Origin of the sequence: Marinilactibacillus piezotolerans (genome assembly GCF_900114235.1) — a bacterium.
Lineage (GTDB): Bacteria > Bacillota > Bacilli > Lactobacillales > Carnobacteriaceae_A > Marinilactibacillus > Marinilactibacillus piezotolerans.
The window spans coordinates 1-54612 of record NZ_FOSJ01000014.1 but is presented as its reverse complement, the minus strand read 5'-3'; the positions used below and the strand labels follow the sequence as shown (position 1 = coordinate 54612).

The window sequence follows — 54612 nt, the reverse complement described above, 5'->3', positions numbered from 1 at the left end:
TATGATCTTTTGATCATTGATGAAATAGGTTATTTACCAATTCAAAAAGTTGAAGCTAACCTTTTCTTTCAACTATTAACGATGCGTTACGAAAAAAAATCAACAATGATTACGACAAATATTATCTTATCTCGATGGGGGGAGCTATTTCAGAATTCTGAAATAGCCGCCGCCATTCTTGATCGCTTGGTTCACCATGTTAAAGTCTTCAAGATTACTGGAAAATCATATCGTATGAAAGGGAAAATATAAATGGACTTCTAAATTAGACTGTCAAAAACCTACATTTTTATTCTGTCATAAACCTACATTTTTATACTGTCCTTGACATTTATATTTAATTATTAGGTGTTTCTTGTTAAACTTTCTGCAAGAACCTGCATAGGATCAATCAGTGGGATTGTTACATCTTCTTGTTTTAAGGCTAGTTCTATCTCTGTACACCCTGAAATAATCACATCTACACCCGCATTGATCAATTCTAACGCAGCTTCCTGAAGTAGTCGTTTAGGAACATTTCCAATATTTCCTTGTTTAATTCCTTCTGGACCGTATATAGCTTCCATAACTTTTGCTTTTTGAGTATCGGGACTTGGATAAAAAATCTCAAATGCATCCAGCTTGTTTTGAAAAAGTTCAGTTTTACGAGTTCCGGTTGTACATAATACGCCAACTTTTTTTATGTTATTTGGATCTTGTCTTAGATACTTATTCAACTCGGCAAATACGTCTGCAATTGGAATAGTTACTTCCTTTTGAACTTCTTTCAAGAAATAATTGGAGGTTATACACGGAACAGCAATGACATCAGCACCGGCTTTTTCCACATTTTTAGCAGTTTCTATCAAAGCTGGCAGTGGACTTTCGCCCTCTCCTAGTATCGCTTTTGTTCTATCAGGTATCTTAGGATTGTTATCAATAAATATCCTAAAATGGTCTTGATCCTTTTTAACTCCTTTAGTCGAATGAATCAATTTGTAGAAGAAACTAGCTGTTGCTTCCGGTCCCATTCCGCCTAAAACACCGATCACTTTTTCCTGTTTATTCACTGAGCATCTTCCTTATTCAAAAAAGACTCGTCTATTCCAGCAACTCGCTCTTTCAAGGGTGCGAGTATAGCTTCTGCATCTAATTCAGGTTTCATTTCGACAAGCTGGTTCAAGATATATTTAGCTCCAAAGTCCATTCCTTGTGCTCCCCCCATTACAATCAAATCTCCTGCCTTCACTTGTTCAAGGCTTGACTGTAAAGCATCCGGCATTTCATGGTGCAACTCAACTTCTACACCAGCTTTTTCCATCGTTTTTTCAAATGCTTCAAGCTCTTTTGGTGTCACTATATCTTTACTTGTTACATGAGATTCGCTTAAAGAAACAATTACTTTTTTCAAGCCCAATTCTGGAACCCATTTAGCCAAGGTCTCTGCATTTTCCAGGTTTGTTGTCACTCCTCTGCTTCCACGAATCGCATAAACTAAATGTAAATCGTTGTAATCCATTTTTGTGAGTGTTTCTAACGTTACGTCAATATTTCCAGCATTAGCAAAATGATCATCTACTATTTTAAAATCATTTTCATAAATAAACTGGAATCTGCGTTCTACACCTTTGAAGTTTCTGATTCCTTTCTGAATCGTTGGGATAGAAACACCACTGATCAAACCAATGGCAATTGCACTCATTGCATTATAAACAGAATGATATCCAGCTACTGAGAGTGTTACTTTAAAAGAAGATTCCTTTATCCAATCACCATTCACTGTTTGAAAAGGTCGTTTGATTTCAACTGTGAAGGTTCCTCTTCCTGTGGACAAATCAATATCTGAACAATATAAATGCCCATTATCATTTTCTATACCGTACGTGACAGTAGTTGCTTTTGTTTCCTGGGCTAACGATGCGGAATGAGCATCGTCTAAATTTAATACTGCAAATTCATCGGCAGAAGCTTCTCTGATCAGACTTGCTTTCGCATTATAATATTCTTCAAAGGAACCATGAAGATCAATGTGTTCCCGACTGATATTGTTTAGCGCTACAATGTTAAAGTCAACATTTCCTACCCTTTTCAAATCTAACGCAGAAGAAGAAACTTCCATTGTTACATGAGAAATATTTTCGTCACGCATTTTCGCAAAGTATTCATGCAAGTCAAGTGACTCAGGGGTTGTTAAAACGCTCGGAATCAATGTCTCACCGAATTTGACCATAACTGTACCCATAAGTCCAGTTTTCCAGTTGTTTTCTTCTAAAATTGCATTAGTCATAAATGATGTAGATGTTTTACCATTGGTAGCTGTTATTCCAATAACATTTAAGTCTTTAGAAGGATGATTATAATACTGATCACCAAGAGCTGCTAGCGCCTGACGGGAATCATCAACTAAGTATTGGGCAACATGAAGATTCGGGACAAATTCTTCTACCACAAGCGCTGCTGCCCCACTTTGAACTGCCTTTTCTGCGTATTGATGTCCATCTGTTTTATATCCTCTGATACAAACAAACAGTGCATCTTTTTTTACTTTTTCTGAATGATAAGCCACTTCAGAGACCAATTGATCATGATGGTTTTTCGATTCTTTTACTTCAATTGCATCAAGTAAAGTTGATAATTGAATCATTAGTCGTTTCTCCTTTTCAGTTTAACCTTCTAATTTAAGCGTTTCTTTTCTTAACTTTACTCACTATACGTTTCACGAATTTGCCTATGAATCGGATGCCCGGTTTCGGATCATCACTTGACCAGATAGCTCCGGTTTTGTTGGCTTTATAAGATCTGATTATCTGACCCCAAGTTAAGTCTCCCGCTTTTACATAAGCTCTTGAAGCATGCAAGTCCTCATACATATAGTGGAAGACTTGTCCTGTATCTTCTTTGATGATTCTAGAACCGATTGGTTGACCCGTCAATTCTTTATAAGCTATCAAGGGCATATTCAGTCCCACGTCTGCAATCATCTGATTGAAATTCGTGGTTCTTACATTAATTTCAATTAGGTAATATTCACCAGTATCTGCATCTTTCTTGAACTCGATTTCTGCGAACCCTTTATATCCTAACTTCTCTAAGAAAGGTGCGCCAATTGTAAAGAGTTCCGGAACGTAACGCTGTTTTGTATATACAGATGCTCCAAAATGAATTGGATACTGACGATGTTTCTGGGCTGTCATCCAGTGAGTCACCTTAGACTCCTGATTCAAATAGGCATCAAATGTATACATGTGATCATCGAATCCTTGAACTAGTTGTTGAACAACAACTTCGATATGTGCATCTTCAGATCTCTTCAAAGCTTCTTCCAATTCAACCCGATCATGTACTTTGAATAATTTTTTACGAAATTCAGCAACAAATATAGTGGAATCAGCCGGTTTCACTAAGCAGGGATATCCCAAATCAGATTCAACTACCTCGATCAAATCTGGTCGAGTTGTTTGAATCGTTTTAGGTACACGTACCTGATGTTGTTCCGCTAAAATATATAAAGAATCTTTATCGATCAGACGCGTCCATAAGCCTTTTTCTTTTTGTGTAATTAGGAAATATTCACCTAACTCATCTAAATACTCATCTATAAACTCTACATATGGATCCGCCGTCGGATACAGAACAGGCTTATAATCTTGTTTTCTCGCATATTCAATTAAAAAATCTTTTAATGCAGAGCTTTCTTTTTTATAATGTGGTCCAATCAGTTGTTCAGATAAATACTTTGAATGAAGTGCATAAGCTCCTTCTTTCTGATATTCCACTGCAACCACGGGTACTCCTGCACGACCTAAGCATCGAATGATACTTAATCCAATATAATAATTTGCTCCTAAAACGACTGCTTTATGTTGTTGTGTCATTTAAATTCTCTCTTCCTTCATAAGCGTTCACTTTGAATAGTTTCCATGCATAGATCTCAAAAATACGGATTGGTACTCAATTAATACGGATCTACACACGTTCACTCATTATACATCAAACTGCAAGATTTTTGTAGAAGTACCAACTGTTTCATTAAGGTAAATTCTTAAATTTTAACTACAAGTTCTAATTATTTGCAGCAAAGCTGATAGATTGCTTCTGCATATATATCCATTGCTTTATATAGTTCTTCTAATATTATTCCTTCATTCTCCTGATGTGCCAAACTCGGACTTCCCGGAAAGTGCGCACCAAAAGCAACCATATTCGGCATTGATCGAGCGTAAGTAGCTCCCCCAGAAGTCATCGGTTCTTGATGATCGCCTGTCTTATCTTTATAAATGTCCATTAAAGTTTTCACTAGCAAACTGTCTTTAGGAACATAAAGTGACGGCAGCTCATCATACTTCTGATATTCCAACCCATAATCTGCTGCTACTTCTTTTAACTGTTTAACTAATTCTGTTGAGGAAAATGAAACCGGAATTCGCATATCTATCATTATTTCAGCGTGGTTTTCATCGATTCTTAAAGAAGCTACATTAAAAGTCAGTTGCCCAGAAATCTCATCACTAATTTTACCAAAAATACTAAATCCATTTGCTTCCTCTCCTACCTTTTCTGCTAAAAAAGAAATAGCTGGATGAGGCTGAAAAACAGCTAACTGAGTTGCTAGTAAATTGATTGCATTAACGCCCTTAAAAGCCGTACTTGCATGCACAGACTTTCCATATACAGTGATTTGTTCATCTGTCAGTTTATATTGGATTCCTTTTTGAGAGAATGCTTCAGCTAGGGATTTCTTTTCAACACCTTGATAGTCTGCTGCTGCCGGCACAACATTAGGAGCTCCTGGGCAATTCAGTTTCACTTTATCAGAGCCGGGACCAGTCAATTTGAATTGTAGCAGTCCTTTTTCTGCGTAGGTAAGTGGAAATGCCCCATCTGGTACAAATCCCATATCAGGTATTTCTTCATATTGTTTGTACCTATCCATTCCACGCCATAAACTTTCTTCATCTGTTCCAAATACAAATCTCAATTTACGATTGAAAGTTTCTCCTGCATCTACTAGTGCTTTAAACGCATATAATACTGCAATTGTAGGTCCTTTGTCATCTTGCGTTCCTCTTCCATACATTACGCCATCTAGTTCCGTTGCCACGAATGGAGATGTGTGCCATTTTGCGGTATCACCTTCAGGTACTACATCTAAATGACATAAAATACCGACCGTCTCTTTACCCTCTCCGTAATCTGCATATCCATAATATCCTTTGGGATCGTAGTAAGTATCCATTCCTAATTCTTTGCATAACTGGAGTGTTTCTTTTAATACCCGATCAATTCCTTCTCCAAATGGAAATCCCCCTTCTTCTGACTCGGCTTGCGTAATATATGAAGGAATATTGACTAGCCTTTCTAAAGAAGACAAGCTTTGCTCTTTAATCACTTGAGTAATATAATTTTTCATTTCATTCTCCCTCTATGTATACTTTGCTTCAACTTTCTTGAATTTCATATTCTTTTTCTTCTTAAATACGTTACTAGTTTGTGTGAAAAAGTCAAGCTTTAACATAAAAAAACCGTCTTTCCTTTTTGGGGAAAGACGGGTTCAATTACTTTTTTTGTGATAAGCTTTTTCTGTTTTTTAATTTATACTTTTACTTCATTTTTAACTTCAGGTTTCCAGAATCCTAAAATTATTGCTGAAATAATTGTTCCAATAACTAATGCAAGTAAGAATAAGAGTATATTATCTCCTAATCCAACTACGAAGATACCACCGTGTGGTGCTGGGATAGCTGTATTCCATAATTGACTCAATCCCCCACCAACTGCTGCTCCAATGACTGATGACCCTATTACGCGCATTGGATCTGCTGCTGCAAAGGGAATAGCACCTTCTGTAATGAATGATAACCCTAATACAAAGTTAGATAATCCTGATTGTCTTTCTACATCAGTAAATTTATTTTTAAATAACACTGTTGCAAGCGCTATTGCTAATGGCGGAATCATACCACCCATCATAACTGCTGCCATCAAACTACCATCGCCAGTATCCGTGAAAATTCCGATTGAGAATGTGTAGGCTGCCTTATTGAATGGGCCACCCATATCTATTGCCATCATACCACCTAGAACAGCTCCAAGTAGCACTGCGTTTCCCGTACCTAAATTTTCCAAGAAACTAATCATTGCTGTATTAATAGTAGAGAATACTGGACTGATAATAAAGAACATTAACAATCCGGTTGCCAACAGACCTAATACCGGGTACATCAGGATTGATTTTAATCCTTCAAATGACTTCGGTACTCCACGAAGTGATTTTTTGATTAAGTTCATAACATAACCAGCTACAAAACCACCAATTAAACCACCTAAGAATCCAGCGTTACTATCAACTGCCATAATACCAGCTGTCATACCAGGTAACAGCCCCGGACGGTCTGCAATACTATAAGCAATATAGCCGGCTAAAATCGGAATAAGAAATTGGAATGCTGAGCTTCCAATCGTATTAAATGAATCAAACAAGAAATTATTGTCCATCGGTATACGGTCAAACATGAATGAAATCGCCATGATAATCCCGCCACCAACAACAAATGGTAACATATGAGAAATACCGTTCATTAAATCTTTATATAGCGTATTCCAAGCGCTTCCGCCCTCTTCTTCTGAAGCATTATTATCAACTGCATCTCCGTCCACTCTTAATACGGGCGCTTGTTGATTCATTGCCTTGGTAATCAGTTCTTCTGCTTTATTGATTCCTTCGGCAACTGGACGTTGCAAAACATGTTTACCATTAAAACGAGCAAGTTCTACTTTTTTATCCGCTGCGATAATCACTCCATCGGCACGACGGATTTCATCAGCAGTCAATTGATTCTTCGCTCCATCTGATCCGTTTGTTTCAACACGAATTGTCACACCCATTTCATCTGCTTTACGTTTCAAAGCATCTTCTGCCATGTAAGTATGTGCGATTCCAGTAGGACATGCTGTAACTGCTACAACGAATTTTTTATTTGCTGAATCACTGTCTGTGCTTGGTGTTACTTCTTTAGTATCTTCTTCAGATTCTGCAAAGATTGTTTGAACATCTTCTGGAGTAGTCGCTTGGTCCAATTGTTCAAGTACTTCTGGATTGACTAATTTACGAGATAATGAAGCTAACACTTGCAAGTGTAAATCATTCCCGCCTTCTGGAGCAGCAATCATAAATAAGTAATGCGTTGGCTGTCCGTCTAATGATTCATAATCTACTCCTTTAGAAGACTTAGCGAACAACACTGCTGGTTCTTTTACTGCTTTATTCTTAGAATGCGGCATTGCCACGCCATCACCTAATCCAGTTGAGGTTTGCGCTTCACGTTGCATGATGCCTTCTTTGTATGTTTCTTTATCAGAGATGACATCTTTTTCTGCTAGACGCTCAATCATTTCATCGATTGCAGCTTCTTTTTCAGTTGCTTGAAGATCTAATATCATTAGGTCTTTTCTTAATAAGTCGTTGATTTGCATTTAATTTTCCTCCAGTACTTTGATTTTTATTTGTGAAAGCAGTCCTTCTATTTTATCTTTTGTTGCCAAATCTTCTTCAAATGCTGTTGCGCTTCCAGACGCAATACCATATTTGAATGCTTCTAGAGAATTTCCTGTTTGTTTCAACATACCTGTAAATCCAGCTACCATTGAGTCTCCTGATCCCACGGAGTTTTTCAGATTGCCTTTAGGAGCTTTTCCATGGTAAACACCTTTTTCGGTAAATAGCATAGCACCTTTTTCTGCCATCGAAATAATTACATGTTGTGCTCCGGCTTCAACTAATTTTTTACCATAAATTTTCATGTCCTCTTCTGTCTTAAGTTTGACATCAAACAATTCTTCCAATTCGTGGTTGTTTGGTTTGATCAGTAATGGTTTTGAGAATAAAGCATCTTTCAGCTCTTTTCCCGTAGTATCGATCACAAATTCCGTTTCAGTCTGTTTCAATTTCTCAATGATTTCTTGATAGAATTTTTCTGAAAGCCCTTTTGACTTACTTCCTGATAGGATAACGACATCTTCTCTGGACAAGTTTGAAAGAATATTCAATAATTCGTTCGCTTTTTCTTGAGATATATGAGGGCCAAGACCATTAATCTCTGTTTCGTTGCTGCTTTTTACTTTCACATTGATACGTGTATCTTCTTCTACTTGAACGAACTCAGTTATGATATTTTCTTTTTTTAAAGCATCTTCAATGAACTTACCGGTAAAGCCACCGATAAAGCCCAATGCTTTATTTTCTATATTTAACTGCGATAATATTCTAGAAACATTGATTCCTTTTCCGCCTGGGAATTTGCGATCTTTCTGGATACGGTTCACTGCTCCAGTTTTTACTTCATTATCCATATAGACTACATAATCGATCGATGGATTCAGTGTAACGGTGTAAATCATTTAGTTCTCTCCTCTACCACTCGCGTTAAGTTTGCAAGTTCCCTATTTTCTTCTGATAATCGAGTTGTAATAATCGTACAATCTTCAATATCACTTACTTTAACGAAACTGACTTTTCCGAATTTAGATGGATCAATCAACACATATGCTTCACCCGTCTGAGCGATTGCAACTTTTTTCATAATTGCTTCTTCTAAATCCGGGGTCGTATACCCGACCTCTTTATCTATTGAATTCATTCCCAGGAAAGCGCGACTGAATCGATAACCTTCCATCTGTTCCTGTGCCAAGGTACCGATGATCGCTTTTGTATTCTGCTTGATTTTTCCACCAAGTAAAATTGTCTCGATTTTCAAGTCTGTTAGAAGTGATGCATGAGGGACACCATTTGTTACAACCGTGATCTCTTTATCTTTCAAGTAAGGGATCATTTCAAACGTAGTCGTTCCTGCATCTAAGTATATCACTTCATGATCTTGGACAATGTCAGCTGCCATCTTAGCAATCGATTGCTTATCTTGAACGTTTTTGACCGTTTTTTCTTCCATAGTGTCTTCAGTAGAAATCGCCACTTTTCTCTTTGCCCCACCATGAATTCGAATCAACTCACCATCCGCTTCAAGCTGGCTCAAATCTCTACGAATCGTCGATTCCGAATGATGCAATGTATCTACAAGCTCTTGAACAGTAATCGTATTCCTTTGGTTGATCTGTCTAATGATATAAGCGTATCGTTCTTCTGTAAGCACTTACTTCACCTCTCGCTAATAATATAACATCCAATACGATCAAAATCAATCAAAAAATGTCTTTTTCTTTCATTTATGTCACTTTTTGTTCACGGTTTATTTTTAAATGAAATCTACCTATGTATCTATTTAATATAATATTGCAGCAATACTATTGCTTTTATCTCTCAGCTAGCTATAATTACTTGGTATCACATTTTATTTATATTTAAATTTGCAATTATTAAAAATTTTATTTTATTTTATTTTTTCAGACAGGAGGAATTATTTTAATGAAGAAAGACATGACTACTGGAAGTCCCATGAAACTGATATTAAGCTTTACTGTACCTTTGCTGATCGGCAATCTATTCCAACAGTTTTACAATATGGCTGATTCTTATATCGTCAGTCAGACTGTTGGAGTGGAAGCTTTTTCGGCTATAGGATCAACAACCAGTTTGCAGTTCTTGATTATTGGTCTTGCGATTGGTTTAACAGCTGGCCTTTCCGTAATTACAGCCCAACGTTTTGGTAGAAAGGATGATGCGGCACTTAGAAAAAACTTAGCAGCTAGTGTCGTTATCAGTATTGTAATTGCCCTTATCCTTACTCTATTGACCACTACTTTTACAGAAGAAATTTTGACTTTGATGCAGACGCCTGCAGAAACCTACCAATATGCATACGATTATTTGAATGTAATCTTCTGGGGGATTGGGGCTACACTCCTATTCAACTTACTTGCAAATCTTTTGAGAGCACTAGGAGACAGCAAAACTCCTCTCTATTTCTTAATATTGACTTCCATCTTAAATATCGTACTTGACTATATTCTGATTCTCTATTTTAATATGGGAATCAGAGGTGCTTCTGTCGCTACGGTAATTTCTCAAATTGTTTCCAGTATTTTATGTCTGATATTTATCTGGCGAAAAGTTCCCTTGCTTAGAATTCATAAAGAAGACTGGACCTTTAACTGGATTGAATATAAAGAACACTTAAGAATCGGTTTACCTTATGGCTTTCAGTATTCTATCATAGCAATCGGAGCTGTCGCTATTACTGTTACCCTGAACAAATTAGGCGCAAATGCTGTGGCTGCTTTTACAGCTGCTCAAAAAATCGATACTGTTGCTATGTTACCTCTACAGTCTTTTGGTGTTACTATGTCGACGTATGCAGCACAAAATTATGGGGCACGTAAACTGAACCGAATCTGGTACGGTGTAAATCAGGCTATTAAACTGAGTTTGTCCTATAGTATAGTAATTGGTATTGTTTTATTAATATGGGGTAGACAATTAGCATTACTTTTTGTAGGCACAGGTGCATCAGCTGAAGTTGTCAGCATGATTCAACAATTCTTTTTAGTAAATTCAACGTTGTATGCTGTATTATCTTTACTCTTTATTTACCGGCATACTCTTCAAGGCTTAGGAAACAGCTTAGCTCCTACAGTAGCAGGGGTCGGAGAATTAGTTGCACGAGCTGGTGCAGCAACTTTATTATCTATCCCTTTCGGATTTTTAGGTGCTGCTTTGTCAAATCCTTTGGCATGGATTGCGGCATTAGCTCCACTTGCCACTGCTTATTATTCAACTAGACGAAGCTTGTCAGGCCGTGTATCTAACTCTTTAGAAGATATCGAAGCTATTACTCCTGAGTTAAAACCTCAAAAGGTCAAATAATTAATCCCATTAGAAATCTAAAGCCATCTTCCTCTTAACAGGAAGATGGCTTTTTTATCTATTGTATTTTCCTATGTAAAGATTGTGAAATATAAAAATTATTAATCAACATTTTCTGTTCATTTTTTTGTCGCATTTTCATAAAAACCTATAAATATCAACGTTTGGCTCTATGAAAACAATGAAAACGCATAACTTTTATAACCTTCAAATCCGTTCACATTCCTTTCACAAAGAATATTTCAAAAGGGGTTGTATTCTTTTAAAAAGCGCCTATACTTGTCAAAAGTGTTAACAATAAATATTATTCGATACACCTTATAACAAAGAAATAAATCACTCATTGGCTAACTTAACTATTTATTTATTACTGAACTTATTCATAAGCCAACCTAAATAATGAATTATTCGAAAATGACTCAAGCATAACTGGAGGTTATCATATTGTACAAAGACATGACTAAAGGCAACCCACTTAAATTAATCGTAATGTTCTCTATCCCACTTATCTTAGGAAACTTATTCCAACAAATGTATCAAATGGCAGACACTTTCATTGTTAGTAAAACAATCGGTGTCGAAGCTTTTGCAGCTGTCGGAGCAACTGGTAGTATCAACGGATTAATCTTAGGACTAGCAATTGGATTAACTGCAGGTCTATCTGTATTGACAGCACAACGTTTCGGAACAAAAGACGAAACAAAAATCAGACAGAACCTAGCAGCAAGTGTTATTATTTCTGGAACTATGAGCGTAATCCTGACTATTGTAGCAGTGATCTTCACTCGTCAGATTTTAGAATTCATGAACACACCTGCTGAATTGATTGAACATGCTTACAGCTACCTAATTGTATTGTTCTCTGGTATCGGAGCAGCTGTAATGTTCAACTTGATCTCAAACATCTTACGTTCTATTGGAAATAGCCGTGCCCCACTAGTATTCTTAATCATTACGTCTATTTTGAATATCGTTTTAGACTTAGCATTTATTCTTGTATTTGACATGGGTGTAGCCGGAGCTGCTTTAGCAACTGTTATTTCTCAATTTGTATCTAGTATCATTGGATTAGTTTATATCAAGAAAAATGTTCCTATCTTACGTATTCATAAAGAAGACTGGGCTGCCGGGTTCAAACAAATTAAAGAACATTCAGCAATTGCATTCCCAATGGGATTCCAAAGCTCAATCATCGCTATTGGATCTATCGCTATCCAAATGACTTTGAACAGCTTAGGACCTGAAGCTGTTGCAGCAACTACTGCAGCTCAAAAAATCGATGGTATCGCTACTTTACCACTTGTTTCTTTTGGTATCACAATGGCTACTTTCTCAGCTCAAAACTACGGCGCTGGCAATATTGAGCGTGTATGGCAAGGTGTACGCACTACATTAAAAGTTGTATTAACTTACAGTGCTGTTATCGGTCTAGTATTAGTGTTCTTTGGTCGTCCACTTGCTGCACTTTTCGTAGGATCAGGAAACACAGAAATTCTAGACTTATCTCATTTGTACTTTGCAACAAATGCGCCATTCTATTTCTTGCTTGCTATGTTGTTTATCTACCGCTATACACTTCAAGGACTTGGAAAAAGCACTGCACCTACAATGGCAGGAATCATGGAGTTATTCTCTAGAGTCGGCGCTGCATTACTGCTTTCAAACTCTTTAGGATTCGCGGGGGTTACACTTTCTAACCCGCTTGCCTGGTTAGCTGCACTTGTTCCATTAACTTTCTCTTACTACAGTTTGAAACGTCGTCTAGATGGAACAGAACGTCCAAAACTATTACCAAAATTAGCAGGACTGATCCGTTAAATCCTATTTAAAAAGCATGCTCCCTACTTTTAACAGAAAGGGAGCATGCTTTTTCTAATTCAAAATACATCTAATATTCTTACTTTTAAAGTAAAGTGACATCCCTCTCTTCATAGTATAGTTCACTTACATTATTGTTCATAAATACTTCCAACATTAAATCAAAGCCTTCAACAGTCCTTTCTTCTTTAAGAGAAGTTACAGGTACCCATTTTACTTCTCCTTCTTCAGAAGATTGGATTTCTCCTTTATATGTATGCGTACGATATAAGAAAACGACATAGCGCTCATCAAGTTTTGTCTGAAATTGTTTTACCCCACATAACGACAGATTGGATACTGTCAATCCCGTCTCTTCTTTTACTTCTCTAATGGCTGATTCTACAAAAGATTCATGCGCTTCTACTTTACCACCCGGAAAAGCAATACCTTTCCAACTTTTTAAACGATTTTGAACCAGTACATTTCCTTCACCATCTTCAATCATCACCATATTCGTAAAGATAGTATTTTCCATAATCAACATCCTGACTACTCAACCTTTTTCTTATAGTATAACAAACTTTAGAAAAAGCTGTTGACTTTAAAAGTGTATGCACTATATAATACAGCTGATAAGTTTATTATGTATTGATTACACGTATAGATTTTTTTGCATTTAGTGTATTAATAATTTAATACACTAATGTTTCTTTTATTGATTCAGAATAGAAATTTTTATTTTATACAAAATACGTGTACCCAATATTTCATCTGAAATATTTTCATCCTACTCAATTGAAAATCACTTCATTTATAGAGAAAGGAGTACTGCATATGGATTTGATTTTAAATAAACGTGATCCGATTTACTTACAAGTAATTCATTTTCTTAAAAAAGAAATTGTAGCCGGACACTTGCGTCCTGGAGAAGAAATTCCCTCTAGAAGACAGCTGGCTAATGATTTAAAGATAAATCCCAACACCGTGCAGCGAGCATACAGTGAAATGGAGGCAGAAAATTTGATTCATACTGAACCAAATCGACCAAGTAAAATAACCGAAGATCCAAATGTTTTAAGGCAGCTAAAAAGCGAATGGGTAAATCATGCCGTAAAAGATTTCGTTAGTGCTATTCGAAATGTAGATATCTCTATAGAGGAAGTAACAGAGTTGATCACAACCGAAATGAATCATACTAAAACAGGAGGTTAAACAATGTTAGAAGTTATAGATATTCATAAAAATTTTGGAAGAAAAAAAGTATTAAATGGGGTTTCTTTCACTGCTGATAAAGGAGATATTACCTGTCTGATCGGAATTAACGGAGTCGGCAAAACAACCATATTGAATTCTATCATGAATTTAACACCCATTAAAAAAGGAGAAATCTTGATTGATGGACAGCCGCAATCTCCCAGTATGTATAATAAGATTGCTTTTATCCCAGATGCTTCTATTATATTGCCAGGTATGACCGTTCAGGAAGCAATTGATTTTATGAAAGATTATTATTCTGTCTGGAACGATAAGCGAGCAAAAGATTTGATCCGTTTCTTTCGCTTGAAGGCAACTGATAAAATACAGGATTTATCAAAAGGAAATCAAGCGAAAATTAATTTGCTTGTTGGTTTATCTTTGGATGTGGATTACATATTGATGGATGAGCCTTTTTCGGGAATCGATATTTTTACGAGAGAACAGATTGCAGAAGTTTTCAGCAGTCGTTTGGTGGAAGATCGAGGTGTGTTGATTACCACACATGAAATTGCTGACATCGAGCACTTGATCGATAAAGTGGTCCTTCTTGATGATGGTGCCATTATAAAAGAATTCTATGCTGAAGAAATGAGAGAAAACGAAGGCATGTCTGTAGTAGATGTCATGAGGGAGGCTTTCAACGCATGAAAAAGCAATTACAATATTTTATTAGGTTAGTGAACTTTGAGTTTGAGCGGATGTACAAATTTCTATTAGGTATTATGATTATTCTAATTTTATCAAACTTTGCTGGATACATTATAGGCCCGCTTAATTATGTTAGTAAAGCAAATGAAACGATGAAATTAGAATCATTAAGTACTACACAATATATAGAAACTTATGGTTCATTTTCGTTAGAAACCCTTACAAGATCACTTTGGATTCTTGGTCCAATAGCTTTAGGCATTATAGGTTTTTTATTCTATTCTATCTTTATCTGGTACCGGGAATGGTTAGGAAAAAATACATTTATCTATCGATTATTAATGTTGCCAACATCTAGAATGCATATATACTTTGCCAAACTACTCATTATTTTCGTAGGCATCTTTAGCTTACTATCTTTACAGATCATTTCACTGTGGATTGGTAGTTTCATAATATCCAGTTTAACACCACCAGAATTTTTTAGTGCTATGACTGTAAGTGAAGTTGTTAGAACGGGAATTATTTTCCCTATGATTCTTCCTAATACTTTAGAAGTATTCTTAGGAATTTACAGTCTAGGCTTAGTAGCTATTTCAGTTTTATTTACAATCATCTTACTTGAAAGAAGTTACCGTATTAAAGGCTTCCCCCTTGGGATCTTTTATGCTCTAGCAAGCATTGGATTTATAATTTCTCCAAATTTAGTCTCATTAATAGCTAAAAATAATTATATTCTATTTAATTCTGAATTAATTATTATAGTTGTAATTTTTGCTCTTATTGTTGGTTTAGTCTCCCTGCTAATTAGTAGGTATCTACTGAAAAACAAAATCACTGTTTAGAAAGGACTGAAAAGAATGTCAAAATATTTAAAGTTGATTGCTTTCTTAAGTTTTACTGTAGTGACAATGAGCGTGTACAGCATTATGCAAGCAATGGCTCAATCTGTTGAACCTTTAGAGTTGATCACACTTGAAGGAGATGAAACATACGCAGACGACCTTTATCTAGCTGGATATGTAAATTCTGATGTCAATACATTAAATCCAGGCTTTACTTATGGACATGGAAAATTCAACTATGTTGCAGACCTATCTTTTTTTAATCAGCTCGATCACTCATTAAATCCATTAGTCAATGAATTAACAAATGAATATCGTTCTTTTTTAAGAGGAAAAAGTCCATATGCCACTTTTAAAGAATCTGAAACACAAATTGTTTATACAGGAACAGCGGCAGATGTCTATTGGTCTGGAGAGTTAGACAATCAATTAATTATTTCTGTACTGGATAAACTTACAAGCGAAGAAACTTCCTATACACTTTCATTGCCGGAAGATTCGGAAAATTCTAGTTATCTAGATGTAAGGGATACTTATATTCAATATCCAAATATGTATTTTACAATCGGTTCTTATAATGTAGCTACTGAATCCAATGAATTTAATATATACGCTGTAAATTTAGAAGCGGCAGAACCGCAATTAGAGCTTATACGGTCTATCGATCCGCAATTAAATGAAGTGAACGGTGGAGATTACGAGCAACAAAATCTTGATTCAAGATATCTAGAATTAACTTCAGTTGATTACGAAACAACTGGTCAGCCAGTTTCTGGAGAACTGTATATTTATGATTATATAGAAGATAAAATGCTCAATATTCCAGATCTGGAGACATTGAACTCTCCTCGGATTCTTTCTTCTGCAGCAGGTCTCTTTATCCTGAATCCTACGGAACAAAAATATGAAGCTTATCAAGCGGACACAGCAACTGATCCAGTTAGCTTATCTAAAGTCAGTGAGATTAGTTCTTCTGGTTCAAACAGTCAATTAATCCCATCTTTTATCTCTAACGGTCTTCTTTATTCTTATGAAGAATCCTATACAGACATAACCTCCCAAATCGGAAATTATACGATCAACATACAGATAAATGATCTCAACACTGGAGAAGTTGTCTACCGTGGCGAGTTCGTTTCACCTGATGAACAAAACAATGATGTTCATGTTGATTATCTGGATCAATTTGGGTTAATAGAATAACCCGCTTTCTCAGCTATTCTCTGATACAATATATCAGAGAATAGCTTTTTCCTTTATTCTTTACTGTTACTCTATACTAAGGGGCACGGATATGAACACTTCTTTTAAACTGAAACAATTCAACTCAAACAAGGAATCTCTTTCACCAAATTTACAGAATCAACTGTCGCCGATTCTCTCTAAACTGCACTCTAACTGTTATCGCCAGATTATTGCTGCTTCCAAAGATAAAAGCACAATCGGCTTAGCCTTAAGTTGGGAAAATCCATTTCATCCACATGCAGATTATCTGAAAGTTTACTTAGATGAGTCTGCACAAGAAACGAATGCTCTACAAAAACAGCTTCTTACTCAACTAGAACAAAACGCTACATCTTCTTCAGATCGATTCATCTATTCTTTAATGAACGATCAATATAATATCATTTCATTACTTGAATCCAGTGGTTATGAATTGATCAGAAAGACCTATGAACCTACATTGGCTATCGATGATTGTCTAATTCATATAACTGAACCTTCTCATTCCACTGTTCTCACTTACAAAGAGGCTCTGAGTAATTCTAGTTTAAAGGTTGAACTTTTTCATCTGCTGAAGAGAAACTACGTAAATACTCATCAGGTTAATCCAGCAGCTGACTTGACACTTTCAGAATGGGAATCACTTTTTTTACATGAACAACCTGATCTGGACTTAAGTCTCATTGGATTGACCAATGGATCCATTTCTTCTTATATTACAGTTTTTCCAATGGATAATACTTCTGTTGAGATTGGCTGGATGGGATTAGAAGAACAAAAGCCTGCTTCATATTCAGAATTAAAGCAACTCTTCAAATCTCAATTAAAGTTAATGGAAACAAAAGGCATTCAAAATATTGAACCTGAGATCGATACGACAGACCATTACGCTTTCAATCTGTTTTCCTTTTTAGCATTCGATGAACTAGACTCCTTTGATACTTACCGGAAACTTATTTAAATGAGATGCATAATAAAACCATTCTTTTGTCCTCCGTTTCAGGGCTAAAGAATGGTTTTTATATTTGCTTGTTTTATTAGAGGTCACCACTTGAGAAAAATCGATAATTTTGTGGAGAGATAAACCCTCGTCTTGGGCAACCTGCATTGTACTCTGTTAATTGATTTTCAATATACTTTTCTCCCACCTCTTTCGACATGTTCCCAGAAATCTGTCACTTTAGCGGCGGTATAGTTCATATAGCTCTATAGGATCTGGCTTAGGAAAGCTTTTGTTCTTTCGTGTTTTGGATTTTCGAAGAATTCTTCCGGTCCAGCCATTTCGACTACCTCTCCTTTATCGAATAAGACTAATCGATCTGCTACTTGGCGGGCAAATCCCATCTCATGAGTTACTACAATCATAGTCATACCAGATTCAGCCAGGTTTTGCATAACATCCAGCACTTCATTGACCATTTCTGGATCAAGTGCTGAAGTAGGTTCATCAAACAGCATAATTTTAGGTTGCATTGCCAGCGCGCGGGCAATTGCCACACGTTGTTGCTGTCCACCGGATAACTGACCCGGATATTTATCGGCTTGTTCTGGTATTCCAACACGTTCTAAGAGATCCAAAGCTATTTTCTCTGCTTTATTTTTCTTCCATTTTCTAACCCAGATGGGTGCTAATGAAATATTCTTTAAAATTGACATATGTGGAAAAAGATTAAATTGCTGAAATACCATACCCGTTTCTTTACGTATTTCTTCAACATTCTTTAAATCATCTGTTAATTCAATATGATCAATTTCTATTTTTCCACTTTGAAATTCCTCCAATGCATTCAAAGTTCGAATAAATGTAGATTTCCCTGACCCTGACGGACCAAGTATGACAATAACTTCTCCTTGTTTTACAGTTAAATCTACATCTTTTATTACATGAAGATCACCAAACCATTTATTTAATTTCTCAACTTTTATAACATCTTCTCTTTCTTCTAATGGTTGGGTTGGTTTTTCGATCTGCAGTGTCTCTTCCATTTACATACCTCTCCTTTGCTTTTAAATTTTTACCTAATAATCGCTATTACTTTTTTCTTTAATTAACACTTCTAGAAAGTTTTCGCTCTAAATATCGGCTCACATAAGCCATTAAATAACAAAAAATAAAATAAAAAACAGCAACAAAGATATACAATTCCATGTATCTTCCAAGATATTCCGGGTTATTTGATATTCGTCTAGCTGTTCCTAGAAAATCTGCCAATCCAATAATTGCCACCAAAGATGTATCTTTCAGAATCGTAATAAACAGCCCTACTAACGCTGGTATAACCGCTTTTAATGCTTGTGGTAAAATAATTAAAAATGTTGTCTTGAATTTATTTAACCCTAATGCTTGTGCCGCTTCATATTGCCCTACAGGAAGTGACTGTAATCCGCCCCGTACATCTTCAGCTAAATACGCGGCTGCGAAGAAGGTGTAAGCAATCATTGCACGTGTTACATTATCTATTCCCGTTTCTCCACCTAAAAAAAGTGGAATTAACATCTGCCCAATAAAAAGCACCATAATCAGCGGCATCCCTCTAATCAATTCAATATAGGCGATACAGAAATATTTCACTGCAGGAAGCGTACTTCTCCGGCCTAGAGCAAGTAGAATCCCTAAAGGGAAACACCCAACTATTGAGATAGAAGCAAGAATAACAGTCAGTAGCCATCCACCCCAATAACGACTTAAAACTGGTGTGATAATCCCACCAAACCCAGTAATCAATCCAAGCGTTAACGGTAGAAACAATATCCATAAAATAATAACAGGAATTTTTAGCCTTTCAAGTTTATTGCCGAAAAAGTAACCTACAGCAATCAACATAATACATCCAGCTAAATTAATAGACGTGTTTACTGTAGTCCATGGAATAACAGCAAAGATAAAGTAGACACTTCCAAAAGTAAAAGCAACTGCTTTTCCAGCACCTTTCCATAATCCCCAAGTTAGTCCAATCATCAGAGAGGCATAATATAAGCCAAACCATAATCGCCAAATTTCTTCGAGTGGATACTGTCCAATCATCAGAAGTCTCAAATGCACATAAACAACATCCCAACTATTTGTAATTACAAAAGCTGTGACTTGATAGAGTACAAAAATGGAAAAAATAATTGTCAATATAGTTAAAAGTACATTTTTCCATCCATCAAACAGATTTTTTTTGATAATCCAACTTATTTTTGCTTTTTTATTATCTTGTAAACTAGTCGAATCTCTTCCTTTTAACTGATTATTGACTTTTTCTTCTTGCTGAACATTATCGCTATACATTATCTTCACCTACCTTTCCACTAATTGAAATTTTTTATTAAAGTAGTTCATGAATAATGATGTAGTTAAACTAAAGAATAAATAAACACTAATCATAATAATAATCACTTCAAGTGTCCGACCTGATTGATTCATTACTGTATTTCCTACTCCTACTATCTCTTGAAAACCCACTGCCATTGCAAGAGAAGAATTTTTAATTATGTTCAAATATTGGCTTGTCATCTGTGGAATAATAATTCGAATAGCTTGCGGAAAGATAACCAAACGCATAGCTGTGGCCGACTTAAATCCTAATGCTTTAGTCGCTTCTGTCTGACCTTTAGGTACAGCTTGAATTCCTCCACGAACAATTTCTGCAATATAAGTTGATGCGAAAATGGTTAATGCTAATAATACAGATAAGAATGGTGTCGTTAATGAAGCCCCTCCCGTCACTGCCGTTCCCGTATGATCTGGTATAATCACGCTGACAGGTCCTACACCAATAATAAAGAATGTAATAATTGATAAGAATGCGAACGTACTAAATGCTGAAAGAAATGGATGAATATTTTTCCCTTCTTCTATTTCTTTTTTCATTAAAAAATTAAATATACTGATACTGATAACCAAATAAATGACAATTAATATCAGCCATATCCATGTATTCTCATTCCCGCTAAACCAAGGAATAACGGCTCCTCGATTAGATAAGTAAAAAGGGCCAACCTTAATTGCTTCCTGAATTACTGGAAGTGGCAAGAACACTGCAAAATTTAAAATGAATATCTGCAATAATAAGGGCGTATTGCGAAAGATATCAATGTAGATTGAAGCTACTTTACTCAGTAGCCAATTGTTCGACATTTTTGCAATCCCTACCACTACGCCTATAATCGTAGCCAGGATTATCCCAAAAAAGGAGACGCGCAATGTACTAACTATTCCTACTAATATTGCCCGTCCATACGGATCATTAGTTCCATAATCTATCATCGCTTCGTTGATATTGAAACCTGCTCTTAAGTTTAAAAAATCAAAGCCAAATTGAATTCCCATTCGATTTAATCCAATTCTCGTATTATGAATCAGTATCCATAGCAGAGTCCCCATTACCAACACAAATATAATTTGAAGTACGATAGGGACTATTTTTTTATTCCTCCATAAAGGAACAATCCTCTTTTTTTGTGAAGCCATCGTCATTTCACCTCTTTATGAATATAAGTTTTTGAATCTACTTTAGTAATATATCTTTAAAATTTAAAAGAGACCTGTTATTGTAACAAGTTAGCAGGCCTCTTTCAATGTATGAACTACGAATCGTACGTTCCTTTTGTTCAATCAATTTATTGTATTAATTAGAGATGTGAAGTATGCTTAAAATTTCCTTTTAAACATCATCTAAATGGCATAGAATACTGTAATCCGCCATCTTGATATAATGCGTTCATTCCGCGAGGAAGATTGAATTCAGTATCTGGTCCTAAATGACGATCATAGATTTCCCCGTAGTTGCCTACTTGAGAAATTGCTTGATAAGCAAAGTCATCTTCTAATCCCAGCATACTTCCTAATCCACCTTCTACGCCTAATAAACGTTGAATATCGGGATTATCACTATCCAAAAAATCATCAATATTATCTTGCGTAATTCCAAACTCTTCTGCTTGTATCAATGCATAGACGATCCATGTTACTGCATCTTTCCATTGGTTATCTCCATGTAATACGGCTGGTGCCAACGGTTCTTTCGATAGCGTTTCTTCTAGTATGATATGATCATCCGGATTTTCAAGCACTGCAAAACTAGATACTAAACCGGAGCGGTCAGTGGTCCATGCATCAATAGATCCTGCTTCATACGCAGCAAGCAATGCATCACGATCATCAAACGTTTGCGTATTATATTCTACTCCTAATGCACCTAACTGATCAGCTAAGTTTAATTCAGTAGTTGTGCCTGTTTCTACACCAATTGTCATACCTTCTAATTCTTCTAATGTCGATATTCCTGCACTTTTAGGAACCATCATGCCTTGTCCATCGTAAAAAGTTACTGGCGCAAAATCCATCCCGACATCAGAATCACGGCTCGTCGTATAGGTAGTATTTCTAAGTAGTACATCTACTTCGCCAGTCTGAACCGCTGTGAATCTTTCTTGTGCAGAAAGTGGACGAAAGTTTACTGCATCTGCATCCCCTAAGACAGCTGCCGCAATTGCTCTAGCAAAGTCCACGTCAAACCCAGTATATTCTCCATCGCTGTCTACATAACCAAATCCTGGTAACTGATCATTGACACCTGCGTTCAATTCTCCACGATCTATTACTGTATTCAAAGTATTACCCGAACTTGTACTACTTTCAGTAGAACCTTCTTCAACATCCCCACTTGCACATGCCGAGAGCGTCACCGCTACTGCGGCACCTAATAAATACTTAAAATATTTTGACATTTTACTACTCCCCCTATAGTTCTAAAATCTATACAATTTTTTCTTTTCACTCCACTAGAAAAGAAAATCGCTACTTGCTACAAAACGAATAAGTATTATATATATTGAATTTTTTGTAAAAAATAATTTGTATTAGCAACATATTCACAAGTAACTAAATTAAGTATACATTGCTTCTTTAAATAAAAAAAGGACTTTTATGAATTTTTTTTAATTTTTAACCAATCATTATCAAACAATACCCTCTATTACATCTCATTTTATAGCTGTTTTATTCAGTTTAAAAAAACAAAGTATTAAGTTCACAATTAGACAGATGTATATTAAATGAAATATTATTCATAATAAATAATCTGAAATAAAATTGAATTTCTTTTTTATATTTTATTTTTGAATAAAATTAACTTATTTTTCTCTAAACATATTTTCTGTTTAGCCTTAAATAGTCTTAAAATCTCTGTTTATTAAAAATAATATAAAGCTGTCAAAGTATCTTAGCTAGGGGATTCACTTCTAAACTATCCTAATTTATAGAGTCTAAAAATATTTGTGTAATAATAATCTATGCTAATCATTATCAATTATCTAGATTTCCCGAATATAAATTGTTATACTGTTTGAAATTGTACATTTCATTTTCAAGTAATCAGTAATTTATATAATCAATTTTAGATTGGATGAACCCATGTCAACTTCTATCAGACACTCATTAACTCAAAGTAATCGCATCGTAGTAAAGGTTGGTACCAGCACGATCATGTATCCAAACGGTTCAATCAACTTACAGCGACTTGAAAAACTTGCTTTCGTATTAAGCGACTTAAAAAATCAGGGGAAACAAGTCATTCTGGTATCTTCTGGAGCAATCGGTGTAGGCTTATCCCGTATGAATCTAACAGAACGACCCGTAACGATTCCTGAACAACAAGCTATTGCAGCCATTGGACAAACAGAATTAATGAATTTATATAGTCAGTTTTTCTATCATTATGGTCATCAAATCGGTCAAGTTTTACTGACGAAGGATGTAATTGATTTTCCTGTTAGTCGAAAAAATACTGCGAATACATTTGAACAATTGCTAATCAAAAATGTTATTCCTATTGTGAATGAAAATGATACAGTCTCTGTTGAAGAGTTAGATCACCTGACTCGTTTTGGTGATAACGACACCTTATCTGCTATTGTATTAGAAATCACGGATGCAGACTTACTCATCCTTTTATCTGATATTGATGGGTTCTATGATAAGAACCCAATGAATCATGAAGATGCACTGCTTTTTGATACAATCCATGAAATTACGGATGCAACCTATGCATTAGCGAATGATTCAGGATCACGTTTCGGAACTGGCGGTATGACTACTAAATTGAATGCTGCGCAACAAGTTCTAGAAGAACAAAAACAAATGGTTTTAGCGAATGGAGAAGATCCTACGATCCTCTTTCGTATATTAGCCGGTGAACAGATTGGTACTTTATTCATCCCTACTCAGAAAGGAGGACCACTGCTATGACATTGATTAACTTAGGAAAAAAAGCAAAAGATTCGACTAAATTCCTTGCTTACGCTTCGACTAAAGATAAGAATGAAGCTTTAAATAAAATGGCTCAGTCTTTACTGGATCATAAAGAACAGATTTTAAAAGCTAACCAGAAAGATACAGCTGCTGCTGCAGATAACGGAATTGCGGAGACTATGTTGGATCGTTTAACACTGACTGATGAGCGGATCACTGCTATGGCTGATGGTTTAAGAGATATTGCATTGCTTTCTGATCCTATCGGCTTGGTCAAACATATGTGGACGAATGAGGCAGGGTTAAGAATCGGTCAGCAGACTGTGCCGCTTGGTGTTATTGGAATCATTTATGAATCACGGCCTAACGTAACCTCTGACGCTGCGGGACTATGCTTCAAGTCAGGAAACGTTGTAATCCTGCGTGGAGGAAAAGAAGCTTTTCATTCAAATAAAGCGATAGTTGAAGTGCTGCAAAAGGGATTAGAATCTACCACTTTCCAGAAAGAAGTCATTCAACTTGTTGAAGATACTTCCAGAGAGACAGCTCGAAAAATGATGCAGTTGAATCGTTACCTGGATGTGTTGATTCCTCGAGGTGGTGCGAATCTGATTAAAAAAGTCGTAGAAAACGCAACTGTTCCAGTTATCGAAACAGGAACTGGAAACTGTCACGTGTATATCGACCAGTCTGCAGAACTTGAAATGTCAAAAGATATTATAGTCAATGCCAAAACGTCTAGACCTTCTGTCTGTAATGCCGCAGAGACCTTACTGATTCACGAACGTGTTGCAGAAGACTTTCTTCCTGTTATTGAGCAAGCTTTAGCAGAATGGAACGTCGAATTGCGTGCTGACGAAGCTGCTCAAGCTATCTTTACTCAGTCTGTTCCAGCTACCGAAAAAGATTGGGAAACAGAATTCTTAGATTATATTTTAGCAGTCAAAGTTGTTTCTTCTATTGATGAGGCTATTGCTCATATTAATCACTACAGCACCGGGCACTCTGAAGCTATCGTCACGAGTGACTATAGTGCCAGCCAACGATTCCACAAAGAAGTTGATTCCGCTGCAGTCTACATTAATGCATCGACTCGATTCACAGATGGATTTGAATTCGGATTCGGGGCTGAGATTGGGATCAGTACCCAAAAACTTCATGCTAGAGGACCTATGGGATTACCTGAACTCACTTCAACCAAATATATAGTATTTGGTGAAGGTCAGATTAGATAATCATAAAATAAAGGTTCGTAAAACAGATTTTCATAGCTGCTTTACGAACCTTTTTCTCTATCAATAATTATTTCATCATTTTCGTTTGAGTCTCTTTAGTAATGTCCATCATAGACTGGAAAAACTTTGTCAGTTCTTCTTCAAACTGCTTGTCTTCCAGACGATCGACATTTTTAGCAATCACTTTCTGTTCTCGACTGGCATCTAGCACAGGTAATTCATGCTGTCTTTTATACTCTCCCACTTTCAATACTGTTTTTAATCGAGCTTCGAATAGCCTTGTCAGTTCCTGATCGATCGCATCAATTTCATCTCTGTATTGTTCTAACTCACTCATGATGTTGTCCTCCCATCATCAAGTCCATCAATCCAAGGGCAGTAACGGCTTCTAATACAGGCAAGACACGTGGTACGATACACGGATCATGTCGCCCTTCCACTTCCAGTTCTGCTGCTTTACCCTCTTCGACGTTAATGGTCTGTTGTTTTTTCTTAATAGAAGCCGGTGGTTTTACAGCTGCACGGAACACAACGGGCATACCATACGTAATCCCTCCGATAATGCCACCGTTATTATTTGAACGAGTCTTGATCTGTCCATGTTCGTCATAGTAGTATTCATCATTTGCTTCTGATCCTCGCATCTTCGCAATATCAAATCCTGTTCCGAATTCGATCCCTTTGATGGCCGGGACTGCAAAAACTAAGTGCGCAAGTTGAGACTCTACGGAATCGAAAAACGGATTTCCATAACCTGCATCTAGTCCTAATACAAATGTTTCAACCACTCCACCCACAGAGTCGCCATCTTCTTTTGCTTCTACGATCAAATCTTTCATTTCTGTTTCTTTTTCAACATTAAATAATGGCAATTGCTGTTCCTTGAAAGATCGAATCTGTTCCAATGTCACTTCTTTTTGATCAGCGAACGATTCATCTTCAATCATCCCGATCGACTGGATATGCGCGCCAACCGTTACGCCTTTTTGTGCCAGCCATTGTTTGCAGATGGCTCCTGCAAAAACTAGCGGCGCCGTAATTCTACCAGAAAAATGGCCACTTCCTCTATGGTCATTATGTCCTTTGTAACGTACCCGTCCAGGATAATCTGCCTGTCCCGGTCGCATAACATTTTTAAGTAAACTATAGTCTTTTGAGCGTGTATTCGTGTTCCAGATGATAGCAGTAAGTGGTGCTCCAGTTGTTTTTCCATCTAATAGGCCACTTAGAATTTCTGGTTGGTCCTTTTCTTTTCTTGGTGTAGTCAGTTCATTTCTGCCGGGTGCTCTTCTTGCCATTTCAAACAGTACTTGCTCCATATCTACTTCTAACCCTGGTGGCAGACCATTGATTGTAATCCCGATCGCTACACCATGAGATTCTCCAAATATTGAGACTTGTACATTTTTACCCCATATTCCACTCATGTATTTCTCCTCCTACATTTTGAAAAACTTCCCAGAAATCGGGATAAGATTTTTTAACACATTCTGTATCTTTAATGATGATCGGTTCCTGACATATAGTTGAAGCAATCGCCAGCATCATCGCCATGCGGTGATCTTTATGGCTCCAGACCTCTTGACCACCTTTTAATATTGAAACACCTTCGATATGCAAGTCAGCTCCTACAACTTTAATCCGAGCCCCCAAAGCAGCCAGCTCTTTTTGAGTAGCAATTAAGCGATCACTTTCTTTGATCCGAAGTCTGTCCAGATTGATCAGTCTTGTTTTGCCTTTACTCAAGGCAGCAACTAGGGCAACGACTGGAATAATATCTGGCACTTGAGCACCATCAATCACTCGTTCATCCGCTTGCTGACTTAAGTCTTCCAATATCTCTACGATTTCCCGGTCGCCTTGTAGTGAGTAGTCGTTTAGTCCTTCGACTGAAATCTCATTAGCCAACGTTCGAGCACTTAACCAGAAAGCAGCTTGCGAATAATCTCCTTCTATTTTGTAGTCCTGTGCTTGATACGACTGGTTTCCTTTTATTTTGAAAAACTTGTATTCTTTGTCGTGATTAATTTCTATCCCAAATTCTTTAAGTACAGTCAGAGTCAGATCGATATATCCTTTTGATTCTAGATGCGTAGTCATTTTGATAACAGATTCTCCGTCAAGCATTGGCAGTGTCAGCAACATACCCGTAATAAATTGAGAACTGATATCTCCAGCCATTTCATAAACACCTGGCTTCAAGCGGCCTTCAATTGTTAAGTCGAGCAGTTCTGTAGGTGCTGGCTCATATCTCAAGGACTGATTTTCAAACATTTCCTGATAGGGTTCAAGCGGTCGTTGGCCAAGCTTTCCTTTGCCTACAAAACGTGTTTCTCCTTCAAATAGAGTCGCTAATGGAACGAGAAATCGGAGTGTAGAACCCGATTCGTTACAATTGATTTCCTGACTGCGCCTAGTTATGCCCGTACCAATTCCGTCAATAGTCAGTGTGTCTCCATCGTGCAGGATCACTGCTCCAAATGCTCGCATTCCTTCAATTGTTGCTTTGATATCATCCGATAACTGGATATTACTGATTACACTTCGCCCATCTGCCAGACTAGCACAGATAACTGCTCGGTGGGCCATGCTTTTCGAAGGAGGAACGGTAACTGTTCCTTTTAACTTTTTTGGAATAACTTTTAAAGTCGTCAATTCGTTGTTCCTCCTGTCTTTAATGCATCAAAAAACTGTCGATTTGTCTTAAGCTTTTGAGCTTGTCCAATTTCATTTAGTAGAATGACATTTAAACTGCCTTCAAAGTTCTTTTTATCTTTTTTAATGTAAGTTAAGATTTTTGCATAGTCTCTTGGTTCTGCCAGTTTTGTCGGTAAGTGATTTTTTTCTAAAATAGAAATGATTTTTTCAGTTGTGCCACTTTTTGTCAGAGATTTCTCTTCAGCAATTTTTGATAGTTCAACCATTCCAATCGCAACGCCCTGACCATGAGAATAGGTTTCATAGTTATAGTAAGCTTCGATAGCATGACCGAGTGTATGACCGAAATTCAGCAGCATCCGTTCACTTGTATCCTTCTCATCTGCCTGAACGACTTCTTTTTTAATCGTACAGCACTTTTCGATAATATACTCAATCTGTTCCATCACTTCTTCTCTTGAAGATAAGTCCATTAAAAGGTTAAAAAATGGTTCATCTTTTATACAGCCGTATTTGATTACTTCCGCCATTCCATCTGCAAAAGACAAATCGGTCAACGTTTCAAGTACTAAGGGATCAATCAGGACAAGTTTAGGATGGTAAAAAGCCCCAACTAAATTTTTTCCTTCGGGTAAATCAACACCGACTTTACCGCCGACGCTGCTGTCTACTTGCGCAAGCAGCGTCGTTGGAATCTGCACGAAAGAGATCCCTCTCAAATAAGTTGCAGCTGCAAATCCCGTAATATCCCCTACTACTCCACCACCCAGTGCGATGATCAGATCACTTCTCGTTAAGCCAAATTCTATCAGTTGACTATAAATATTAGGCATTGAACTGAATGCCTTCGTTTGTTCTCCAGGCGGCAAGACGATGCACTGAACGTCATATCCCGCCGTTTTCAATTGATTTAAAACTGTTTCACCATAGTAACCGTGAACTGTCTCATCTGTTACAACCATGATTTTTGAACCGTTAAAAATCTGAGCAATCTCCTTACCCACTTTATTTAATAGTTTTTTTTCGATTTTTAAAGCATAACTTGTCTCATTTGCAGGAATCGCTACAGTGATTTCAGGCATGTTTTACCTCCTTAATATTATTTTGTCAAGATTGTTGATGCTTCTTGGATAGAACGTCCTTCAATTTCAGCTAGTTTGCGAGCTTTCACCATTAGTTCTGCAAATTCGTCTGGTGTCAGACACTGTTCTCCATCACTCCATGCGTTTGCTGGATCGTCATGAACTTCAATCATTAGACCGTCGGCTCCGGCTGCGATTCCCGCTTTTGCACCAGCTTCAACCAAGTATGACATCCCTCCAGCGTGACTTGGATCGATAATAATAGGTAAGTGAGATAATTTTTTGATAACCGGTACAGCTTGAATATCTAATGTATTTCTTGTTTCTGTTTCAAAGGTACGAATGCCTCTCTCACATAAAATAACATTTTCATTTCCTTCAGACATAATGTACTCTGCTGACATCAACCATTCTTTGTATGTGGCAGATAATCCTCGTTTCAGCAATACTGGTGTCTGCGTTTTACCAACTTCTTTTAATAAATCGAAGTTCTGCATGTTTCGGGCACCAATTTGAATCATATCTACGGATTCTACGAATTCATCGATCCATTTTGTTGACATCAACTCTGTAACAATGGGCAGTCCTGTTTCAGCTTTAGCTGCCTGAAGCATTCTGAGTCCTTCAAGTTCTAATCCTTGGAAACTGTATGGAGATGTTCTTGGTTTAAATGCTCCACCGCGTAGGAAATTTGCACCCGCTGCTTTGATTCGTTTAGCAACATGAATGATCTGCTCTTCACTTTCTACAGAACAAGGACCCGCAATAATTCCTAACTGACCGCCACCAATTGTTTCGTTATCAATTTTTACAACAGAGTTTTCTGGGTGAAATTTTCTATTTGCTCTTTTGTAGGGTTCTTCTACACGAACGATCTGTTCTACTTCTGTCAATGCTTGCAATTGATGCGTATCGATGCCACTCGTATCTCCAATCAATCCTAGAAAATCTCTCTTAATATCTGAGAAGTGGCTAACAGATACCCCTTTAGCTTCTAGTTTTGCTGTTACCTCTTTAATTGAATTAGCTGAAATTCCTTGTTTTAATACGATAATCATTTTATATTCTCCTCTTTTTGTTAGTTTTTTATTTTGTATAGACACCAGACCATTATGGGCTCATATCTTTCTTCGACTTGGTGTTCTGGATGCTTCTCTTTTTCGTATACATCTTCACTGATAATCGTATACTTAAGGTTTTTCTTTTTAAAAGCTGTCCAGGCTTTGTACTTACTATCTGTAAAGCTGATAATCGTTTCATCTGCTTCCTTCTCTAGATACTTTTTCATAAAAATCGTTGTTGCTGGATGAATCATTGTGGTGTTCTCTGCATATTTTGTATTTTTCACCAGCACCATCGGTTTCGTTTTCTTTTTGAAGACTTCAATCAACTCGACTTTGTCCCAGTAATCATAATTGAATTCTTTCCAGCCATACTCTCTTCTTGCGCTTTTAAATGCCACTGGGAATAATACATGTTGCCCTTTTATCTGCTCTAAATTATGTAGCAGACTGTCAAAAGACGGATACTCAACGATATCATCCTCCTCTGATTTGAGAAGCGACTCTGCTGCTGCGTAGCTGTCTGTGCTGTTTGGTCCTAAGGTATGGATGATCATTTTGCTGCTCCTTCTTTTTTATTTTCTTTACTTTTTGGATTGAACGGGCCCTGACGGATCGGTGACTACGCTCGCTTTCCCTCGCCTAGTATTGTGGCCGTAATTCTCTTCGTTCAAACGGACCTTTGCAAATCGGGGACTACGCTCTCTTCGTTCGCCTAGTACTGTGGCCGTAACTCGCTTCGCTTCGAACGGCCACAGCAAAAAGCCGCATTCTGTCTTCTGTAGAAGATCGAATGCGGCTTTGGTTTATATTCACTCATAAAATGTTGTTATTTTACTTGTGCGCCCCATTCGATTTCTCTGGAAATCTATGGGACGCTGTTGTCAGCAGCTTAAAGCTCTCTAGCCTCCATAGATTTGATCCTAAAGAAGCTAAAGTAATAACGATTCAATTGTGAGGTCGGTGCTTTATGAATGTGATGTTGGTTGATCATGTTCCTAACTCCTCAATTGATTGGTATCAGCTGTTGTTCAACTGTGCCCCAATACTAGCAAGTAAAAAATTCAATGTCAACAGAAATCACAAAAGTTTTTCAAATTATATTTTAATCTTTTATTTTTATCGTTCAAAAAACCGCTCAAAAATGGGATGTACTCACTTTTTTCAGACCGAATAAATTTAATGAATTCTCATAAACTTTCAGATTCTATTTGTAATTCATTTTTCTTTTGTCTATACTTCAAACCAAACTTACTTGACTGAAAGGAGTCGCTCATGCATTTTTACGGTTTATTTGGAGAGCATTTGTCTCATAGTTTATCTCCTCTTCTGCATCGATCTATTTATCAAAAGACTGGATTACAAGCTTCATACAAGACATTTGCTTTCCCGCCGGCTGAGTTGTCTGAAGCGGTAGCAAGCATTCGTACATTAACCATCAGCGGGGTGAATGTAACCATACCTTACAAGGAAACGGTTCTGCCATTTTTGGATGAACTAGATCCCTTGGCAAGACAGCTTCAGGCAGTAAATACGATAAAAAATCAGGCTGGTCATTTAATTGGATATAATACGGACTATGCGGGATTCGGATTGATTTTTGAACGTCGAAAATGGTCTCCAGCTGGAAAAACAGCAGTTGTATTGGGGACCGGCGGAGCTGCAAAAATGGTGATTGCTTATTTGCTACATCAAGGCATCCAGCATATTACCATCGTCTCCAGATCTCCTGAGCGTTTCGAATCTACAGACAAAACCACATATACCAATTACACGTCGGCTTCGACGCTGCAGGGAGATTTTCTGATTAATACCACCCCTGTCGGAATGTATCCAGACACAGCGGATACGCCGGTTTCTGAAGGGATGATTCAACATTTCGGTATTTTGATCGATTTAGTCTACAATCCTTCTATAACAACCTTTCTATCATTAGGAAGAAAGCATGCGAAAGAAACGGCAAATGGATTGGATATGCTGATCGGGCAAGCTGTCAGAGCGGTAGAGATTTGGGAAAACCTTGAAATTGATTCTTCCGTTATTGAAGAATTGATTCAGGAATTTGGTGAGAAAAGATGAAATCCAACATTGTATTGATCGGCATGACGGGCAGCGGCAAAACCACCATCGGCAAACAGCTGAGCGAACGGCTATCTATGCCTTTTATAGATATCGACCATTATATAGAACAAACAGAAAAACAGACGATCCCTGAGCTTTTCGCAGTCAGTGAAGCTCATTTCAGAGAAATTGAAGCAGCTGCATGCCAAAATCTCGCCGCTCAGCAGCAGCGAACCGTTTTATCTTGCGGCGGCGGTGTTGTGTTAAATCAACTCAATATTCAGGCATTTAGAAAGACGGGGTGGATTATTTTGCTCGACCGGCCAATTGAACAGATTGTTCAAGATATTCAGACGGAACATCGTCCACTTTTGAAGTCAGGAACAGAAAGACTATACCAATTGTACCAGGAGCGAAAAGATCTTTATACGGAAGCAGCTGATATCATTATATCTAACACCTCTTCTTTGGAACATGTGCTAAACAAAATCGAGAAACAGCTTCCTGCTTCTATAATATCTAAATAAAGGAGAAGACAGATGAATTTAGTGATTATCAATGGTCCTAATTTAAATTTTCTAGGAATACGGGAACCAGACATTTATGGAAAAGAAACACTGGAATATCTTGAGCAGAAGATCAAAACTTACGCTGAAGATCGCGGGCATACGTGCGCTTTTTTTCAAAGTAATACGGAAGGCGCGCTGATTGATCGTATCCAGCAAGCTCACAGCGAGCAAGCTGACGGGATCATTTTGAATCCAGCTGCTTACACTCACTATAGTTATGCACTTCATGATGCCGTTAAAGCGGTCAGTGTTCCTACAGTAGAAGTTCACTTAAGTGCTATTCATGCCCGAGAAGCTTTTCGCAGAGAATCTGTTGTAGCGCCTGCCTGTATTGGTCAAATCTCTGGTTTCGGCATTACGGGATATACATTAGCCATTCATGCATTGGAAGAATACAAACTTAAAGGAGCTTAACATGAAGATTGGAATCATCGGACTTGGCGCAATCGGCGGATCCTTCGCAGCTGGACTTCGAGCAGCGGGATATGAAGAGATTTACGGAGTCGATATTGATGAAGAAACAGTAAAAACGGCTGAAAAAAGCGGGATGATCAAAGAAGGATCATTGAGCGCGGAAGGATTTCTTCCTGATTTAGATGTACTCCTACTCTCTTTGTATCCTAGTCAGATTGCACCTTTTATCGAAAAGTACCATGCACTTTTTAAAGCTGGTGTGGTCATCACGGATGTGACGGGCGTTAAAACGGCCATTATTGAACAAGTTGCGGAGGTGCTGCCTGATATAGCCGACTTCGTATTCGCTCATCCTATGCGCGGAAGTGAGAAAAAAGGGATTATCGGCGCGGATCACACGAGATTTATTGGTGCGAATGCCTTGATCACCCCCACTTCTAAAAATAAAGAGAAAAATATCCAACTCATCGAAAACCTCTATAGAGAGATCGGATTTACAAAAATCACCCGTGTTTCACCCGAATTGCATGACGAGCAGATTGCTTATGTCAGTCAATTGATGCACGCTTTGTCTGTCGCCGTTGTGAACAGCAATCAGGCTTCTGAGGACACGCTGACTTTTGCGGGAAACAGTTTTCAGGAACTGACGCGGATCGCAGATATCAACGGTGAATTATGGAGCGAATTATTCCTAAATAATCGTTCAGCGCTGCTGAAGTCTATTGAACAACTTGAAACAGAACTGGACAAATTAAAACAAACTTTAAAGACAGCAGACGAAGAGAAGCTAAAAGACTTATTCAGCAAAGCTACTGCCCAGCGCAGACATTGGTACTGAAAGTTATATAGAAAAACCTTGAGCAAATCTAACAATAGACTCGTTCAAGGGTTTTTTTCATAATGTGTCCAAGCAGAGATAATGGTTACTTGTTTATTGATTTCATCCACCGTATAGACTAAACGATGCTTAATATTGATTCTTCTGGAATAATGTCCTGCTAGATTACCTATTAATTTTTCATACGGTGGAGGTGTCAGAAAAAGGTCCGTTTTTAACAAAACAATCAGTTCTTTAACCTTTCTTTCTAAATGGGCAGCTTTTAGTTTCTTCAAATCTTTTTGTACTTGCTTTTTGATGCTTACAGAGTATCCCAATTGATATCCTCAGCATCTATTAATTCATCATTTTCTCTTTCTTTGATCACTTCTGCTATCCCAGCATTCTGCAGGTATAGTGTTTCTTGTATGCTGCCCCAGTCCTTTTCACTGATCATGACTGCACCTTGCTTTCCTTTCTTTCCCGTTATATAGACCGGCTCATGTGTCTCATTTACTCGATCGATCAGATTATAAAAATCTTTACGGGCTTGCGTTGGGTTTGTTATATCCATACTGTCACTCCTTTCTCTTTTATTATAACGTACGTCAAAAACAAAACAGAAAAATGAAACCAACGGCTTCCTTTTTCTGTTTCTCTAAATAGTATTAATTCAAGTTCCAAAAAGCCTCTTGCTATAACAGAATTCTGATGATTCCCAACACAGTTGCACTGATGATTCCGACTTTATACCATTTCAATCTCTTTTCCCATTTTTCAGTGAAATCCTCTGACAAACTTCGATCTTCCGCTACCGCTGCTTGCAGTTCTTTCTTGAAACGGAACAAGAACACACCGGATATTCCAAGTATGACGAGTACTATTACCCCAATCGTACTGCTTAGCCAGTCCACAAAGACACCTCCTCACAACTTACACATCTCCATTAAAAGTAATTGATCCCCATTGCCGCTTTCACTTCATCCAATGTCTGCGCTGCGACACGTTCTGCTTTTTCACTGCCGGCTTTCAGCATGGTACGGACAGCTTCACGATCTTTTGCGAATTCTTCTCTGCGTTCGCGGATCGGCTGCAATTTCGCCTGCAGAACTTCATTCAAGTAGCGTTTGATTTTCACATCGCCTAATCCGCCTTTTTGGTAATGGTCTTTCAGCTTTTGTACTTTTTCTTTATCATCATCGAAAACATCCAAGTAAGTAAAGACAACATTGCCTTCGATTTGACCCGGATCTTCTACGCGAATATGGTTTGGGTCTGTATACATACTCATCACTTTTTTCTGGATTTCATCTGCAGAATCAGATAAGTAAATCCCATTGTTCAAAGACTTGCTCATCTTGCCTTTTCCATCGATTCCGACTAGTCGTCCATGCCCTTTTGGCGGCAGAATGATATCCGGTTCGACCAAAGCTTCGGTATGATACGTTCGATTAAAATCTCTTGCAATTTCTCTAGTCTGCTCCAACATAGGTCTCTGATCTTCCCCGACCGGTACGTGCGTTGCTTTGAAAGCTGTAATATCTGCTGCCTGGCTGACTGGATACATAAAAAATCCAGCAGGGATACTCTCATTAAACCCTTTTTCCTGAATTTCAGACTTCACAGTAGGATTTCGATTCAGTCTGGCCATCGTAACCAAGTTCAAATAGTACATCGTCAATTCTGGCAGCTGTGGAATTTGTGACTGGATCAGAATTGTAGAACGCTCAGGATCCAGACCAACCGCGAGATAGTCCAGCGCCACTTCCAGCAGGTTCTGTTGAACTTTTTCCGGTGTTTTCGCATTGTCCGTCAATGCTTGCTGGTCAGCAATCATCACATATATATGCGTATCCGGATCTTCCTGCATTTTTACACGATTTTGTAAAGAGCCTACGTAATGCCCAAGATGGAGTTTTCCCGTAGGACGGTCTCCAGTTAAAATGACTTTATTCATTAGATTTGTGCTCCTTAATCATTGAATTATTCTCCTACTTATTGTATCGTATCTATACCCTTTAAAACAACGCAGATATTGATTTTAGACGAAGTTTTAATGCTCATGCCGATTGAAGATAAAAAACCAGTCTTAAGTCTGATGAATGTATTCTGATAACCGCGTACACTAATAATGTGAAGAAAAAATGACATCCACATGTATAATGATTGAATATTTTAAAATTTTTTGTAAATTTTAGATATTATTTTTAAAATATGGTCATCCTATCACTTTATTTAGAGTATAATGAATACAATTAATTTTGGAGGACGATATGAAGATATTAATTACAACAGAATGGTATACCCCAACTGTTAACGGTGTAATCACTTCTATTATCAACCTAAAAGATATTCTGACCAAACAAGGGCATGAAGTCCGTGTATTGACACTATCAGATAAAGACAATGTTAAAATTTGTGAAGAGGAAGGTTTATATACAATGTCTTCCTATGGCATCGGCAAGATTTATCCAGGTGCTCGATTCGCCTTCACAATGGACGATGATGTTTTGTCTCATATATTGCAGTGGAGTCCAGACATTATTCACACTCAATGTGAGTTTAGTACATTTCGTATTGCACGTCGGATTTCTGAAATTCTAAACGTCCCTCTAGTGCATACATATCATACTGTGTACGAAGACTATACACACTACTTTTCCCCCAATAAAAAGTGGGGTAAAAAAGCAGTAGGATTATTCAGTAAAAAAGTATTGAACAGCTCAGAAGCTGTCATTGCGCCAACAAAAAAAGTCGAATTACTTTTAAAAGGATATAAAGTTACTCAACCTATACACGTTATCCCTACTGGTTTAGACCTGGTCAAATTCAGTAAACCTTTGCAGCCCGAGGAAATAAAATCCTTCAGAAATTCTTTATCAATCCCCGATGATTGTTCTGTCCTAGTTAGTGTAGGACGAGTTGCAAAGGAAAAAAATCTAGAAGAAATCATTTTTTATATGAGTCGTTTACAGGACCCTTCTATTCGCTTATTAGTTGTTGGAGATGGTCCATACCGAGCTACACTAGAGGAATATGTCGATAAATTAAATATGAGTCCTTACGTTATTTTTGTAGGAATGGTAGATCCTGTAAATATTCCTGCCTACTATCAATTAGGAGATGTGTTCGTCAGTGCTTCAACAAGTGAGACCCAAGGACTCTCTTATATAGAGGCTTTAGCAAGTGGCGTACTCGCTTTATGCCGTAAGGATGATTGTCTGCTTGACGTCATTCGTAATGGAGAAAATGGCTATCAATATACTAGCTATGAAGAATTCAAATCTTATCTTTACACATTACTAAGCCAAGCTGAATTTAATGAGATTCAGAAAAAAGAAGCACAAAATAAAATCGAAGAAACATACTCTATTGAAACTTTCGGAAAACAGGTTGAAGCAGTATATTTTGAAGCAATCCGAAATTATACTCATCAGCACGTTTTCTCAATGTAGGAATGAGGATTCAGTTGAAACACTTTGACATGAAAGTTTTACTTTATACTGGTTCAGAAAAAGTCTTCACTCAAAGCGGAATTGGGGAGGCACTTCGTCACCAAAAGAAGATGCTGAAAAACTTGAATATCCCTTTTACTGAAAATCCGGATGAAGCGTACGATGTCGTTCATTTGAATACAGTACTGCCTGATTCATTGTGGATGGCTAGAAAAGCTCGATCTAAAGGTAAAAAAGTCATTTATTATGGCCACTCTACTATGGAAGATTTTATGAATTCATTTCGTGGATCTAATCTGGTAGCTCCATTATTCAAAAAGTGGCTCCAGACTTGTTATCGACAAGGTGATATGATTATAACCCCTACAGAATATTCAAAAGAACTTCTACTTGGTTATGACTTAAATAAACCTATTTTTTCACTTTCAAATGGTGTTGATACAACTTTCTTCTCTAAAAGTAAAAAATCTGGAGATCGATTTAGAAAAAAATTTGCTCTAACTAATACTCAAAAAGCAATTATTTCGGTTGGCCATCTTATTGACAGAAAAGGCATTATTGACTTTATCGCTTTAGCTGCAAAGTATCCGGAATACTCTTTTTACTGGTTTGGCAACACTCCTAAATCACTGATAACGAGTGCTGTTCAAAAAGCCATTAACCAAGCAACTTCGAACGTTCATTTCCCTGGATTTATTTCACCAGAAGAACTTCATGATGCTTATTCAGGCTGTGATTTGTTTTTATTCATGACCTATGAAGAAACAGAAGGAATTGTTTTACTAGAAGCCTTAGCAAACGAAACACCTGTCCTTGTCAGAGATATCCCAATTTATAAAAAATGGCTGCCAGATAAAGAAGTTGTTTATAAAGCACGAACTCAATCTGAATTTGAAGATGTCATACCTTTAATTCTAGAAGAAAAGCTTCCCTCCCTGACAGCAAACGGTCGTCAGGAGGCTTTAAGGCTGGATATAAAAAAGGTCAGTCTAGATTTAGCTATTCTATATAATAAATTATTAGATGTATAAAATTTAATACTATTCTAACAAACAGAAAGGACTGTCACTTGATTAGTCCTTTCTGTTTTTGTATAGTATTTGTAATTTTTTCTAAAGTTATGGTTCAACCATTGTTTTAGAGATATTTTATATTTACAATAATATCAACTAACCTGTATTTTAGGAGGATTTAAAAGGTGACTTTTTCAAACCAAACCACTCAAGCAATTCGGAAGCTGCATACTTTAATCGAAGTAGTCGATCAAATCGTTATTGGAAAAAAGGAAGTAACTCGTCTCACTCTCAACGCTATGCTAGCAAGCGGGCATGTATTATTTGAAGATATTCCAGGAGTAGGAAAAACACTTTTGATCAAGACAATATCTAAATGTTTAGAAGCTGATTTTTCTCGTATCCAATTTACTCCAGACCTGATTCCTTCTGATATTATCGGTTTTTCTGTACCTAATCTACATGACGAACAATTTGAATTTCGAAAAGGTCCAATTTTCAATCAAATCGTTCTAGCAGACGAAATCAATCGAACTTCTCCTAGAACTCAAGCTGCTATGCTGGAAGCTATGTCTGAAAAACAAGTGACTTTGGATGGAAAAACACATCAGTTGCCTGATCCTTTTTTTGTTTTAGCCACTCAGAATCCTATTGATTACGAAGGAACATATCCTTTACCGGAAGCTCAATTAGACAGATTTCTTTTCCAGCTTTCTTTAGGATATCCTAGTCCAGAACAAGAGGTTCGTATGCTTGAATCTCCAGAACAGTTAACTGCTATTGAGAAGTTGGATCCGATTTTATCTCTTTCAGATTTCAATTCATTAAAAGCAACAGTCAATACTATTCATGTAAACAAACAGTTACTTGAATATATCGTTTCTCTAGCAGATGCTAGTCGCCATCATCCAGCAGTTAAATTGGGAATCAGTCCTCGTGGTGTTCAAAATTGCCTAGCTGCTGCTCGTAGTCAAGCATTGCTCAATGAGCGAGATTATGTTATTCCTCAAGATATTCTATCAATTGTTAAACCTTTATTCCGCCATCGACTGCTATTTGAAAATAAATTAGACCGAGAAGATATTGATCTGTTTATTGAACAATTGATTAGTCAGATAGCAATCCCTACAAAAAGCAGGCGTACAGAATGAAAAGATATCTCCCTAGTTGGCGTTTTCTCTCCTTTTTCTTTTTATATTTATTAATCACACTTTATACTTTTACTTTCCCTGAAACTGTTACCTGGTTCATTTTCTATGCTTTTACCCTTGTATTATTGATTGCATTTTTATCTACACCATTAAATATCCAATTCAAGGATATCGACTGGAAAATCCATGATAATGGAACGGTAGATCTTATATTTACACTGACTCCTCGTTGGTCTCTGGCTTTCATGATGTCTTCTTTAAAACTTACGTTATTGGAATCAAGTTCGCTTAGAACGATCTACCCTACTGCTTTCTTTAAACATATGATTCAAGTCCGATTTGATAATTTTTCTCTTACAAGAGGTCAGTATAATCATCTCACACTTGAAATAAAAGGATATGGCTTGTTTGGTATTTTCAAATATTACTCCAAGCAGAATATACCAGTCTTAATTTCTATTTTTCCTACTCATTTAACTAAGAAAGCGTTGGTCTCATTAATAGATACTCAATCAATCAAGACTGCTCAAAGTAGCTCCTTTTCTCATCATGAATTTCAAGTCAAAGAAATCAGACAATATCAAAGTCGCGATTCACTGAGTGCAATCGATTGGAAATCGAGTTTAAAACGTGAGCAATGGATGGTTAAAGAATATGACACAGAAGAGATTAGGCCTATTACTTTATGTTTTTTCGGTTCTTCATCTCTGCAATTCGAAGAATTACTCAACTTAACCTATAGTTTATATCAACATTTGTCTATTTCTCATAAGATTAGATTACTTCTCATTGGTGATTTTGATGGGGTAACGCTGTCAAAAGATGATAAGAGAGATTTTTTAACGATTCAGCCTAGCGCAGATACGCAAAAGATAAAAAAACTGATTGATAGGCTCGATTATACCGCTGAACAACTTATCATTGTTAAGCCCAGCGATCTTACTATTCCAGTATATCTAAGTCAGCCAGCCTCTTGTACTATTATGACCGAAAAGCAGCTTACTCCAGAGAAAGGAGAAGGGCTCAGTGAATAATTATATTAGTCCCCTATCTAATTTTATTCGTTCATTTTTACTCAGTATCGTGCACACGTTTTTGCTGCTTCCTGTCTTATTTCTTTTTTTAAAAATCAATGAATTAAATGGATTTTATTTTTTTGTACTATTTTTTGTTATGACTCAAATCATCGCTGCTCTATTTAAAAAATGGTGGCTTTACTTTCTGATTCAATTCGGAACAATAACTATTTTCTTGTACTATACGTTTCCGCCATCTAATAAACAGATGAATTTCATAGAATGGCTCTCTCTAATCTGGCAATATGGGAAAACAGAATGGACTACTCTTCTTTCAACCAGTATGTCGACTATTCCTGTTTTTCTTGCAACAGTTTGCTTATTGTTTCTAATCACATTACTCACTTACACATCTATCCGGCAAAGATTAGCAATGCCTTCTTTTCTGATAGCTCTTGGATATTTAATTGTTATTCATACTTTCACAAATCAGGCTATTTTGAGTACTGCTGTTTCTGTAACTGGGTTTGGTCTTTTATTGATTGGTCTAGTGCATATTGACCACCGTTTTAATACGTTTCAGTTTTTAAAATCTGCAGGACTCACGGCTTTACTAACCTCTATATTAATTGGAATAACTTATTGGAGCATCACTCCTTTAAGACCCGTTCAAGAATGGTTGGAAAAAAGTTCAGAAGCTTATCAGCAATATCTAAATCAGCAAGGTTTCTTTGATTGGATCAGGGCTAGATCGCCTCAATCCAGATATCAGCAAATCGGTATGGATACAGATGATGAAGTATTAGGCGGTCCTTTACAAAATGATTTCACTCCGTTATTTAAAGCCTATACTGAAACCCCTCAATATTGGAAAGTGTTACACCGTATGGAATATACTGGTAGCGGTTGGAACAGCGATCTTCCTTCTGATAGAAGTCTCGCCACCTCTCCTTATGAGCCAGAAAATGTCGACTTATTATATGGAACCACACCCAAAAAGCCTGCTGAAATTCAGGAAACCACAACATTAGTATGGGAAAATCCGGTTGACTATATTGTTTATCCTTATGGGTGGAAAAAATTAGAAATACAAAATGCTCCAGACGACTTTACGATGCTTGCCAGTAATATAAACGGTCATCATAGAGTTACAGATTCAAGACAGGACATATCTAGTTATACAATCACATATGATGCAGTTTCTTTAGGAAGTATAGATGATGAGAATTTTCACCAAGACGACGGATGGCGTACACTACTATTAGAATCTCTAAACAGCAATACAGAAGTTCCAATGTTTGATGCTGATTTATCACTCAGAGAAAAGATGGTTCAAATTTTTCCAGATGATTTACAGCTTCCAGCTTCCCTACCTCAAAGAGTCACTGATTTAGCAGTCGAACTGACTGAAGGCATAGATAGTGAATATGAAATGGTCCGTTCAATTGAAACATACTTGAAAAATGATGGAGGATATCGTTATAGTCTACAAGATGCTTCTCAAACACCAGAAGAGGAAGATTATGTAGATCAGTTTCTATTTGAAACACTGGTAGGGTATTGCGATAATTTTTCTACAGCAATGACTGTAATGCTAAGATCAGTAGGTATTCCCGCTCGATGGACGAAAGGCTTCTCACCTGGCAGTGAACAGACTGATACTGATGGTAAAACTTACTATCAGATTACCAATGCAAACGCACACTCTTGGGTTGAGGTCTACTTCCCAAGTTCTGGATGGGTTCCTTTTGATCCCAGCCCTTCTTTTTCTAATCCAATGACTCGTACAGAGGCTGATTTGGCGGCAGAAAATTCAGGATCTTCTTTCAATGAGAATGATATGCCAGAAGAGGGTTCTCCAGAAGCGGAAGATCCTGAAGTTCAAACTCCAGAGGAAACGCCTGACGAAGAAACACCAGAAGAGACTGAAAGAGGCTCAGAAGAAGAAATTATTGAAGAATCGTCTGAAAATAATTCTGTAACTTCATCTGAAGAGAGTCTTAATTCCTGGTACCTATTATTCTTGATTCCTATCTTTTTTATTCTACTGTTTACTTTTTACTTTTTTTCAGTCCATTTAAAAGTAGCTATCTGGATTTTAGAAAAGCTGATCCAGAAAAATAAACTATCTTTACTGCAAGCAAGTAGATGGACATTGAGACTCTTTCAAATTAAAAAGAAAAAGTTATCAAATCAAACATTCGAAAATTATTTTGAAGGTTTAGATTTATCTGTAAATGAATATTCAGATGTCCTGAATTTATTTGCTCATTTATTGAATCAAGTATTTTATGGACATGAAACAGCTAAAGATTCTTTATCGGCTGAACAAAAGATAATTTTATTAGATTCGTTACAAGTGTTAAAATTCCTGCCTAAATATAAAAATTAAAAAATAGCTATCCTCATCTAGAACTTTGAGGATAGCTGTTTTGAGTTTTATAAGTGGTTAAATTTTGTGTTATTGAAACCTTTGGTAAGCAACCAGCTATCTACTGCTAGCAATAGTACTAAAGCAATATAGGAACCTAAAGGAATAAACTCTTGTATCAAGAACATTGATAGAGTTGCGATAATTACAATCCCGAAAAAGATAACAGTCGCTAGACATCCTTGGTTTGCTTCAGATGCATTATATTGGCGAGAAAAAGGATAGTCAGTAATTGTTCTTTTCACTTCAATAAAGAAAAGAGCAATAATTAATAAAAATCCATTTATAATAACGGGTATTAGTTCAAATCCCGTTATCACAATCACAATTGCTGATAATAATACATAAATAGGAATAACTAGTTTCATAGTCATAGCTTTGATCATTCCCCTAAGAAATACTCCCTCATCATTTTCCGAACTCGTTTCAAATATCCAGCGTCCTTTATAATTTTTAGAATATTGTAAGGACACAGTGAGCATCGGCAGCATCAACATAGTGAAATAAGGCATATAGATAAAAGTAATGGATTCTTCTATTGCTCCTTCAGAAAATCTAAAAGAAGAAAACAAAAGAACAGCTGGAAAAATAAGAATACTAGCAAGAGATGGATATAACCTGGTTTTAAATTCTCGTTCATGTTTTGTTAGTTGCCAAGCAAAATGATAGTACCCTACTTCTCTTTTATCCCATGATAACCATTTACCCGTAACTGTTTCATATAACGACCGTTTATCCTCTTCAACTTCTCCGCTATCCAGTTTTTGCAGATTTTTTTCTAACTTATCATTATTAATCCGGTAAAGCATTACAAGCCCTATTGTTCCCAACAGTAAAAATGCTATATAGATTCCATAAGTAATAGACCATCCATCCTGCAACATTCCAAATGGTGCTACAAACCACAATGGAAAAACGATTACGTGCCACCAATCTAAATTGAGTTCAATCGCCAGTACCTCAGGATCAACAATTTGAATTACCTGGTTCATAATCTGATAACCGATAATTGTAAAAATTGACAAACCGATTTGACTATAAGCAATAATGTTTTTAAGTTTTTCTCCGTTGAAACGTTTTAGTACTGTTGCATAAATAATAATTGTCAGTAATAGGCACCATAACGAGGCAACTATGATTAACAAGGAAGCCAGCACACCTGCTAGTATTCCATGGAAAAAGAAGGTTGCTATAACTATTGGTCCAGCTATCGCCGTAGCAAATGAAATAAGGTAAATGAAAACATGTGTCGCTTTCGCCGCACTCAACGTTCTAGATGAAACAGGTCTCGTTCCAATCAATACTTGATCCTTTGTATTTAATAAGATCGTTGAGAAGTTAGCAATTAATGTTGATATCAGCATCACAAAAATATAACTGAAAAATATTGTATATTGAAATACAATGTTATCAATTGCAAACACAAATAATAAAATCAAACTGAATATGGCATACATCCACAAAGATTGAAAAAATGCATTTTTATCTTCATTGTCTTTCTTCTTATTTCCCCATCCAGAATTTTGAATCACACTATCTTGTCTACTATCCATAACCATTTTCGTTTCAACAATTACTCTCAAAATAGGATAATCCACACCAAAAGCACGGTACATTGGTGCCAAGAACTCTAATATTTTGATAAAGAACGGTGTATTGCTTTTCGATTCTCTACCAAAGATATTACGCATCATAGTGCGACTCTCCTTTCATCGCTGTAACGAAATCAGCTGCCAGTTCAGCATATTCATTGAAACCTGTTAGTTGATTAAATAATTGCTCTAAGGTTCCGTCAGCATCTTTTTGGAGTTCTTCAAATGGACCATCCGCTACCACCATACCTTCGTTTAAGATAATGATTCGATCGCTTAACTTTTCTACGGTATCCATAATATGAGAAGAATAAAAAATCGTTTTTCCATCTTTTTTTAATTCTGACAAAATTTCTTTAACAATTTGAACGCTATTTGCGTCCAATCCATTCAGCGGTTCATCCCAGAATAAGATATCTGGATTGTGTAACAAGCTAGAAATAATCAAGACCTTTTGACGCATACCTTTCGAAAAAGAAGATAATCGATTTTTAAATGCTGCATCAATGCCTAATATTCTCATCATTGATAAACTTTTCTGACGAACGATCTGTTCATCTATTCCATATAATCTACCAACAAATAATAAATACTCTTCTGCAGAAAGCGTCTCATACAGTTCTGCATTCTCTGGTACATACCCAATTCTTGCTTTATACTCATCTCCACTATCTAAAAGAGATCGTCCGAACAGCAAGATTTCACCTGCATCTTGCTGCAGCATTCCCAAAATGATTTTTACTGTTGTACTTTTCCCTGCTCCATTCGGGCCAATATACCCAATGATTTCGCCTGGATGAACTGAAAAGTTCACCCCTTTCAATACATGGTTTCCACCAAAAGATTTTCTAACTTCCCGCATTTCCAATATTGTTTCCATCTATGTACCCCCAAGACTATGATTAAAACTATTTTATCACACACGTTTCTTTAAAACAGTATTCTTCAAACAATCTATAACATATCTCTACATTCTAAGTTCAAACTATGATACATTTAGTAATATTACTAAATAAATATACACATCTGATAAATATCGGAGGGATCCATTTATTCATGGAAGAAACATTTAAGCAGGCCTCTATTTGGTCGATCGTCTGGAGAGTTATTTTAACTTCACTTGTAGTTGAACTTATCAGTGGGATATTTTTGTTCATTTTTCCATTTCAATATTCTGAAATTATTAGTCTCACTGGCTCGTTAACGCTTTACTACCTCATTTATAAAATTACACTAAGTCAAATTGATAAACAGAATATCTCTTCTTTAGCAATTACAGGACGAGGACATCCGGACAAGAAAAAGCTTATTCCTATAGGGATATTGACTCTTCTTATTGCTGGGACTGGTTACTTTTTTATTTTCTTTATCCTTCGTATTATTATTTCTTTTATTTCCCCTGACGAATTCATTACTCCTTTTATGAATATGAACTTTGAAGGTTTAGATCCTACAGGACCTTCTCTCTTATATTATTTCCCAGTAGCTGTTATAGCAGCTCCGATAGTAGAAGAAATTTTCTTTCGAGGGTTCGTATTGAATAAATGGTCTGAAAAATATGGAAATGTAAAAGGGGTTTTGTTCAGTTCACTTTTATTTATGGGGATTCATATTGGCTCATTATTACTCCCGCAATTATTAATGGGGATTTTATGTGCTGTTATCTATATCAAAACTAAAAAAATAATCTATCCAATTCTTGTACATTCTTTTTATAACTTTTTTATTATTCTGCCTACACTGATTCCAAATAAAGCAATACTTGAACGGGGCTATACAGAATTGTTTTTACCTAAACAAGATATAATTAATGACATTAATATATATGCTACTTTATTTGTAATGTTTTTCCTCGTTGCTGTTATAAGTCTTCTTTTTTATAGTAAAAAATTAAACCAAGAGCAAACCCCTTATCTTTATAATTTTGAAAAGTATATTTCAAAAGTTCCACATGAAACAATTCCAGATGAAAGAAAATTTCCAGAATTTTAAATTAGCTTTAGCATCCTTACATAGCTTTTTAAAGTCCAGGAAAACATTTTTATTATTTAAATCCGACATTTTTATGTATATTATTCCAAAATTGTGTATACTATATTCCAAGGGGGAATGAAAATGAAAGAATCAATGATTGAATTTATGAAAGTCAGGGAGAAACTGGATAAAGAAAAAGAGTTTCATATGGAGTCTCTATTTAAACTTATTCGTCAACCAAGTATCAGTGCACAAAACAGGGGAGTTTTAGAATGTGCTGATTTGTTAGTTACTATGATGAAAGATGCTGGAATTGATACTAAGATTCTTGATACTGAGGGATATCCTGTTGTATATGGAGAAGTTTTACATCCAGACAACAAACTAACTGTATTATTTTATGGACATTATGACGTACAACCTCCAGAACCATTGGAGTTATGGAAATCAGATCCATTTGAACCAACGATTCACGACGGGAAAATCTACGGTCGTGGAACGGGAGATAATAAAGGTCAATTAATTGCCCATGTATTAGCGGTTAAGTCTTTACTAGATCTTTATGGTAAATTACCAATCAATGTAAAATTTTTATTCGAAGGCGAAGAAGAAAAAGGCAGCATCAATCTTGCTCCTTTTATAGAAAATCATAAAGAACTTCTTGCAGCTGATATTGCTTACACTGCCGATGGACCCATGGAAGGTAAAGATCAGCCTTCTGTAACTTTAGGAAATCGCGGGCTCCTTTATATTGAATTAAAAGCTCAGGGCGCTATCAAAGACAATCATTCGGGAAATAAAGGAAATATAGCACCAAATCCCGCAATGGATCTGATTAATCTAATTCGTACAATGGTAGATGATAAGGGCCGAGTTTTGATTAAAGATTTTTATAATGATATTTTAACGCCTACCGAGGAAGAGTTAAACCATATCCGCACTTTACCCTTTGATCCAGAAGCTACTGCTCAAGTAATAGGAATGCACAAAATGGATATACCTGCTGAAGAATATTATAAAAAACTCTGTCTCTCTCCTACATTCAATATTGCTGGATTCGGAAGTGGCTATACTGGTGAAGGAACTAAAACCATTATCCCTAGTGAAGCTAAAGTTAAAATCGATATGCGGCTAGCAGCCGATCAGGACCCTGATTTGATTTTCCAAAACATTTTAGAGCACGTAGAACATTTTAACTCAGCGAGTACAATCACTTTAGATTATTTGGGTGGTGTAAAACCATCTAGAACACCTATGCACTTAGATATCGTCCAAAAAGTTATTCGAGCAGTTGAAATTTCTCACAATAAACTGCCCGTCGTCTTACCTGCTCTTGGTGGAACAGGTCCAATGTATGTTTTTACAGATATTTTAAAAATCCCTTCATTGACAGTTCCTTATGCCAATGTTGATGAAGATAATCACGCACCTAATGAAAATATTGGTATTAAAGAATATTTAAACGGCATTCAGACAACCTGTGTTGCGATACTACATTTAGGAGAACAGATTTAAATTTAATAGCAAAAAAGGAAGACCAATACCCTCCGAGGTAAAGGTTTTCCTTTTTTCATCAATTTATTCATCTTCTTCTAACATATACTCTTTAAAGAATTCTTCCAAGTATTGTTCCATGAATTGATGTCGTTCTTGAGCCATTTTTATAGCAGTTTCTGTATTCATCAAGTTTTTTAACTTTAACAACTTTTCATAAAAATGATGGATTGTGCTCGTTTTTCCATTTCTATATTCTTCTTTCGTCATTTCTTCACGTACTTCATATCGCGGATCGAATATTGGTTGTCCCTTACTGCCGGCATACGTAAAAGCTCTAGCAATTCCAATTGCACCAATAGCATCCAGGCGGTCTGCATCTTGCACGACTTTGGCTTCTAGTGATTCCAAGTTTTGTCCATTTCCACCTTTATAAGATATATTCTGAATAATCATCAATACTTTCTCGGTAACCGCAGATGGCACGCCTTCGCCTTCTAACCAATAATTTATCTCAGAAATTCCATCTTCTTCACTAGAAACAACTTTATCATCTGCCAAGTCATGCATCAAAGCAGCTAATTGCACAACGAACATGTCTACTTTTTCTGACTGACCGATTTTTATTGCATTTTTCCATACACGTTCAATATGAAACCAGTCATGTCCAGAACCTTCATCTTTTAATTTTTCCCGAACCATTTCAGCGGCACTTAGAATGATTTCCTCATTCATATATATTCCTTCTTTCTATGCTACTATTTCTAATAGTCTACCACATTTTATGCTACACTGTTAAAAATGGATGTAATTTGCTTAGTAGCAGCCTTAACTAGGTCTTCTAAGCTCATAGAAAGGATTTATCAATGAAAATTTTAATTGATGCAGATGCCAGTCCCATAAAAGATATCGTCATAGAGGAAGTTCAAGGAAAAGATATTTCAGTTGTACTCGTCTCTAGTATTGCTCATTTTTCTCTGCAAGAATATCCAGAATATGTAGAAACTGTTTATGTAGAACAAGGCGCGGATTCAGCCGATTTCAAAATTGTACAGCTCGCAAAAACTGGAGATATTGTCATTACACAAGACTATGGTTTAGCTTCTTTATTGTTACCAAAAGGATGCCTTGTTTTGCATCATAAAGGATTCCAGTATTCTTCTGACAATATTGATCAGCTGCTTCAGACGAGACACTTAAGTGCTATAGCAAGGAAAAATGGTCAACGCACCAAAGGTCCTAAAGCTTTTACCCAAGAAGATCGAGAAAAATTCCGAGCAGTATTCAGAGAAATCTTATAGTATTAAATAGTAAATTTAATATTATAAAGCTGCTTTTACTGTATATTTTTTGACTAAAAAATCAGTAATTTTTAACTATTTTTAAATCATTCATTACTAATATTTGGTTCTTCTAAGTAATATCAGTTTTATTGACTTGCCAAACATTTATTTATAAAAAAGCTTATTACTGTCCCATTTTTTGATGATAGTTCTATTCTTATTTTTACAGAATTTATGATACGATATGATAGAATACTTTTAAGTTTAGGAGCCGAATATATGAAACAAAAACTTGCATTATCCGTTTTAGGTGGAATTGGAGCAGCTTTAGGCGGTTTAGCCTTAGCCGGTCATTACTTTTATAAAACAGCTGTTTCAAATAATGAAAAAGATTTTTTAGAAGTGGTCAATTATGAACAAATCTCTCCAGACGATCCTTGGGCAGAAGAAAAAAGATGGTATAGCCAAGTTGAACGTGAAATAACTGAAATAACCTCAACAGATGGTTTGAAAATTAATGGAATTTATATTCCGGCACCAAAAGCAACTAATAAAGTAGCACTAATTGCCCATGGGTATAATGGCAGCTTAAGAGATATGGCCCCATTTGCAAAGCTGTTTCACGATCTGAAATTCAATATATTGGTAGCTGATGCTAGAGGTCATGGTACCAGTGACGGTAACTATATCGGGTTCGGTTGGCACGAGCGCATGGATTATCTCCAATGGATTAACCAGGTCATTGACAAATATGGTGAAAATTGCGAAATAGTTTTATTCGGTATCAGCATGGGAGGCGCGACTGTTTTAAACGTTAGTGGAGAAGTGCTTCCGGAACAAGTTAAAGCTATTGTTGAAGATTGCGGATTCAGCTCCGTAGAAGAAGAAATCACGTATCAGCTAAAAACAATGTATAAATTACCTAAGTTTCCGCTCGTTCAAATCACTAGCTTGATTACAAAACTTAAAGCTGGCTATTGGTTTGAAGAAGCAAGTTCCCTGGAACAAGTCAAAAAAAATCAGACCCCTACATTGTTCATTCATGGAGAAGATGATGACTTCGTTCCGACAAGTATGGTGTATGATTTATACGAAGCAAATGCTTCTCCAAAAGAATTATACATCGTTCCTGGAGCTAAACATGCATACGCGTATGTAATGAATAAGGATAAATATCGTCATGTCGTTTCAACTTTTTTAAAAAAATATATCTCTGTAGACACACAAGTTTAAAATAAAAAGCTGTGCTTCAAAATGAAGCATAGCTTTTCTTAAATAATCCGTCCTATTTCGGCCATTTTTGATGATCAACTCGAACCGCACCTAACAGTTTTTTTCTAACTTCTATATGCTCTTTAAAAATTATTTCTAGTTCATGGTCCGAAACTAATGGTAACTCTTGTTTAATTAACGGTGAAAAATCAGGTACATCCGGTACTTCATCAGCAGCATCCACAAATGCCTCTGTTAAAGATTCTAAATACGTTCCAATACTGGATTTTGCACTTTTGATAAGTAATGTATTAGCTAAATTTTCTTCCTTCATTCCATAAAGCAATATGGTGAGTGTGTCTTCTAGAGAGGCTATCGCCACGGAAGCAGATTCATCAGCTTTTCTACTATGATAAAAATGAAGCAGTGGGTAAGCATGATGTTGTTGTGTCAATGAACTAATCTTTGATGAAATATCAACTAATACTAAGTCTATATTGTGAAAATCCTGACCATTCCATGTTTTTGCTATAATATCAGTACTTTTAATACCTAAGCTTGTTATACTCGTTGCCAAGGAACGCTTTTGGACCACTGCATCTACTACGGAGATAATATAAGATGCACACAAAGTCAAAAATAATATGCCAGCCGCTGAATTTAATGTGGTTACGATCTGCCAGAATCCTATTGCAGGGGCATAATCCCCAATACCTAAAGTAAAAAGTGTAAATCCGGTGAAATAAAATCGCTCATACCAGAAAACTGGAGCATCTGGATTGGAAGTATTAGTAATTGAATTTACATCTCCATTAAAAAAGAGCGCAAACCCTATCCAAATCATCAGCGACCAGGATAATAATGTACTCACCAATGTAATTGGTCCAGTAAAATCATAGAACTTACTATTTTTTTTACCAAGTTTATCAAAAATTTTCCAAAGCGTCTCTGCTACTCTTTTGGATAAGGGACCTGCTCCACCATCTACCCATAAAGTAGTCCATACCAAGTCAATTATAGTAAGTAAAATTATTGCAAAACCAATAATGTAAAATATCCATCTCATGTTAGTTATTCATCCTTTTTAAACTTGTCATAATTCTATCTTATTCTGATAGAGTCATTTTTCCAAACAAGATGAATTAAATTACTACATTTCCCTGACAATAAACGTTTACTTTATTTCTACCCGTTCTTTTTGCCTGGTATAAAGCTTTATCAGCTTTATTTAATAAACTGGAAACTGTCTCCCCCACACCTCTTTCTGCTTCAGCTATTCCTAAACTAAGCGTAATACCAATCTCACCTTCTGAAGTGATCATAGGTGTTTTTTTAATATGATCACGTATCATATTAGCTAGTGCTTCAGCTTTCGCAGTCGTATAGTCAGTAAGAGAAAAAACAAATTCTTCTCCACCATATCTTGCAAAGACTTCTCCATTGGTTAAATATAATTTACAAATGGTCACTATGTGTTCAAGCAGCTGATCTCCTATGTGGTGTCCATAAATATCATTAACTTTTTTGAAATGATCCACATCCATTAACACAATTGCAAAGGGCGCTCCTTTTTTTTGAGAGTCAGCAAGATCCAGCTCACATTGCTGCAAAAAGGCACGTCGATTATAGATTTGTGTGAGTTCATCATAATAAGCCTGATATTCTAGTAAAGCTTGCAGTCTTTTGATTTCTGTTATATCTGTAAAAATAACTAGGTATCCATTTATATTTCTTAGCGGATCCAGCATAGACATTCGAACTTGGTAGACCTTTTCTTCATTTAACTTAATGGATGCTTCAGTAATTCCTATTTTTAGAGTAAATGGGATATTGAACAGATCATTCCATATTTTATTAATATTTGTTCCAAGTATCGAGTGGTTGACCCCCGGAAATTGAATTTTGCAGGCTTGATTGATTTCAACTAGTCTCAATGATTCATCTAAGACCATCACCGCATCATTAATGCTATTAAAAATAACATCTTTAGCAACCGGCATAATCTTGAATAATTGCGAAGAATTGATTGCCCATAAACAAAGCAGACTTGATATCCATATAACCATAGGAACCGGATCAATTCCTCTAGGGGTCAGGCCAAGAAGATAAATAAAGCCAGTAAACATAGGAACTAAATGTCCGAACATTAATGCAATAATCTGAGGCTTATATTGCTCTGACATTTCTTTATAATGAGAAGCCAGTAATATAAACGCTGCTAACATACAGCCAAAAGTTAAAATACCTTGTACTAAATACCAGATACCAATTTCTTGAAGAAAATACGGAGCTCCCAACACTGGATCAATTTCAAGCCTCCTATAATAAAGATGGTGCATATCGTTGGTTGCCACTAAAATACTACTAATAGTTGGAATAGTAAGCATATAAATGATGTACCCTCGTTTTAACTTTATGGCTAAGTACTTTGTAACAAAAAGCAACCCTAAAGGTGAGGCAAAAGGCAACCCCAGATACATAACTGCTGTCCAGAACTTCAATTCTATAATATTAGTGGACATTAAGCTGAAGACAGAACCAAAACAGTAAATTATGATTGCAAAAATATAAGCTAGAAAATAAGTAGAAATGCTTTTATAAAAATGCCTTTTATGAAAAACATAAGCAAACAGGTATAAATTGAATACTCCAGAAATTGCGATTATTGATATGTAAACAAGTAATTGTGCATGCATATACTCTACCTCTAAACAATTGTTATTTAGTTTAACTATAGCATAACTATTCAAAATAATTGTAATTATTTTATAATAATTAATTCAAAATTTCTGATTATAGTAGTAAAAAAGTGAGCAGTAAATTCCTTTTTAAAGGACTTACATGCTCACTTTTCAATTACAGATTTATCAAAATATTTATTTGGAAATAGTGTCTTATTCTGCTGCTGGCAAATCTTCTATTGAATCTATTTCCATATAAGCTGGCACAACCAGGGCATTCATTGTACCTTCAGCATTAGGTCCTAAGTCCACAATACTGTCACCATACTCATCCATAAAAGCGCCATGAGTGTTAGGCAACCACGGGGCTACACTCGCATCGGCTTCCCCACTTCCAACTGCCTGAAACAGAATAGAAGGATCAACATTTGTTACAGTTACATCAAATCCGTGTTGTTCTAGCGCTAGACGTATTACATTAGAAGATGCACGTTCTGAATCCCAAGGTACGGAAATGATATCGATTGGTTGCCCATCTACAGGATCTACCCCTTCAAGCCACCCATCAACTTGATCTTGGTTTTCTTCTACCCAGTTTGCTGCAGCTTCTTCCATTTCAATATCTTGACCTTCATCAATGACTACTTGCATTTCTTCAACAGACCATTCAAAAGCGTCTAAAATCGCATATGCTTCTGGCATATCTTGTTCTAAACCTTCACGTGCTATCGTATGAATGTCATCTCCTTCACCAAAAGCAAGTTCAGGGTCTTCCAGCATTTTCAGATCATATCTTTCAAACATCCAATGAGGTGTCCATCCAGTTACTACGATTGGTTCTTCATTTTGAATGGCCTGATCTAATTCAGTCATCATTCCACCTGTCGAGCTCTCTTGTAATTCCCAGCCTTCCAGATTATCATAAGATTCCAGCATTTCTCTTGCTTGTCCAGTAATCCCAGCTCCTGGCTCAATACCTGTTATCGTATACTCTAGTTGTTCTCCAACGTTTGCCTCTTCAGTCGTTCCGTTATCGCTGCATCCCGCAAGAACTGCAGAAACTGAACCTGCAGCTATTAAACCGATTAGTTTATTCTTCATTATTTTGTCTCCTATCTTTTTATGAAGTTTTAAAATATTCTACATTCAGAAAAATTTCTCTCTATTCTTTTTTACTTGATTTAATTATTTTTTACAAGTAAATTACCTTAGTATATCGAAAATATTACTATTTTAATTCTTATATTTGACTAAACAGCTTTTTTATATTTAATCAATTTATCTATATCCTAGATAATTCATACTTTTGCTTGAATCGTGGAAACACTGCCTAATGGCAGGCACTATGATACTTTTATTGTTTCACCTGTTAAGTGATGAAAAAAGAACTCCATTCTGATATAGTAAAGGTGTCGAAACCAACCATAAGAAAAGGAGTTCTTCTAATGACTAGCTTACACAAAAAACAGATTAAATTCAATTCTAACATTACCATTTCGCATACAGGTGGACGCTTATCTAGTGATTCCGGTTTGGTCTTAGTTAAAGAACTAATGAATACCTTTGGTTTCTCTGATTTAGCTAAACGACTACTTCACTTAAAAGAA

52 protein-coding genes are annotated in these 54612 nt (G+C 36.4%); 24 read left to right on the top strand and 28 right to left on the bottom strand.

Annotated elements, in window-relative coordinates; all coding sequences use genetic code 11:
* A partial coding sequence (locus BM212_RS05145; protein ID WP_177206341.1) for an ATP-binding protein occupies nt 1-252 on the top strand: 252 nt, incomplete at its 5' end.
* Between the two features lie 92 nt (nt 253-344).
* Here BM212_RS05145 and cuyB read toward each other — a convergent pair.
* The 7 genes from cuyB to BM212_RS05110 form a co-directional block, all read right to left on the bottom strand.
* Nucleotides 345-1049 (bottom strand): cysteate racemase, encoded by a 705-nt coding sequence (gene cuyB / locus BM212_RS05140; protein WP_091896930.1) that lies wholly within the window; start codon nt 1047-1049, stop codon nt 345-347.
* On the bottom strand, nt 1046-2623 hold the full coding sequence (locus BM212_RS05135) for a Mur ligase family protein (RefSeq protein WP_091896928.1): 1578 nt from the start codon (nt 2621-2623) through the stop codon (nt 1046-1048). Before BM212_RS05135 ends, cuyB begins: the two co-directional genes overlap by 4 nt.
* Nucleotides 2624-2657: 34 nt before the next feature.
* Nucleotides 2658-3854, bottom strand: coding sequence for a carboxylate--amine ligase (locus BM212_RS05130; protein ID WP_091896926.1), 1197 nt, complete (start codon nt 3852-3854; stop codon nt 2658-2660).
* Between the two features lie 191 nt (nt 3855-4045).
* Entirely contained in the window at nt 4046-5389 is a 1344-nt protein-coding gene (locus BM212_RS05125) for a M20 family metallopeptidase (RefSeq protein WP_072693536.1), read from the bottom strand.
* Nucleotides 5390-5571: 182 nt separating this feature from the next.
* The gene (locus tag BM212_RS05120; protein ID WP_091896924.1) at nt 5572-7452 is read right to left on the bottom strand and encodes a PTS fructose transporter subunit IIABC; all 1881 of its coding nucleotides are present in this window, start codon (nt 7450-7452) and stop codon (nt 5572-5574) included.
* Nucleotides 7453-8376, bottom strand: coding sequence for a 1-phosphofructokinase (pfkB, locus tag BM212_RS05115; RefSeq protein ID WP_091896922.1), 924 nt, complete (start codon nt 8374-8376; stop codon nt 7453-7455).
* The gene (locus BM212_RS05110) at nt 8373-9125 is read right to left on the bottom strand and encodes a DeoR/GlpR family DNA-binding transcription regulator (RefSeq protein WP_072693539.1); all 753 of its coding nucleotides are present in this window, start codon (nt 9123-9125) and stop codon (nt 8373-8375) included. Before BM212_RS05110 ends, pfkB begins: the two co-directional genes overlap by 4 nt.
* 272 nt (nt 9126-9397) lie before the next feature.
* Here BM212_RS05110 and BM212_RS05105 point away from each other — a divergent pair, with 272 nt between their 5' ends.
* Both BM212_RS05105 and BM212_RS05100 read left to right on the top strand, forming a co-directional pair.
* Nucleotides 9398-10795 (top strand): MATE family efflux transporter, encoded by a 1398-nt coding sequence (locus tag BM212_RS05105; protein WP_072693540.1) that lies wholly within the window; start codon nt 9398-9400, stop codon nt 10793-10795.
* A 444-nt stretch (nt 10796-11239) separates the two neighbouring features.
* Entirely contained in the window at nt 11240-12613 is a 1374-nt protein-coding gene (locus tag BM212_RS05100) for an MATE family efflux transporter (RefSeq protein ID WP_232226921.1), read from the top strand.
* A gap of 85 nt (nt 12614-12698) precedes the next feature.
* Here BM212_RS05100 and BM212_RS05095 read toward each other — a convergent pair whose 3' ends face one another.
* Nucleotides 12699-13139, bottom strand: coding sequence for an 8-oxo-dGTP diphosphatase (locus BM212_RS05095; RefSeq protein WP_091896920.1), 441 nt, complete (start codon nt 13137-13139; stop codon nt 12699-12701).
* Between the two features lie 290 nt (nt 13140-13429).
* On the opposite strand from BM212_RS05095, the gene BM212_RS05090 reads away from it, so the two are divergent.
* From BM212_RS05090 to BM212_RS05070, 5 genes are all read left to right on the top strand, one after another.
* Entirely contained in the window at nt 13430-13807 is a 378-nt protein-coding gene (locus BM212_RS05090) for a GntR family transcriptional regulator (protein WP_091896917.1), read from the top strand.
* Between the two features lie 3 nt (nt 13808-13810).
* The gene (locus tag BM212_RS05085; RefSeq protein WP_091896914.1) at nt 13811-14500 is read left to right on the top strand and encodes an ATP-binding cassette domain-containing protein; all 690 of its coding nucleotides are present in this window, start codon (nt 13811-13813) and stop codon (nt 14498-14500) included.
* Entirely contained in the window at nt 14497-15345 is an 849-nt protein-coding gene (locus tag BM212_RS05080) for a hypothetical protein (protein WP_091896911.1), read from the top strand. Before BM212_RS05085 ends, BM212_RS05080 begins: the two co-directional genes overlap by 4 nt.
* A 15-nt stretch (nt 15346-15360) precedes the next feature.
* The gene (locus BM212_RS05075) at nt 15361-16548 is read left to right on the top strand and encodes a hypothetical protein (protein ID WP_091896908.1); all 1188 of its coding nucleotides are present in this window, start codon (nt 15361-15363) and stop codon (nt 16546-16548) included.
* Between the two features lie 91 nt (nt 16549-16639).
* Complete coding sequence (locus BM212_RS05070; RefSeq protein WP_091896905.1) at nt 16640-17530, top strand: hypothetical protein; 891 nt, start codon at nt 16640-16642, stop codon at nt 17528-17530.
* A 245-nt stretch (nt 17531-17775) separates the two neighbouring features.
* On the opposite strand, the gene BM212_RS05065 is transcribed toward BM212_RS05070, so the two are convergent.
* The 4 genes from BM212_RS05065 to BM212_RS05050 all read right to left on the bottom strand — a co-directional run bounded on the left by BM212_RS05065 (nt 17776) and on the right by BM212_RS05050 (nt 22284).
* Complete coding sequence (locus BM212_RS05065; RefSeq protein WP_091896902.1) at nt 17776-18555, bottom strand: amino acid ABC transporter ATP-binding protein; 780 nt, start codon at nt 18553-18555, stop codon at nt 17776-17778.
* A 58-nt stretch (nt 18556-18613) separates the two neighbouring features.
* On the bottom strand, nt 18614-19843 hold the full coding sequence (locus tag BM212_RS05060) for an amino acid ABC transporter permease (protein ID WP_091896899.1): 1230 nt from the start codon (nt 19841-19843) through the stop codon (nt 18614-18616).
* A 9-nt stretch (nt 19844-19852) separates the two neighbouring features.
* Nucleotides 19853-21025: an amino acid ABC transporter permease gene (locus BM212_RS05055; protein WP_091896896.1), complete on the bottom strand. Its 1173-nt coding sequence runs from the start codon at nt 21023-21025 to the stop codon at nt 19853-19855.
* A 200-nt stretch (nt 21026-21225) separates the two neighbouring features.
* On the bottom strand, nt 21226-22284 hold the full coding sequence (locus tag BM212_RS05050) for an amino acid ABC transporter substrate-binding protein (protein ID WP_091896893.1): 1059 nt from the start codon (nt 22282-22284) through the stop codon (nt 21226-21228).
* A 697-nt stretch (nt 22285-22981) separates the two neighbouring features.
* Between BM212_RS05050 and proB the strand changes: the two genes are divergently transcribed.
* The gene (gene proB / locus BM212_RS05045) at nt 22982-23803 is read left to right on the top strand and encodes a glutamate 5-kinase (RefSeq protein WP_342714016.1); all 822 of its coding nucleotides are present in this window, start codon (nt 22982-22984) and stop codon (nt 23801-23803) included.
* Nucleotides 23800-25041 (top strand): glutamate-5-semialdehyde dehydrogenase, encoded by a 1242-nt coding sequence (locus tag BM212_RS05040; protein WP_091896888.1) that lies wholly within the window; start codon nt 23800-23802, stop codon nt 25039-25041. The genes proB and BM212_RS05040 overlap by 4 nt, the downstream gene beginning before the upstream one ends.
* 67 nt (nt 25042-25108) lie before the next feature.
* Here the strand turns inward: BM212_RS05040 and BM212_RS05035 are convergent, their stop codons facing one another.
* The 6 genes from BM212_RS05035 to BM212_RS05010 are packed head-to-tail and all read right to left on the bottom strand — an operon-like array spanning nt 25109 to nt 30399.
* On the bottom strand, nt 25109-25378 hold the full coding sequence (locus BM212_RS05035) for a chorismate mutase (RefSeq protein WP_072693551.1): 270 nt from the start codon (nt 25376-25378) through the stop codon (nt 25109-25111).
* Nucleotides 25371-26468, bottom strand: coding sequence for a chorismate synthase (gene aroC, locus BM212_RS05030; RefSeq protein ID WP_091896886.1), 1098 nt, complete (start codon nt 26466-26468; stop codon nt 25371-25373). Before aroC ends, BM212_RS05035 begins: the two co-directional genes overlap by 8 nt.
* Nucleotides 26449-27696 carry a 3-phosphoshikimate 1-carboxyvinyltransferase gene (gene aroA / locus BM212_RS05025; protein WP_072693553.1) on the bottom strand — a complete coding sequence of 416 codons (1248 nt, stop codon included), beginning with the start codon at nt 27694-27696 and terminating at the stop codon, nt 26449-26451. Before aroA ends, aroC begins: the two co-directional genes overlap by 20 nt.
* Nucleotides 27693-28781 (bottom strand): 3-dehydroquinate synthase, encoded by a 1089-nt coding sequence (aroB, locus tag BM212_RS05020; protein ID WP_091896883.1) that lies wholly within the window; start codon nt 28779-28781, stop codon nt 27693-27695. Before aroB ends, aroA begins: the two co-directional genes overlap by 4 nt.
* 17 nt (nt 28782-28798) lie before the next feature.
* Nucleotides 28799-29839, bottom strand: coding sequence for a 3-deoxy-7-phosphoheptulonate synthase (gene aroF / locus BM212_RS05015; protein ID WP_091896880.1), 1041 nt, complete (start codon nt 29837-29839; stop codon nt 28799-28801).
* A 20-nt stretch (nt 29840-29859) separates the two neighbouring features.
* A complete protein-coding gene (locus BM212_RS05010; protein ID WP_091896877.1) occupies nt 29860-30399 on the bottom strand; it encodes a hypothetical protein in 540 nt (179 codons plus the stop codon).
* A 718-nt stretch (nt 30400-31117) separates the two neighbouring features.
* On the opposite strand from BM212_RS05010, the gene aroE reads away from it, so the two are divergent.
* The 4 genes from aroE to BM212_RS04990 are packed head-to-tail and all read left to right on the top strand — an operon-like array spanning nt 31118 to nt 33724.
* Complete coding sequence (gene aroE, locus BM212_RS05005; RefSeq protein ID WP_091896874.1) at nt 31118-31921, top strand: shikimate dehydrogenase; 804 nt, start codon at nt 31118-31120, stop codon at nt 31919-31921.
* Between the two features lie 23 nt (nt 31922-31944).
* Nucleotides 31945-32430, top strand: a complete 486-nt coding sequence (locus BM212_RS05000) for a shikimate kinase (protein ID WP_245750933.1) — start codon at nt 31945-31947, stop codon at nt 32428-32430.
* A gap of 12 nt (nt 32431-32442) precedes the next feature.
* A complete protein-coding gene (gene aroQ / locus BM212_RS04995) occupies nt 32443-32886 on the top strand; it encodes a type II 3-dehydroquinate dehydratase (RefSeq protein ID WP_091896867.1) in 444 nt (147 codons plus the stop codon).
* A gap of 1 nt (nt 32887) precedes the next feature.
* Complete coding sequence (locus BM212_RS04990) at nt 32888-33724, top strand: prephenate dehydrogenase (protein WP_091896864.1); 837 nt, start codon at nt 32888-32890, stop codon at nt 33722-33724.
* 44 nt (nt 33725-33768) lie between these two features.
* Here the strand turns inward: BM212_RS04990 and BM212_RS04985 are convergent, their stop codons facing one another.
* The 4 genes from BM212_RS04985 to trpS all read right to left on the bottom strand — a co-directional run bounded on the left by BM212_RS04985 (nt 33769) and on the right by trpS (nt 35660).
* Nucleotides 33769-34041: a Txe/YoeB family addiction module toxin gene (locus BM212_RS04985; protein WP_091896861.1), complete on the bottom strand. Its 273-nt coding sequence runs from the start codon at nt 34039-34041 to the stop codon at nt 33769-33771.
* The gene (locus tag BM212_RS04980; protein WP_091896858.1) at nt 34026-34277 is read right to left on the bottom strand and encodes a type II toxin-antitoxin system Phd/YefM family antitoxin; all 252 of its coding nucleotides are present in this window, start codon (nt 34275-34277) and stop codon (nt 34026-34028) included. Before BM212_RS04980 ends, BM212_RS04985 begins: the two co-directional genes overlap by 16 nt.
* Before the next feature lie 121 nt (nt 34278-34398).
* Nucleotides 34399-34617 carry a hypothetical protein gene (locus tag BM212_RS04975; RefSeq protein WP_091896855.1) on the bottom strand — a complete coding sequence of 73 codons (219 nt, stop codon included), beginning with the start codon at nt 34615-34617 and terminating at the stop codon, nt 34399-34401.
* 32 nt (nt 34618-34649) lie between these two features.
* On the bottom strand, nt 34650-35660 hold the full coding sequence (gene trpS / locus BM212_RS04970; RefSeq protein ID WP_091896852.1) for a tryptophan--tRNA ligase: 1011 nt from the start codon (nt 35658-35660) through the stop codon (nt 34650-34652).
* A gap of 316 nt (nt 35661-35976) precedes the next feature.
* Here trpS and BM212_RS04965 point away from each other — a divergent pair, with 316 nt between their 5' ends.
* From BM212_RS04965 to BM212_RS04945, 5 genes are all read left to right on the top strand, one after another.
* Nucleotides 35977-37158, top strand: coding sequence for a glycosyltransferase family 4 protein (locus BM212_RS04965; protein WP_072693565.1), 1182 nt, complete (start codon nt 35977-35979; stop codon nt 37156-37158).
* Between the two features lie 14 nt (nt 37159-37172).
* Nucleotides 37173-38189, top strand: a complete 1017-nt coding sequence (locus BM212_RS04960; protein ID WP_218149688.1) for a glycosyltransferase family 4 protein — start codon at nt 37173-37175, stop codon at nt 38187-38189.
* A 167-nt stretch (nt 38190-38356) separates the two neighbouring features.
* Nucleotides 38357-39322, top strand: a complete 966-nt coding sequence (locus tag BM212_RS04955) for an AAA family ATPase (RefSeq protein WP_072693566.1) — start codon at nt 38357-38359, stop codon at nt 39320-39322.
* Nucleotides 39319-40356, top strand: a complete 1038-nt coding sequence (locus BM212_RS04950) for a DUF58 domain-containing protein (RefSeq protein WP_091896849.1) — start codon at nt 39319-39321, stop codon at nt 40354-40356. Before BM212_RS04955 ends, BM212_RS04950 begins: the two co-directional genes overlap by 4 nt.
* Nucleotides 40349-42730 carry a transglutaminase domain-containing protein gene (locus tag BM212_RS04945; protein ID WP_091896845.1) on the top strand — a complete coding sequence of 794 codons (2382 nt, stop codon included), beginning with the start codon at nt 40349-40351 and terminating at the stop codon, nt 42728-42730. The genes BM212_RS04950 and BM212_RS04945 overlap by 8 nt, the downstream gene beginning before the upstream one ends.
* A gap of 47 nt (nt 42731-42777) precedes the next feature.
* On the opposite strand, the gene BM212_RS04940 is transcribed toward BM212_RS04945, so the two are convergent.
* Both BM212_RS04940 and BM212_RS04935 read right to left on the bottom strand, forming a co-directional pair.
* Nucleotides 42778-44463 carry a hypothetical protein gene (locus BM212_RS04940; protein WP_091896842.1) on the bottom strand — a complete coding sequence of 562 codons (1686 nt, stop codon included), beginning with the start codon at nt 44461-44463 and terminating at the stop codon, nt 42778-42780.
* Nucleotides 44453-45241, bottom strand: a complete 789-nt coding sequence (locus BM212_RS04935; RefSeq protein ID WP_072693570.1) for an ABC transporter ATP-binding protein — start codon at nt 45239-45241, stop codon at nt 44453-44455. Before BM212_RS04935 ends, BM212_RS04940 begins: the two co-directional genes overlap by 11 nt.
* A 176-nt stretch (nt 45242-45417) precedes the next feature.
* On the opposite strand from BM212_RS04935, the gene BM212_RS04930 reads away from it, so the two are divergent.
* Nucleotides 45418-46353: a CPBP family intramembrane glutamic endopeptidase gene (locus BM212_RS04930; RefSeq protein ID WP_177206340.1), complete on the top strand. Its 936-nt coding sequence runs from the start codon at nt 45418-45420 to the stop codon at nt 46351-46353.
* 123 nt (nt 46354-46476) lie between these two features.
* Nucleotides 46477-47850, top strand: a complete 1374-nt coding sequence (locus tag BM212_RS04925) for a M20/M25/M40 family metallo-hydrolase (protein WP_198033974.1) — start codon at nt 46477-46479, stop codon at nt 47848-47850.
* A 63-nt stretch (nt 47851-47913) separates the two neighbouring features.
* Here the strand turns inward: BM212_RS04925 and BM212_RS04920 are convergent, their stop codons facing one another.
* Nucleotides 47914-48564, bottom strand: a complete 651-nt coding sequence (locus BM212_RS04920; RefSeq protein ID WP_072693572.1) for an HD domain-containing protein — start codon at nt 48562-48564, stop codon at nt 47914-47916.
* A gap of 131 nt (nt 48565-48695) precedes the next feature.
* On the opposite strand from BM212_RS04920, the gene BM212_RS04915 reads away from it, so the two are divergent.
* Together BM212_RS04915 and BM212_RS04910 are read left to right on the top strand one after the other, a co-directional pair.
* Nucleotides 48696-49130 carry a YaiI/YqxD family protein gene (locus BM212_RS04915; RefSeq protein ID WP_072693573.1) on the top strand — a complete coding sequence of 145 codons (435 nt, stop codon included), beginning with the start codon at nt 48696-48698 and terminating at the stop codon, nt 49128-49130.
* Between the two features lie 261 nt (nt 49131-49391).
* Entirely contained in the window at nt 49392-50345 is a 954-nt protein-coding gene (locus tag BM212_RS04910; RefSeq protein ID WP_072693574.1) for an alpha/beta hydrolase, read from the top strand.
* Between the two features lie 52 nt (nt 50346-50397).
* Here BM212_RS04910 and BM212_RS04905 read toward each other — a convergent pair whose 3' ends face one another.
* The 3 genes from BM212_RS04905 to BM212_RS04895 form a co-directional block, all read right to left on the bottom strand.
* Nucleotides 50398-51390, bottom strand: coding sequence for an ion channel (locus tag BM212_RS04905; RefSeq protein ID WP_072693575.1), 993 nt, complete (start codon nt 51388-51390; stop codon nt 50398-50400).
* Nucleotides 51391-51466: 76 nt separating this feature from the next.
* Entirely contained in the window at nt 51467-53020 is a 1554-nt protein-coding gene (locus BM212_RS04900; protein WP_072693576.1) for a histidine kinase N-terminal 7TM domain-containing diguanylate cyclase, read from the bottom strand.
* 198 nt (nt 53021-53218) lie between these two features.
* Entirely contained in the window at nt 53219-54106 is an 888-nt protein-coding gene (locus tag BM212_RS04895) for a glycine betaine ABC transporter substrate-binding protein (protein WP_072693577.1), read from the bottom strand.
* A gap of 344 nt (nt 54107-54450) precedes the next feature.
* On the opposite strand from BM212_RS04895, the gene BM212_RS12405 reads away from it, so the two are divergent.
* Nucleotides 54451-54612, top strand: a 162-nt coding sequence (locus BM212_RS12405; RefSeq protein WP_177206338.1) for a transposase, incomplete at its 3' end; no start/stop codon positions are given.

Bases quoted from the DNA above. Each gene is read 5' to 3' on its own strand.
- BM212_RS05135 (WP_091896928.1), bottom strand. From the start codon at position 2,623: ATGATTCAATTATCAACTTTACTTGATGCAATTGAAGTAAAAGAATCG.
- BM212_RS05130 (WP_091896926.1), bottom strand. From the start codon at position 3,854: ATGACACAACAACATAAAGCAGTCGTTTTAGGAGCAAATTATTATATT.
- BM212_RS05125 (WP_072693536.1), bottom strand. From the start codon at position 5,389: ATGAAAAATTATATTACTCAAGTGATTAAAGAGCAAAGCTTGTCTTCT.
- BM212_RS05120 (WP_091896924.1), bottom strand. From the start codon at position 7,452: ATGCAAATCAACGACTTATTAAGAAAAGACCTAATGATATTAGATCTT.
- pfkB (WP_091896922.1), bottom strand. From the start codon at position 8,376: ATGATTTACACCGTTACACTGAATCCATCGATCGATTATGTAGTCTAT.
- BM212_RS05105 (WP_072693540.1), top strand. From the start codon at position 9,398: ATGAAGAAAGACATGACTACTGGAAGTCCCATGAAACTGATATTAAGC.
- BM212_RS05095 (WP_091896920.1), bottom strand. From the start codon at position 13,139: ATGTTGATTATGGAAAATACTATCTTTACGAATATGGTGATGATTGAA.
- BM212_RS05090 (WP_091896917.1), top strand. From the start codon at position 13,430: ATGGATTTGATTTTAAATAAACGTGATCCGATTTACTTACAAGTAATT.
- BM212_RS05085 (WP_091896914.1), top strand. From the start codon at position 13,811: ATGTTAGAAGTTATAGATATTCATAAAAATTTTGGAAGAAAAAAAGTA.
- BM212_RS05080 (WP_091896911.1), top strand. From the start codon at position 14,497: ATGAAAAAGCAATTACAATATTTTATTAGGTTAGTGAACTTTGAGTTT.
- BM212_RS05075 (WP_091896908.1), top strand. From the start codon at position 15,361: ATGTCAAAATATTTAAAGTTGATTGCTTTCTTAAGTTTTACTGTAGTG.
- BM212_RS05070 (WP_091896905.1), top strand. From the start codon at position 16,640: ATGAACACTTCTTTTAAACTGAAACAATTCAACTCAAACAAGGAATCT.
- BM212_RS05065 (WP_091896902.1), bottom strand. From the start codon at position 18,555: ATGGAAGAGACACTGCAGATCGAAAAACCAACCCAACCATTAGAAGAA.
- BM212_RS05060 (WP_091896899.1), bottom strand. From the start codon at position 19,843: ATGTATAGCGATAATGTTCAGCAAGAAGAAAAAGTCAATAATCAGTTA.
- BM212_RS05055 (WP_091896896.1), bottom strand. From the start codon at position 21,025: ATGGCTTCACAAAAAAAGAGGATTGTTCCTTTATGGAGGAATAAAAAA.
- BM212_RS05050 (WP_091896893.1), bottom strand. From the start codon at position 22,284: ATGTCAAAATATTTTAAGTATTTATTAGGTGCCGCAGTAGCGGTGACG.
- BM212_RS05040 (WP_091896888.1), top strand. From the start codon at position 23,800: ATGACATTGATTAACTTAGGAAAAAAAGCAAAAGATTCGACTAAATTC.
- BM212_RS05035 (WP_072693551.1), bottom strand. From the start codon at position 25,378: ATGAGTGAGTTAGAACAATACAGAGATGAAATTGATGCGATCGATCAG.
- aroC (WP_091896886.1), bottom strand. From the start codon at position 26,468: ATGAGTGGAATATGGGGTAAAAATGTACAAGTCTCAATATTTGGAGAA.
- aroB (WP_091896883.1), bottom strand. From the start codon at position 28,781: ATGCCTGAAATCACTGTAGCGATTCCTGCAAATGAGACAAGTTATGCT.
- aroF (WP_091896880.1), bottom strand. From the start codon at position 29,839: ATGATTATCGTATTAAAACAAGGAATTTCAGCTAATTCAATTAAAGAG.
- BM212_RS05010 (WP_091896877.1), bottom strand. From the start codon at position 30,399: ATGATCATCCATACCTTAGGACCAAACAGCACAGACAGCTACGCAGCA.
- aroE (WP_091896874.1), top strand. From the start codon at position 31,118: ATGCATTTTTACGGTTTATTTGGAGAGCATTTGTCTCATAGTTTATCT.
- BM212_RS05000 (WP_245750933.1), top strand. From the start codon at position 31,945: ATGACGGGCAGCGGCAAAACCACCATCGGCAAACAGCTGAGCGAACGG.
- aroQ (WP_091896867.1), top strand. From the start codon at position 32,443: ATGAATTTAGTGATTATCAATGGTCCTAATTTAAATTTTCTAGGAATA.
- BM212_RS04990 (WP_091896864.1), top strand. From the start codon at position 32,888: ATGAAGATTGGAATCATCGGACTTGGCGCAATCGGCGGATCCTTCGCA.
- BM212_RS04980 (WP_091896858.1), bottom strand. From the start codon at position 34,277: ATGGATATAACAAACCCAACGCAAGCCCGTAAAGATTTTTATAATCTG.
- trpS (WP_091896852.1), bottom strand. From the start codon at position 35,660: ATGAATAAAGTCATTTTAACTGGAGACCGTCCTACGGGAAAACTCCAT.
- BM212_RS04965 (WP_072693565.1), top strand. From the start codon at position 35,977: ATGAAGATATTAATTACAACAGAATGGTATACCCCAACTGTTAACGGT.
- BM212_RS04950 (WP_091896849.1), top strand. From the start codon at position 39,319: ATGAAAAGATATCTCCCTAGTTGGCGTTTTCTCTCCTTTTTCTTTTTA.
- BM212_RS04940 (WP_091896842.1), bottom strand. From the start codon at position 44,463: ATGATGCGTAATATCTTTGGTAGAGAATCGAAAAGCAATACACCGTTC.
- BM212_RS04935 (WP_072693570.1), bottom strand. From the start codon at position 45,241: ATGGAAACAATATTGGAAATGCGGGAAGTTAGAAAATCTTTTGGTGGA.
- BM212_RS04930 (WP_177206340.1), top strand. From the start codon at position 45,418: ATGGAAGAAACATTTAAGCAGGCCTCTATTTGGTCGATCGTCTGGAGA.
- BM212_RS04925 (WP_198033974.1), top strand. From the start codon at position 46,477: ATGAAAGAATCAATGATTGAATTTATGAAAGTCAGGGAGAAACTGGAT.
- BM212_RS04920 (WP_072693572.1), bottom strand. From the start codon at position 48,564: ATGAATGAGGAAATCATTCTAAGTGCCGCTGAAATGGTTCGGGAAAAA.
- BM212_RS04915 (WP_072693573.1), top strand. From the start codon at position 48,696: ATGAAAATTTTAATTGATGCAGATGCCAGTCCCATAAAAGATATCGTC.
- BM212_RS04910 (WP_072693574.1), top strand. From the start codon at position 49,392: ATGAAACAAAAACTTGCATTATCCGTTTTAGGTGGAATTGGAGCAGCT.
- BM212_RS04905 (WP_072693575.1), bottom strand. From the start codon at position 51,390: ATGAGATGGATATTTTACATTATTGGTTTTGCAATAATTTTACTTACT.
- BM212_RS04900 (WP_072693576.1), bottom strand. From the start codon at position 53,020: ATGCATGCACAATTACTTGTTTACATATCAATAATCGCAATTTCTGGA.
- BM212_RS04895 (WP_072693577.1), bottom strand. From the start codon at position 54,106: ATGAAGAATAAACTAATCGGTTTAATAGCTGCAGGTTCAGTTTCTGCA.